This window comes from Hydrogenovibrio sp. (genome assembly GCF_965140365.1).
Classification (GTDB): Bacteria; Pseudomonadota; Gammaproteobacteria; order Thiomicrospirales; family Thiomicrospiraceae; genus Hydrogenovibrio.
Genome location: NZ_OZ223196.1, coordinates 2,584,583 through 2,631,798, shown reverse-complemented (window position 1 = coordinate 2,631,798; position 47,216 = coordinate 2,584,583). Strand labels below are relative to the sequence as shown.

Genomic DNA, 47,216 nt, shown 5'->3' with positions numbered 1-47,216 from the left:
TCATTTGTCTCTTGATCCGTTGCTTTGGTATCAAATCCGGATGTGACACTTCCGGTCACCAGTTCATGTTGAACAATGTCAGCCTGCTGAGAGGATGAACTGATACCGGTTTCCTCACCGGCGGCTGTCTCTTCAATGTCATCAAAGTTACCGGCCAATACTTTTTCGATGACCTGCTGAACATCGTCATCTGTGGCTTGGGCATCGTCAATGGCCGCGATTCCCGTGACGTCTTCATCCAGTTTCAGCGTGGTGTTACGCCCTAACGACAAGGTTTGGCCATTCACCAGATTGATGAGTACAGCGCCTTCCGGGCCGGTTTGAATAATTTGATTTACGGTAAGCTGCATGCCTTCTGACACAGAGGCGTTCTGTCCGCCGTCGCTTTGTTGAATGACAACCTTGCCTTCTACAGACTCCACCACACCCACGATATTCGTCAAATTTTGTTCAGCCATAGCGCAAATCCTTATCCTTGATAATTTTTGTCTCTAATAGATTCTTCTGACCATAGAGTAAGCGGTTTAAACTGAAAAACATATTGTACCTAGGGTCATATTTGAACAAATCCTGTTAAATTCTTAACGAAACAAATACTTACTGGACTTTTGCTTTTTTTCAACTATAATTAAATCAAAGAGTTATTTAATCAATACACCCTTAATCGAACTTAAGGAGGTCATTATGAACAACGTCAACCCTACTTTGGCTTCGGCCACTCAAGCGCTTTATACTCAAGCAAACGGCTTGACGGATGTTTTGGCGAAAGAGCCGAAAGTGACCGATAAAACCAGCGCCGAAACGTCTTCAGCCAACAATACAACGGTAACCTTGTCCGATCAATCGAAAACACAGGCTGTTGATTATCGTGATTTGGCAAAAAGTCAAACTGTCAATAATATGCAATCGGTAGAAGACGCGCCGATTGATGCGAACCAAGCCACTAACAACTTGAGTTCGGCATCGGATTTACAGTTACGCGCCAACTATATGGCCTCACAAAACGACATTCCGGTTTAACGGAATCTGCACTGAAAACCGCCAGGCCTGGCGGTTTTTGATAATGGACACACTTTCTTCAAGAGTCCTCCATACTTCTTCAAGCTTATCGAATTGACCTGAATTAAAGGAATCATTAAACTGGACTCAAGCTTAATGAAAAGGATGACGTTAAGTTTGGTTTTACCCTTAAAACCTCAAAGTTAATTTGATTCAAAATGGTCTCCTCAGCTTTTGAATCAGCTCCTCAGATAGAACGAAGCGCGATACTGACCCTATCGCGCTTTTTTTTGTCTAAAATAACCCCTCAACTCCCTTTTCAACGAGGCACTGCTTATGAAAACGGTTAACGGAAAAACTTATCGTCACGGGCACGGCACCGATGAACAACATCGCCAAGACCAAGCCCTCTTCTCAAAACTATTGGAACATCACCAAGCCTTATCTCGCGAAACCGAGCGCCTGAAAAACGGCATCATTGCCCGTACCACCAGTGACGACCCAGAGCTGGCAAAAGTCTTACAAGCCCACGTTGAAGGCATGGAAAAACGTTTTGGAATGGGACGAGCCATCCGCTCTTGGGACCCACTGTTCGCGGCCTTATTCGAATATAAAGACCAAATTCGGATGGAATACCGTGCGATTGAAAACGGTGTGGAAGCGACACTGACCGCCGACGATCCAAAATTGATTGAGCTAATTCACAGCCACGATCTCACCTTGCACGGTTTTGTTGACGAAGGGTTTGAAGCCGGCAAACGGGAAAGCCCCAAACCCGATTGGCTGGAATAAAAGCTTGAAAAGCGCATCATCGCCCCTATTAAATGAAAAATTGACCTTATTTAACACGCTTAAGCAAACTTTTAGAGGAACCACGCGATGATTATTATGTGCCCCCATTGTGGCGGACTTAACCGCATTCCAGACGAAAAACTCTCTGAATCGCCCAATTGCGGAAAATGCAAACAACCGGTCTTCACCGGCCAGCCGGTGGAGATGACTGGCCAACAATTTTTGCGCGCCCTACAAAAAACCGACCAACCGTTGGTAGTCGATTTCTGGGCACCTTGGTGCGGCCCCTGCAAAATGTTTGCACCCACCTTTTCGCAGGCCGCCGCTCAGTTGGAACCCCATGCCCGTCTGGTGAAAATCAATACCGAAAATGAACAGCAGGTAGCTGCTCAATTCAATATTCGTTCCATCCCGACCCTGGCCATTTTCAAAAACGGTCAAGAAGTCAGCCGCCAATCCGGCGCGATGGATTTGGGAAGTTTTGTGAATTGGGTCAAAAGTGCTCTATAATCGACAAGCCTAACCGGCTAACTTCTTCCAACGGCAAGGAAACACTATGGAAATCGGCTCCGAAGAACATAAACAACTGTTAATGAAAGGCATTTTAAGAATCGCCTTGAAAACCATTTTTTTGGGCTGGATACTCGGCGTCCTGCTGATGGTGCCTAGCTTTATCCGTGAAAATACCTTTTCCATCGGGTTATCTTATGCCGGGCAAACCATTATCTGGATCACCTTAATTTACGCCTTGGCGATTGCCTATAAAAAATACCGTCAGACCTTCGGCGCCCTCAAAAACGACGTAAGCGACTGAATGACACCTTAAACAGCGGTAACGACTTGGCCCAATCCAACGCCGCCGTCTTCACCGACGGATGGCGTTCCGAATAGCAATGTTCATTCAGCATCTCCATCAACATCCGTGCCGATTCATTGTCACCATACTCGGTTTCAAACGCCTGTAACCAACGGCCCAGGCTCGGCTGCCGCGAATCGGAAACATCTTTTGATATAACCGGAACCGGCCAGGCCTGGCCGTTTTGCCCGTGACTCAGTTGGCGGCGCGACCAAATATCCACCTGTTGCCAAACCTGATGCACATTGTCGGCTTGCTTCAAACCGGCCAACAAACGCCACTTCAAAAACGCTTCCCGCAACCCCAGCCAAATCACTCTCAAACTCAGAAGTGCCAGCAGCGCCAACAATAATTGCCCGATTACAATCACCGCGCCCGGCAAGGCCACTACTGACTGCGCCGGCAAAACCACATCCTCCAAACGGCCGCTTTGCGGGTTGAAATAGGTCACGCGCAAAGGGGGCAAACGCACCCAACCGTATTCCAAAATTCGAAACGGCTGGTCGATTTCGGCCCGACTCATCAAACCGGAATCGGTCACCGACTGGGTTCGCTCCACCGTTGGCATCAGCCATTCGAACCCATCGGTATCGGTGAGCTGCGAAGCCAGGTTCGGCAACTGTTCATCGGTCACATTTTGTCCATTTAAACGCCAAACCCAATGATACAAATCCCCTGTCACCACCCAAAACGGGTTGAAGTCCGCTTTTAACGATACCTGACCAACCGGCAACACCGCCGGAAGATACGATGGTCTCGGACGCACTTGAACCAGTTTCGGCGGGGCAAAAAACAACTCATGTCGATACGCCGATGCGTCCACTCTTACCCCTGGCGACGGCAATGAATAAGAGCCGGGCTTGAGGAAACGTACCGCAGAGATCAAACGCACATGGTTTTCAAACAAGGTGTGATCGGCTTCCGGTTCCGCCGTGCCCAACCACTGATACACCTGATTCGGGTCATTGTCCGTCGGTAACGCGCGAATCGGAATATTTTCCCCTTTGGCCGAAACATCGGCGCGCCAATACAGGACTTCGTCCGGATAAGCTTGTTTTTCCGGTGCCTGCCAAGTGACGGACACTTCCGGGTTTTCCTTCACATGAATCGTGATGGGTTTCACGTGGAGCCCGCCATGATGCATGGCCGGTAATCGAAACACGCCGGTTTCATAAGGGTAAAGTCGAAGGCGTAAGCGGCTGGAACCGCCTTCGATGTCGTGGATGACAAAATGCTGTTTCAAAACACTTAAATCAAGCTGTTCGAAATGCTTCTCCACCTGCTCGCCACTGATAATCCAGGTCACCGGATTCCCAAGCACCACTTCTTCCGGGTACATACGGCTGTCTGCCAACACCAGGCCTGGTAAAAACACCCCGAGCCCGATCAAAATCCAAAAACGTCGCCAAAACCTTACCATGGTTTCACCCCCGGCAATGGGTGCGGTTCGTCCTGCGAAGCCTGAAAACCTTCTTCTCGCTCAAATAGGTTTTTCAATAATAGCGACTGGTTATCGTCCACTTTCTGCATATCATGCTCAAATTGTTCAATACGACGAACCCGCTGTTGCTGGTCCAAAATCGCATTCGCAGTGTCGTTCAACTGCATTTGAGACGCCGATTCCAATGAGAAATCCGTGCCTTCCGGTTGATCCGGCAATACGAACTCCCGACCGTCTTTCTCACCTTCCGGCGCATCACCGGACGCCCCTTCGCCCACCTCATCCGGGTTTGGACGTTGTCCGCCGTAAAAAGCGCCGTCGGCATCCCGGCTGGTCGTGCCTTCGCCCTGACCGTCGCCTTGTTCTTCATTTTGCTGTTGCCCACTTCGCCGTTGACGTTGGCGTTTGGCCAAGGCCAAATTATGCTTGGCTTTATCGTAATTCGGTTGATACACCAGCGCCTGTTCGTAGGCCTCAATCGCCGAGGGCAATAATCCAGCCTGATAATAACTGTTCCCCAAATTGAACAAGGCCTGAGCCCGGTCGGTATCGGTTAACCCCAAAACCGCGGCGTCACGGAAGTACGCCACTGAAGACTCAAAGTCCTTATTGCGGTAAGCGGCCGCGCCAGCGCCGAACAGGCCTTGATACGTCGATAATTCGTTATAGGTTTCCTGAGCCGAATCGTAATCCTGTGACTGAAACGCCTCATACGCTTTTTGAGCGGTGCCCACCTCGGTTGCCGCCCAGGCCGATTCCGGTTGAAAACCGCTCATCAAGGCGAAGCCAACCACCGCCAACCCAATCGTTTTACTGGCGTTCAAACCACTTCGTCCCGCAAGGCGCTTGTCGATAACGCGCCGTTTGACCGGGAAAAAACTCCACAATAACGCGAAAAATGCCGCCCAAAGGAAACCTTCCGCATGATCTTGCCATACCGGTTGCGAGGCTTGGAAAGTGCGTTTTTCCGCCTGCTTCGCCACCAAATTCAACAGTTTTTCCAAAAAGGCACCGGAACGGTTCGCCGTAATATAATCCCCGCCTAACTGCGTTGCCAGCTTGGTCAGTTCGGTGCTTTCCAACTGGGAGCGCACCTGACGACCATGCACATGCACCGTGCCGCTTGGATGCGCCATCGATGGAATCGGGCTAGGGGTTTCGCGCCCAACGCCAACCAACACCACTTTGGTTTGACTTTCCTTAGCCAAAGCCACCGCCGCTTTCAATCGCTCGGAAACCGCCTCCAGCGATTCCGGAGCCGGCTGACCATTGGTAAACACCAACAACACCTTGGCGGGACCAGCCGTTTGTTTGAGGTGCTCCAGACCAAACGCCACCGCGGCATCTTCGTCAGAACCGCGCGTCGGTAAAATGCCGGGGCGCACCAAATTCAAATAATGCTCAAACAAAGCCCGATCAAACGATAAAGGCGCGACCAAATGCGGTCGCCCGGCAAACACCATTAACCCCAAACGGTCGTCCGGTTCCAGACGATTGGCCAATGATTCCACCAGAGCACGGGCTTGCAAAAAGCGGTTTGGCGCCACATCTTGAACCAGCATGGAACGCGAGGTGTCCATCGCCACCAGAATATCGACACCGGCACGAGTCGATTCCTGCGGTGACGGGACCAAGGTACGCGGCCCCGCCAAAGCAATAATCAAACACATCCACGCCAGCGACAACAGCCATTTCGGTTGAAACAGCCCAACCATGAATCGCCACACGCCGTGCATAAACCGCCCAGGCCTGGCCAATTTTCGTTTTTGCGTGCTTTGTTCAACCTGCACGGCTTCATCCAACAGCGCTTCCGGCGTTACCTTCACCCAAGGCAACAAATGACTGTCGGCATATTGCGCGGTTTGACGATGCCGCAACCAAGTCGACACCAGGCCCCATAGCAACGGCACCAATAAAAACCACAGTGTCGTCGCGTCGCGCCACTCCCATTGCAACCAAGCGTCCATTACCCGGCCTCCTGTTGCAAGCGTCCGGCCAGCAATTGCACCGAGGCAAAATAGAGAATGAACAAGGCCAGCGCCAAGGCGACGAAATACGGATACAAGGCAACTTCACGGAACTTCGGCCGCGGCACCTCAATGCTCACGCCCTCGGTTTGGTCAATCGCCTGCAACACTTGTTGTAAACCCGCACCGCTGCCGACTTGATGATAACGCCCGCCGGTTTCTTCAGCGATCTGCTTCAGAGACCCCGCTTCCAACGGCTCATACAACAACCCACGGAATTCACGTTGGTCGGCGTCGTCGGAACGCGAACCGATTCCGACCGTGTAAATCGGTACATTCAAGCCTTGTGCATAATTAATCGCTTCTGAAATCGGGATGGCGCTGTCGCGGGTCGAACCGTCGGAAATCAATACAATGACCCGATTTTCGGTGGTGTCCGTTCCTTGTTCGACCTGCTGTAAAGCCAACCCTAAAGCCGACCCGGTGCCTTCATCGGTGCGGCCCGCCAGATAAGGTTCCAACCGCTTCAGCATCAGCCGCGCCGTGGTGCCGTCCGAAGTCAGCGGCATCAAGGTAAAAGCCTCATCGGCATACAAAATAAACCCAAAACGATTCCCAGCCAAACCGGAAATAAACCGATCCAGTACATTTCGAATCACCTCAATCCGGCTTTTGGATTCATCGCCGAGCTGATAATCTTCCAACACCATGCTGACCGACGTTTCCACCACGAATACAATGTCACGCACGGTTTTGGTTTGCGGTTCCGGCGGCAAAGGCACTTGCTTCACCGGCTGTGCCAGCGCCGTCACCAACGCCAGGAAAATCAATCCCCGCAAGCCGTTCAACAACCAACGCAAGCTTTTATGGGATTTCGGTTTGGCCGCATCGTACCCCAGCCGATCAATCAACGAGTGCCGAAACAATAACGACTGCGCCGTCGCCGTCTGGTCCCAATCGGAACGCGCCGGCCGCCAGATATGCCACGCCCACAGCAAACCGGCTGGAATCAATGCCGCAAAGGCCCACGGCACTTGAAAGGTCACCTCGTGCCAGGATTTCATCACTTCAATCAAGGCTTCCCAAGTCATTCGCGTTCGCCTCGTAGGGTTTGAACGGTTTTTCGACGCCCGGCAAATAACCGACTGAACCCCGTACGGATGATGGAAAGTAATGCGCGAAAGCCATCGCCGATGGTCGGCGCGGCCGCTTTCAAATGCGCTTGAAACGTTTGGATTAAAGCAGACAAGGTTTCACGTGAAACGCTTTGCGGGCCAAAGCAGGCCTGGTCGATTTCGCACTTCATAAGTTCTTCAGCCTCGCCACCCAATAAACGATGCTGTTTGGCGGTTTGCAACGCTTGATACAACAACACCGCTCCGTCTTTTACAGCCTCAGAAGGTTCTTTCGCTAACGTTCGTTTCAGGCGTTCCAAACGCCAATACAACTGAGCCCGGCGCCAGACAAACCAGACAACTAATCCCAACAACAACAGAATCAACAAAGCCAGCAGAACCCAACCCAGCGTCAATAAACCACCCAGCCAGTCAATCCCCGGCGGCATCGGCACTTCAATGTCGATTAAGGTATCTTCAGCCATTTGCAGCGCTTGAGTATCAGCCATACTGTTCCCCCAAGGCTTCCGTCAAATGCGCCAGTGAATCGACTGTCGATAACGAAATAGCGGAAATGCCTAGGCCTGCCAATCGCTTCAATTTGTCGTCGAAGTAATCCTGCGCCCACTGTTGGTAACTGTGGTGTTGACGATCCGATAAATGGTCCAATTCAAAGCCGCCATTCAAAGATTGCAATTTCAAACCGGGTAACTTCGGCAAACTCCGTTCCACCGGGTCTTCCAGCAGCACCGCCTGCACCATCACTTTCTCACTCAGCGCCGCCAACACCCGCAGGCTTGCGTCGTCCAAATCAACAAAATCGCTTAAAATCACCAATCGAGACCCGGACTGCAACCGGCTTAAACACGCCAACAGTTCATCCGACAATCGCGATTCGGTAACATTTCTCAATGGCGGGCAGGGCACTGACATAAATTCCATAAAGCGCTCGAAAGTGCCGCGCCCTTCGAATGTGGGCGACGTGCGCGCGCCTTCCGCCAGGGCGACGCCTTCCAACGGACGGGCGTTTTGTTCCGCCAACCAAGCGAATAAACCGGCCGCTCTGGCCGCTTGCACGACTTTCAATCGAGATTGCGTACCGAAACGCATCGATTGACGCTGATCCACAATCACCGTCCAACTTTCTTGACGTTCTTCCTGAAACAATTTGGTGTAGGCTTGGCCGGTTCGGGCCATTAAACGCCAGTTGAGATGGCGGACATCATCGCCCGGCTGATAAGCGCGACTTTCTTCGTACTCCATGCCCGAACCGAGATAGCGGCTGGTTTGTTCGCCCTGTTTGCGCGCATCACTGGCTTTCGGGTTGACGCCGATTTTATCGCCCAGTTGCGCCACCTCATCGGCTAAGGTGTGAATGGCCCCAGCGGACAAAATCGGGTCGGTCAGACGAGCGGTTTCGGCTATACCGACTCCCGGCTTCAAGCCGGGAAACCAGCTGGCAAAGGCCGATTGCATCCAACGTAACACTGGCTTCACCTTAGCCCGGCTGGGCTTCCGTCGCGACCGGCACCGGCACCAATTCAATAATACGTTCGATCACGGCGTCCTCGGTCCACTGCTGCGCGCGACCGGCGAAACTGACGCGAATACGGTGGCGTAATACATCCGGTAACAAGGCGATGACATCGTCCGGCGTCACAAAGTCGCGTTGTTCCAACCAGGCTTTGGCGCTGGCGGCGTGCAACAACGACAAGGTGGCGCGCGGCGAAGCGCCGATTTCCAAGACTTCCGCCATGTCCGCGTCCCATTGCGCTAGGCGACGTGTCGCCCCCACCAATGCCACCATGTATTTTTCCACCGCTTCGGAGACATATTGTTCGGCAATTTGATGGCGCGCCGCCAAAACTTTTTCCGGCGTTAAAAACGCCGACAATTTTTCTTTATCCTCACCGAAGTGATGAGCGCGATCCCGGCGCAGAATTTCCAATTCTTCCACTTCATCCGGGTAATCCAATACCACGTGCAACATGAAGCGGTCGAGCTGGGCTTCCGGCAACGGATACGTGCCGCTTTGTTCCAACGGATTCTGCGTGGCCATCACAATAAACAGTTCCGGCAATTCCCGCGTTAATCCACCGGCGGTGACTTGTTTCTCCGCCATGGCTTCCAGCAAAGCAGACTGCACTTTCGGCGGCGCACGGTTAATTTCGTCCGCCAACAGAATTTCATTGAACACCGGCCCTTTCACAAAGGTCAATTGCCCGGTATTCGGGTCGAGAATATCGGAGCCCATGACGTCACCCGGCATCAAATCCGGCGTAAACTGAATCCGTTGAAAGGAGGCTTTCACCGCATCGGCCAGGGTTTTCACCGCCGTGGTTTTCGCCAGGCCTGGCGGGCCTTCCAATAGCAAGTGACCACCGGTGAGCATGGCAATCATCATCCTTTCCAATAAAGATTCCTGCCCGACAATGACTTTTTGCAGATGCGTTTTCAGAACAGTGAAGTCGGCCTGAGAGGTCGTAGCGGTTGCCGTCATAATGATTCCTTTGCTCCGTGAGGTTGATGGATTCGCCGATACGGAACTTATCAGAAAATCCTTATTTGATGTTCAGTATAAAAGAAAACCGCTGTTGGAACCGTTCCTTCTCCTCAAAAGCGGTTTGAAAAAATTTATCGGCGAATTAACCCCGTTTTTCACCTGACGTGACCGGTGCCTCGTTATTTTCCGAGTAACGTACCTTAATCGCCACCCAAGTACCCGACAACCCCATCGCCACGGCAACCAACCAAAACGGCGTTTGCAAATCCTGCGAAATTTGTGCCGCCAGGCCCATCGCCAAGGCACCGAAGGCATAACCCGAATCACGCCAGAAACGGTAAATCCCAATCACACTGGCTCGGTGAGCCACCGGCGCAAAATCTCCAGCCGCCGCCCCCAGGTTGGGATACAACATGGCCATGCCCAAACCGACCAGCCCTGCTTCCAATGTCCACCAGACCACACCTTGCGACAATGGAATCGCCAAAACGCCCGCACCGCACAACCACATGCCCCAGACAATCAAACCCTTGCGGCCGATTTTATCCGATAAAGGCCCCGTAACCAATTGAGCGCCACCCCACACCAAGCCGTACACCGCAATAATGGCCCCGGCTTCCACCAGGGTCAACCCTTGCGCCAAAAAATACACCGGCAGGAAAATCCACACCAGTGCATCGGTGAATTTTTCCACCAACCCGGCCTGATTAATAGCGACCAACGAGGCGTCTTCTCGACTCGCCAAGTGAAACAATTGTTTAAACGAACGCGTGTCCGGTGCCACTTTCCCGCTTTCGGCCAAGGCCTGATGACGTTCCGCCCAAGGCAAGGTTTCAGCAAGAGTCCACTCCGCTAACGCCAGTCCCAACAAAATCACCGCCAGACTGAAAATGAACAGCCCTTCGCGCGCGCCGAACCAGTCCACAAAATACGCCGTCACCAAGCCGGCGAGCCCCACGGCGGCATAACCGGAAAATTCGTTCACGCCGTTGACCAGCCCTTTTTGCGACGGTTTGGCCAAATCCAGTTTGCTATTAAGCGCCATTGACCAAGTCAAACCTTGGTTAAAACCAAGCAAAACCGTCGCCGCAATCACCCAGCCCCAGCTATCGGCATACAATAGCAAAAAAGGCACCGGCAACGCTACCAACCAGCCCCAGACCAGGACCGATTTTCGGCCGTATTGTTCGCTCAAGCGCCCGGCGAATAAGTTCATGACCGCTTTGATAAGGCCGAACACCACCACAAACGACGTCAACAGGAAAAACGCCTGATCGGCCAGCCCAAACTCGGTTTCCGCCAGGCCTGGTACCACCACACGAATCATACCGATGGTCAACCCCACCATAAAAATTTGCAACACATGCAAACCAAACTGGTGGCGGTTCACGAAAATACCGTGTTCAATGTCCGTTTTGTTGGGGAAATGGCGCAGTTCCATCAAGCGACGACCTATTTTTGTGCAATTCAAGTTTTGTGCAATTGAAGTCGCCATATTATATCGAGTTGCCCTTTAACATTCAATCAATCAATTGAATGTTAAATTAAACCCTTTACACCTGAACCCTGACTTAGATAAGATACGTTGTGTCGATTGAAGAATATGACAACAATTGTGAAAACACCGACAAGCGTGGTGTTTTAAACGAGCCGCCTCTTAACCATCGGAGACAAACCGTGTCGAGTGTAAAAAAACAACTTTTCGAACAACTCGCCCTTATCGGACGCAGTCTTTCCTCCCCGCAACGCATCGAGCTGATGGATTATCTGGCGCAGGCGGAGCGCAGTGTCGAAGAACTCAGCCAATTGACCGGGCTCAGCCTGGCCAACACCTCTCGACACCTCCAACAAATGAAACAAGCCGGGTTGGTCTCGGTGCGCAAACACGGCAAACACCGCCTGTATCAACTCGCCGGATCGGATGTGGTGCAACTGGTTCATCACCTGCGTCAAGCCGCCGAAAACCATTTAGCTGAAGTGAACCGTTTGATGGACACCATCATGCCCGGCAAAGAACAAACACCCGTTATGTCCAGCCAAACGCTGGCACAACAACTCGACCGGGAAAAGGTGCTGATTTTGGATGTCCGCCCGGCCAAAGAATTCCAACAAGGCCACATTAAAGGCGCCATCAACGTCTTGCCGGAAAACATCGACAGCACCTTAGAAACGCTGCCGGAACCGGACGAAACCGATACCATCGTCGCTTATTGCCGCGGGCCTTATTGTGTTTACTCCTATCAAATGGTGGAACAGTTACAAGCCGCCGGTCGTCAGGCCTGGCGACTTTCGGAAGGGTTTCCGGAATGGAAAGCGGCCGGACTGCCGTACGAAAGCTGCGACGCCGAATAACCCCACCTTTCGGCATCACCATATCAGCCGCTTCTAAAATCATAATTAATCCACATTTCAACATTTAAATCGCACTAAACTTTTACTCGAAAAATCAACTAATAAAGGATACCTCCCATGAACACGATAACTCGATTCCACCGACTGCCACTTATGCTGGTCGCCCTGTTGTTGTCGGTATTCACCTTGACTGCACACGCGGCCGAGAGCAAAGAAATCAAACAAAAATACAAGGACTTGACGGTCAACGCCAATCTGCTGATGGCGGACGGCAAAAGCTATCAGGACGGCATCGTTCTGCTGACTCACGGTACCTTGACCCATGCCGGGCGCAGCACCTACGCCAATCTTCAGCAACTGTTAGCCGACCGAGGCATCAGTTCCCTGGCCATCAACCTGAGCCTGGGCTTGGATGATCGTCACGGTGAATACGACTGTAAAACCCCACACCGCCATCGTCATGAAGACGCCGTCGGCGAAATCGGTTTCTGGTTGAACTGGCTGAAAAAACAAGGCACAAACGACATCACTTTAATGGGCCACTCTCGCGGCGGCAACCAAACCGCTTGGTTCAGTGTTGAACAGGACGATCCGGCGGTCAAACGCGTTGTGCTGATTGCGCCGGCGACCTGGGACTATGACGCCGAAAAAGCCGATTACAAAAAGAAATACGGTCAATCCATCGAGCCGATTCTAGCCAAAGCCGAGAAGCTGGTGGCCGAAGGTAAAGGCGATACGCTGATTAAAAACATTAACTTCATTTACTGTAAAGACACGTCGGCGACAGCCAATGCCGTGGTCAGTTACTATAAAAATGAACCGCGCATGGACACGCCAACCTTGTTGAAAGATGCCAAAAAACCTACCTTGGTCGTCATTGGCTCCGCCGATACGGTCGTCACCGATCTGGAAGAAAAAATGAACGGTGTTGAAAACGAACAAGTGACGGTTACGGTTGTGGACGGAGCCGGACACTTCTTCCGTGATTTCTTCGCCGAAGACTTAGCGGACAGCGCGGCCGACTTCATCAAAGGCGAATAACCCTCTTCCCCCTTGAAACGTTAAGCAATCTTGATGTTTCCCTGTGGCCGGTTCATCCGGCCACTTTTTTATTTTCCACTCTCCCAAATCAATTTCCCCAGATCGCCATCTTCTCGTTTAAAATGCTCTAAAAAGCCACCCGTTTGAAGAAAGGGCCCATCCACAACCATGAAAAATGCTCCAAGAACTTTAAGCTTATTCGGTGCCATCGCCATTGGTATCGGCGGAATGGTCGGCGGTGGAATCTTCGCCGTACTAGGTGAAGCCGTGTCTTTAGCGCACGGCGCGACGGCACTCTCTTTTTTAGTGGCTGGCGTGGTTGCCGCCCTCACCGCTTACGCCTACGCCAAACTCTCGGTGGCCTATCCAAACCGGGGTGGCACCGTGGTGTTCATCGACCAAGCCTTTGGCCATAACCTCATTTCAGGCAGCGTCAACTTTATGCTTTGGCTGAGTTACCTCGTCACCATTTCACTTTATGCAGTCGCTTTTTCATCCTACGGCCAAACATTTTTCAGCATCGAAAAACAAGGCGCTTTTCTGACCCACTTTCTCATCAGTCTGGCCATTATTTTGCCATTAATCATCAATTTAGCCAGCCCGGCTCTGGTAGGGAAATCTGAAACTTTGATCGTAACCATCAAACTGGCTTTACTGGTTCTGATTATCGTCTCGGGAGCCGCTTATGTGGATATGGAACGACTTGCGCCGCAACACTGGGGAACGAATATGTCCATCATCGCGGCCGGAATGATTATTTTTGTCGCCTATGAAGGGTTCGAATTGATTGCCAACTCAGCGGAAGATATTAAAGACCCGGTTCGAAATTTGCCTCGAGCCTTTTACAGCTCCGTGCTGATTGTCATTCTGCTGTACATACTGATAGCCATGATTACAGTGGGCACCGTATCCGAAGCGAAGGTTCTACAAACCAAAGATTATGTATTAGCGGTCGCCGCCGAACCCGCACTGGGGCAAGTGGGCTTTAATCTGGTCGCCGTCGCCGCCGTATTGGCGACCTTTTCAGCCATCAATGCGACCATCTACGGTAATGCTCGCCTTAGCCTTTCCATTGCCAAAGAAGGCGAATTGCCCGCTTTTCTGGAACACGAAAACCACCATATTCCCGATATGGGCATTATCACCACGGCCCTGTTCAGCTTAATACTGGCCAACACCATTGACCTAACCCAAATCGCCATTATCGGCAGTGCCAGTTTTCTACTGATTTTTCTTCTCATCAACATCAGTCTGTACCGATTACGTCGGGAAGCCGATGCCAGCGGATTCATTGCGCTAATGGCCATCCTGGCGTCGGCCATCGCTTTGGCCACATTATTGGTTTACACCTATTTCGATAACCCAACCGCCATCCTCGTGTTCATAGTATTTCTGCTGGTATCCGTGCTCTTCGAGCTAACCTATGGCCGGTTTATCCGCGGTCACTTCTTCCAACGCCGTTACAAAAACACCGACGCGACCAACCTTCAATAAACTTCAACGCGATTACGGCCATTATGCTTCGCCTGATACAACGCTTGGTCGGCGCGTTTGAATAAATCCGCCGGTGAATCTCCGAGCCGGGAAAGCGTCACACCGATACTGACGGTGACTCTGTCGATTTTGGCAAAAGGATGGCGTTCTATCCGCTCACGCAATTGATTCGCCGCATCCATCATAGTGGATAACTCCGGCTCCAACACCAACAGTAAGAACTCTTCGCCTCCCCAACGGCCGACATGGTCAATGCCTGCACTGAAGTTTTTTAAAATATCGGCCATTTCCAATAAAACCTCATCCCCAACATCATGCCCATAACGGTCATTAATCTCTTTAAAGAAATCCACATCAAACAAAATCATGCCAACCAATTTCCCTTCACGTTGGCGTTCCGCCATTGCCTGCTCAATTACCCCCATTAAATGGCGACGATTGCACAACCCGGTCAACACATCCTTCATCGCCATTTCATTCAGCGCCTGCTGCATTTTGACCTGTTCGGAAACGTCCTTACCGGTGGACACGAAATATTCAATCTCGCCGTCGGCATTGAAAATCGGGCTGATGGTGGTGTCTTCATGGTAGGTGGAACCGTCTTTGCAACGGTTCATAATGCGGTTTTGATAAACCTGGCCGGATAAGATTTTTTCCCACAATGCTTTGGCTTTGGCCTGGTCTTGCATTTCGGATTTCAACATACCCGGCGTTTTGCCTAAAAGCTCGTCTTCGCTGTAACCGGTTTTGTCGAGCAACGCCTGGTTAACGAACACCAAGCGACCGTCTCTGTCGGTGATTTTGACGAAATCCGCCGTTTGCTCGATGACCTTGGCGAAAATTTTCAAACGCTCCTCGGCTTGCACTTTATCGGTCACATCGACGATTTTCCCCAGCAAATGAGTGACGTCGCCCGCCGCACCCCGCTCGAAGGTCAAGCGAATGTCCACCCACGCATAATCACCGTCCGGTTTGCGCAAACGGATGGTTTTCGCCAGATGCGAATCACCATCACGCGCTTTTTCCGCCACTTCCTGCTCTAAAAGCGCCAAGTCCTTGGGGTGAATGAGATCCTGATAACACAATTTTTGCCGATACAACGCCTCCGGCTCGTAACCGAATGCCGCAAAATTGTCGGTGAGATAACGCACCGGCCATTTGGGCGCATACTCGCAATAAAACACCACGGTTTCACTGTTGTTGTTAATCAAATCGATGATTTTTTGCTGCAAGCGTCGGCTCCCGGTCTCGAAACCCCGAAAAGGGTGATTAATCGCAAAGGTAATCGGTTCAACCTCAATCACGCCATCTTAAAACAAATAATCATTACTTTTTATAAGTTTTTTATATGGCCCACTCGATTTCTTGATAATCCCGATTATCCCACATCAAATCCCGTTTCAGACGTTGGCTGAAATGCCCTATAATATCGACTTTCAAACCACCGGAATCCAACGGCCCCATGCCCAAGCAAACCGTGCAAACCGACCGCAATTTCGACAGTCTGATCGACAAGTTCGAAAAACGGGTTTACGACACCGTCAAAGGCGACTGGCGCCTTAAACTGCTGAAAGAAGACTTGGATTTTCTGCGAAATAGCCAATATTCACCAGGCCTGGCGGATTCCGCTCAAACGTCTCTATCCAAACCCTTATCCATCTGGGATGCCGGGTGCGGTTTCGCGCAAATGGGCCAATGGTTCGCCGAAGCCGGGCATGATTTAACGCTGTGCGACTTGTCACAAAAAATGCTGGCACGTGCCCAACAAAACTTCGCCGACCAGCAACTGGAAGCTACCTTTCTGCACGGCTCGGCACAAAGCCTGGCACCCGAATTGCCCGCCTTCGATTTGGTGCTGTTTCACGCCGTTATCGAATGGCTGGCCGACCCGAAAACCGGATTGCAAACCGTCGCCGACAAGGTCAGGCCTGGCGGATATTTGTCATTGCTGTTCTATAACCGCAATGCCTTCGTCTATAACAATGTCCTCAAGGGCCGTTGGCGCTGGGAGCATATTTTGTCGGACGCCTACATCGGCAAAGGCAAAAAACTCACACCGCCCAATCCGCAATATCCGGAAGACATGATCGAACAACTCGAAGCACTCGGCTTTGAAATTCGCCAGCAAACCGGCATCCGCGTGTTTCACGATTACCTCACGCCGGAAGTGCTCGCTGACAGCGATCCGGACGAACTGCTGGCGTTGGAATACCGTTACTGCCGTCACGCCACTTACCGCCACATGGGGCGTTACATCCACTTTTTAGCCTACAAACCGGAAACCGAGTCATGACCCGATTTTCAAACCGTTCACACAAAGCCTCACAAAAACGCCTGCTCAACACCCTGTTTTCGGAGCTGTCGAAGCAGCCCAAACTGCTGCAACTGACTTTTTTCTGGCTGCCGACGCTCTTCGGCCTGTTGCTGCTCATCGGGGGTTTGAAATACGTTTACGAAGTTGAATACGCCCGGCCGAAAATGGCTTATATGGGCGTGCCAAAAACCCAGAACGACCTCCAGACCTTAACGCACGTTCTGCGCAACGACGGTTTCATGCTGGCCTATTCCGAAGCGCTGGCCAACCCGGTTTGGGTGACTTATAAGGTCACCCCCAACACCGTGCCTTACGGCAAACGGCCGCGCTTTGAAGCCGACTGGCGCTCGCTGGCGTACATCCGCCATTCCGACTACACCGGCAGCGGTTACAACCGCGGCCACATGGCGCCAAATTACGTCATCGCCAGCCGTTACGGCTTTGCCGCGCAAAAAGAAACCTTTCTGATGACCAACATCACCCCGCAAAAACCGCAGTTCAATCAGAAGATCTGGCAACGCTTGGAAGAAATCAGCGCCGATTTCTTTCCCAAACAATTCGGTGATTTCTGGGTAGTGACCGGGCCAATTTTCGATGCCGACCCGAAACGCTTCCAAAAAGCACCCATCGCCATCCCCAAAGCCTTCTACAAAATTTTCATCCTCCCGTCCGACGACGGCAAACCTCCGGTGGCGCTGGCCTTCATCATGCCGCAAACCGCCAAACCGAAAGACAGTTTGCTGAAATACGTTACCACCATCGACGCCGTGGAAGCGCAAACCGGGATTGATTTTTTCTGGCAATTGGACGATGCTATTGAACATTCACTGGAATCCAGCCAAAACCCCCAGGCCTGGTCATTATCGCAAGTCGCCAACTTGCCAAGCCGATATTGACCCGATTGACTCAATCCGCGCAACCAACCAAGGAGATGCCATGAAACGCCGCCAATTTCTCACCCTGCTGACCGCCACCGGCATGCTGTCAGGCTGCACGGGGAACGAAATCCGGCGCAGCCTGGCCTCCGCCCAGCAGTTATCGAACGGCGACGTACCGTCCGCCCTGAGTGCGCAGATTCCCTCCACCGGCGTAGCGCCGTTGGACCAGTTGGTGCGCAAGCAATTGAAAAGCATGATTCAGGAACTCGCCAAAACCTGGGGCGATGAAAAGGTCGCCACCCCGAAAGAATACGTCAAATACACCGACCAATACAAAAGCCGCGCCATCGTCAATTTCAACACCGGCCGCATCCGCGTGGAAACCGTGGACGAGAAAAAGCCCGATGCTGCCTTGAAAGCCGCCATTATCAGCACCCTGCTCACGCCGGAAAACCCGTCCAAGGTCGATTTATTGTCCGACAAAGCCGTCAAAACCGGGCAAACCCCGTTTTTGTACGACCTGGTCGTCGACCAGGACAAAAAGCCCGTCGGCACCCAGTGGCGCGCCAATCGTTACGCCGAATACCTGATGAAACACGCCTATCACGTCGATACCTACAACGGCAAAAAACGCCGTTACGTCACCTTCGACATGATTCAGGACCACAATCAGGCCCAGCAGAAACATTACGCCAGTTACGTCAACCGCCAAAGCAAACGCTTCGGCCTGGATTCGGCACTGATTTACGCCATTATCGAAACCGAAAGCTCCTTCAACCCTTACGCCATGAGTCATATTCCGGCTTACGGGTTGATGCAAATCGTGCCGCAATCCGCCGGGCGCGATGCCTACCGTTTTCTGTACAAAAAAGACGGCACGCCCACCAAGGATTATCTGTTCAAAGCGGGCAATAACATCGAAATGGGCACCGTCTATCTGCACATTTTGTTCACCCGTTATCTGTCGAACGTCAAAAACGCCAAAGCGCGCGAATACTGCTGCATCGCCGCTTACAACACCGGCAGCGGCAATGTGCTCAACGCCTTCGATTCCAACCGCGACCGCGCCTTTTCCAAAATCAACGCCATGAGCGCCTCAGCGGTCTACAGCCACCTGCGCAAAAACCTCAAATACGAAGAAGCCCGCAATTACCTCTATAAAGTCACGCAGAAAAAACGCGCTTACGTTTGAATAAGGCAGTTCTAAGAACGCTACTGCACGCGCGCCAACTGGCTACGCAAAAATATTTAGTGTACTATCAAATAACAAGACAAAAATGCCTTAGATTAAATGTGTTAATCATCCCAATTAAATTAATTTGAGGCATAACTCATAACAAATGAAGAAGGAAATAAAAAATATTTAGCAAATACACCTATCACGGATGTTGATATAAAAGAAGCAATAGATTTATTACACTGGTCTAAGGATCAAGGTTTAAAATATCTCAAGCAATCAGGCAACGGTTAAGCAAAGCAACTCAGATCGGCCACACAAAAACGCACCCCGTTAGCTTAAACATTAGATTTGGATCAATTTATGACATCAATACCGAATGAGGCAGATTTTTTTAGGTACATGGACGCACATGGACCTGAAAGAGAAGGAAGCAAAAAAAACTACTTATCTTGGCTTCGGTATGTCAACGAGCAATATACAATCGATTACGACAACCTGACTCCAAAAGGAGTAGAAAATATATTCCAACAACTAAGAAACACGCAAGGAACAAGAAAAAAATATACGTCAAATTCGTCTATATCTAATATTAAATCGGCTTTGAATAAGTATTTAGCGTTCATATCACACAATAAGAACATATCGAGTGTCTTTTTAGATATCTCTTCCATAATTGATGTAGATTCAACAGCTACAAGAACAGAAGTTGAAACTAGACTGGGACAGGGAAAATATCGCAAAGCTGTCATTGCGATATGGAAAAAATGTGCTGTAACAGAATATGACAGGGTTGATTTGCTTGTTGCGTCACATATAAAACCTTGGCACCGTTCAACAAACTCAGAACGAATTGATCCTCATAATGGATTACTTTTAAATCCAACATTAGACAAATTGTTTGATCGTGGATATATAAGCTTTACTGATGATGGGGCTCTAATGACTTCTCCTCTTCTGGAAAAACAAGATTTACAAAAATTAGGGATTTCCAACTCAATGAACCTTTACAAAGTAGAAAAAGACTGTCTTCCTTATCTAAAGTTTCATCGCGAGAACGTGTTTATCAAGAACATCTAACAAGATCTGCATCCGAACAATTTTTCCAATACACTCCAGCATCACAACTATCACTGCTTCCTACAAATCTTTTATAATAAGCCACCATCAAGCAACCCATAGGACCGGATGACTGTGAAAGACACCATTTATGCCCAGCCCCATGAAGCCGTCGGCGAATTTCAGTTCGACGAATCGGTCGTGGCCGTCTTTCCAGATATGATTCAGCGCTCAGTGCCGGGTTATCAAACCATCTTGACCGGCATCGGAGAACTGACGGCGCAATATGCTCAACCGGATTCCCAACTTTACGATTTGGGCTGTTCGCTGGGTGCAGCCAGCTTGACCATGCGCCGCAAAGCGCCGTCCGGTTGCCGCATTATCGCCGTGGATACGTCCCAGCCGATGATCAACCGCGCTCGGGAGCACATTGAAGGCTTTCATTCCGACATTCCGGTGACCTTGCAGTGCGAAGACATGACCGAGACCGTCATCGAAAACGCGTCGGTGGTGGTCATCAATTTCACCTTGCAGTTCATTGAACCGGAGGCGCGCCAGTTATTGGTTAATCGAATTTATCAAGGATTGCAGCCGGGCGGCATTTTGATTTTATCGGAAAAAATCCATTTCAATTCCGAACCGATGCAACAGGCCATCGAGCATTTGCATTTGCAGTTCAAACGTGCCAACGGTTATTCCGAATTGGAAATCGGCCAGAAGCGCGCGTCTTTGGAAAACGTGCTCATCAGCGACACCGAAGCCACCCATTTGAACCGCCTGAAACAAGCCGGTTTCGAACACGCCAACATTTGGTTTCAGGCGTATAACTTCGCGTCCTTTCTGGCCATCAAATAATTGAACGACTTGAATTTACAACGTAAAGGTTCCATGTGAAACACCATCACCAACATTACGCCAACTTCTGGCCCCAATTAGAAAAATTTCGTCTCAATCATTGGTTGACCAGCCTGCCACCGGCGTTGGATATGGCGCTGGACGCCGATGCCAACGGCAATTTGCCGCGCTGGTTGCCAGCGTTGGACCGCATTATGAAATTCCCCACTTCCGACCAGGCCTGGCTGAATCAAAGCGCCATCACCGCTCGTTCGGAAGGGTTTTCCGAGACTGACCGCGCGGAACTTACCGAGGCATTACGCGCCTTTATCCCCTGGCGAAAAGGGCCGTTTGAGATCGAAAACATCGCCATCGACACCGAATGGCGTTCAGACTGGAAATGGGATCGCGTCGCACCGCATTTGGCCCCTCTGAAAGGCCGCAAGGTATTGGACATCGGTTGCGGCAGCGGCTACCACTTGTGGCGCATGTTGGGCGACGGCGCGTCTCTGGCGGTCGGCGTTGACCCCAGTATGCTGTTTATGACCCAGTTTCTCGCCGTCAAGCATTTCCTCGGAGAGGACTTACCGGCCTATTTCCTACCGCTGACACTGGAACAACTTCCGGCGAGCCAGCAATCCGAGGTGTTCGACACGGTCTTTTCGATGGGTGTGCTTTACCATCGCCGCTCGCCCATCGACCACATTCTCGACTTGAAACGTCAATTACGCCCGGGCGGCGAATTGGTGCTGGAAACACTGGTGGTGCCGGACGATTTCGGTCAATTGCTTGTGCCGAGAGAACGCTATGCGCAGATGAACAACGTTTGGTTCATTCCATCGGTGGCCGAACTGCAACTCTGGTTGGAAAAGTGCGGCTTCAAAAACGTCCGTTGCGTGGACCTCAACCAAACCTCACTGGAAGAGCAACGTTCTACGGATTGGATGGATTGGAAATCGCTTGAAGATTTCCTCGACCCGAATGACCATAATAAAACGGTTGAAGGCTATTCTGCGCCATTACGCGCCGTGATGTTGGCGGATAAGCCTAAATAAATCCGCCGGCTTTCCTGGGCGGATTTGGTGTAGAATGAAAGGACTCAAGATTGACCGGAAACTCCTGATGATGAACCCTTTCCGCCTACTGTCAGCACTATTACTTAGCCTGCTATTGTTGGGGTGCGATTCTCAGGATGGCGCATTACTGAACCTCGGCTCGGACGACAAAAGCGACAAACCGGAACTGGTCATCTACAGCGGCATCACCATGGTGCGCCCCTTACAGCAACTGGCTTATGAATTCGAAGCCATTCATGATGTCGACGTCACCATCAAACAAGGCGCCAGTGGCTATCTTTACCGCACCTTGAAGCTGGAACGCAAAGGCGATATCTTTTTTCCCGGTTCCGACGCTTATCGCATCAAACACCAAGCCGATGGATTATTAAAAGACCACGTATTCGTTGGATACAACCGTATTGCCCTGGTGGTGCCGGAAGGCAACCCGAAACACTTAACCGACAACCTGAACCAACTGTACGACCCAGATATTTCCGTGGTGCTGTCGGCACCGGACTCCGGCGCGGTGGGCAAAAACGCTAAAGCGCTGCTCGACAAAGTTGGCATTACCGACAAGGTGTATGACAACGTCACCTACTTTACCACCGACTCGCACCGTATTTTCAACGCCATCAAAAATCGCCATGCCGACTTGGCTTTGAACTGGTATGCCACGACCAAATGGCCGGAAACCGAATTGTATGTCGACGCCATCTTGTTGCCCAAATCGCTGGCACCGCCCAAACTTCTGGAACTGAATCTGTTGTCGTTTTCCACCGAACCGGAACTCGCTAAGGAATTCATGGCCTTTGCCAGCTCGAAACACGGCCTGGAAACCTTTGCCAAATACGGTTTCCTGACCCCGGACGAATTAAAACACGCCATCGCGGCCTTACCTCCAGCGGAAAAAAACGAACCGCACAAGGCTCGCCAATGAATCGCATCAAACAAAAATTCAACAAAACCCCACGCAATCTCTTTCTGTTATTGATGGTGTTTATTTTCGGGTTCGGTTCCCAGGCCATCTTGAACTTGAGTGTCTCTAACTTTATCCATGAACTGGACATGAAAGTTAAAAATTCCGAAGTGGAAAACCTCATCGGTCAGGAGATCATTCTGGAAATCCATAAAATCGAATCCGACTTTTTCCAGATGGCGGCGTTTCCAAACAAACACCTCCGCAAAATCCTGACCGAGGACATCCTCGAACAACAACGTGAAATTGAACATTCTCTGGCTATTCTGAACGAAGGCGGTATTTACCGACACCGTTTGGATTTGAACCTGCCCAACACCGAAGAACAGTTCGAAATCTTTCAGTACACGCCACGGGTGAAAGACCACTTCTCCTTTGCACGCGCCGACATTCTGCCAAAATTTCAAATCATCAACGACAAACTCATCGAACTGACCAAAAACCTCAATCACCTTGACCGGCTGCGCCTGGAGAACAGCCCCAAACTGGCCGATGCCCTGACCAAGCTAAAACTCGAAGTCAAATTCTTCCAACCGATATTTCATCGTATTAAAGAAGACGCTAACCGAATCTTCTACCGCAACAAACTGAACTTCCAGCAAATTCAAAAGGAAGTGGACGACCAGAAAAAAGAATACCGAAACCTGCAAATCCTGTTATCGCTATCCGCTTTGATTCTTGGCTTACTTGGCTTTTGGGCACTGAGCCGCAACATCAGCAACACCACTCGCCAAATTGAAATCAACCAGGATTACACTCAGGACATTCTCGATTCTCAAACCAATATCATCATCGTCAATGATGGCACCCGTATCATCGATGCCAGTGGCGGTTTCTACCAGTTCTTCCCGGATTACCACTCTCTGGAGGAATTCGCCGAAGATTACGACTGCATCTGCGATCTGTTCGTGAAAGAAGACGGCTACATTTACAAAAAAGACGACGAAAACTGGATTGAATACCTTATCAACAACCCGCATCTTACCCACAAAGCCAAAGTGGACTACAAAGGCAAAACCACCACTTTCCAAGTTTCCGCCGTGAAATCCTATAAATACCAGCGGTTCATTATCTCAATGTTCGATATCTCCGAAAACGAACACATCAACCAAGACTTGGAAGAACAGAAAAACAAAGCCCTCGCGGCCACTCAGGCAAAAGGCGAGTTCCTGGCCAATATGTCGCACGAGATTCGTACGCCATTGAACGCCATTCTCGGTTTCATCGGTCTGCTGAAAGACAAACCGCTTGACGAAGAAGCCAAAAAATACCTCGACACCATCGACAAATCCGGCCATTCACTGCTCGGCATCATCAACGACATTCTGGATTTCAGCAAAATCGAAAGCGGCAAGCTGGAATACGACCCGGTCGAATTCGACCCACGCGTTGAATTCAATAGTACCGCCGACCTCTTCAAGGCCCGTTGCAGCGAAAAAAACATTTCGTTCTCCGTCAAACTGTCGTCAGCCTTACCATCCGGCCTGAAAACCGATATCCTGCGTGTTAAGCAAGTGCTGACCAACCTGCTCTCCAACGCCGTCAAGTTCACCAATCCGGGAAAAAGCATTTCATTGGATATCGACTATCAGGACGGCTTTCTGTTCTGCGCGGTAAAAGATCAAGGCATCGGCCTGTCTGAAGAAGCGCAGCAACGTATTTTCGAAGCCTTTTCGCAAGCGGAAACCGCCACCACCCGTAAATACGGCGGCACCGGCCTCGGGCTCACCATCAGCGCCAAATTAGTGGAAATGCTCGGCGGCCATCTGCACCTTAAATCGGAACTCGGCCAGGGAAGCACCTTCTTTTTCAGCATTCCGGCCGAGGTGGTGCAATTAAACCAATCACCGAACAGCGAGCGCCCGGAACAAACTCAGCCCTTCCATGGCCATATCCTGCTGGTGGAAGACAACCAAACCAACCAGATGCTGATGTCCGCCATCCTCAAAAAACAAGGACTGACGTTCGATATCGCCCAAGACGGATTGTTAGCCGTGGAAGCCGTTCAAAATACAGAATACGACTTGGTGCTGATGGACGAAAACATGCCGAACATGAACGGCATCGAAGCCACCAAACGTATTCGCAAACTTCCCACGATTGGCGACACCTTGCCGATTATCGCTTTAACCGCCAATGCGATGACCGGCGACCGTGAACGTTTCATCCAAGCCGGCATGAATGAATACCTCGCCAAACCCATCAACCTTGGCGAATTAAAACGCATTCTGCACAAATTCCTCGACCATTGAACAAACGTTCCCGAAACCACCAGGCCTGGGCAAAACCGATGGTCAAGATTCCTCCAAGGTTACTGAGACTTTTACTCTTTTCTCAATTGAGAAATTCGTTTATCCTCCTATAATAAAGCGCGCGAATCATAAAAGACTGAAACGTCGGCCAAGCGGGCGGACACCGCGCCACCGGAATGCCGACGGAACCGAATCAAACCCTGTTTTATCAAATGGAACGCCCAATGACCGCCACGACGACTGCGACAACCACCCTACAACAAAAAGCCCAGCAACTGCTCGACACCCTCGACCAGCAGATTATTGGTCAATCCCACCTGACACAACGCATGCTCATCGCCCTGTTGGCCGACGGGCATTTACTGGTGGAAGGGCCGCCAGGCCTGGCGAAAACCAAAGCGATTAAAACCCTCGCCAGCCTCATTGAAGGCGACTACCACCGTATTCAGTTTACGCCGGATTTATTGCCGTCCGACATCACCGGTACCGAAATCTATCGTCAAGCTACCGGTGACTTCGCGCTGCAAAAAGGCCCGATTTTCCATAACCTGATTCTGGCCGACGAAATCAACCGCGCCCCGGCCAAGGTGCAATCCGCGCTTTTGGAAGCCATGGCCGAGGAACAGGTCACGGTCGGCAAACACAGCTTGCCGCTGGAACGGTTGTTTATGGTCATGGCCACACAAAATCCCATCGAGCAAGAAGGCACCTATCCGCTACCGGAAGCACAGCTTGACCGGTTTATGATGCACGTCAAAATCGACTATCCGAATTCGGCGGCGGAAAAATTGATTCTCGATTTGGTGGAACGCGAAGCGCGTGATGATATGACCACCACCCCGGAAATGATGTCGCAAGACGAACTGTTCAGCGCGCGCGACGAAATCCTCAATTTGTATCTGTCCGAGGAAACCAAAACCTACATTGTCGAACTGGTCATGGCGACCCGTCAAGCGGAAAAATACGATGCCGAATTGGCGCGTTACATTGACTACGGTGTCAGCCCGCGTGCCACCGTCGCACTGTCGCGCACCGCCCGTGCGCTGGCCTGGCTGAAAGGACAGGACTTCGTTTCGCCGGAAGAAGTGCAAGCCGTGGTCCACGATGTGTTCCGCCACCGTTTGCTGGTCAGTTTTGAAGCCGAAGCCAACGGCAAAACCAGCGACAGCCTGGTGGACGACCTCTTAAAACTGGTACCGGTGATTTAGGGTCAAGGACATCAGCATGCCCTACGCCGCCAGCCCCTACACCCAAATGGACGACTTGATTGCCCTACGGTTTCACGTGAAACCGCGACGCCTGGCGCAGCAACAAAAACTCATTTCGGAAAAAGGCGGTTACCACCAAGCCATTCGTAAAGGCCGCGGCATGGAGTTCAGCGAAGTACGCGAATACACCGCCGGAGACGACGTGCGCCACATCGACTGGAAAGTCAGCGCCCGCACCCAGAAAACCCACACCAAAGTCTTTACCGAAGAACTGGAAAAACCCGTGGTCTGCGTGTTGGAGCAAACCCCGAAACTGTTTTTCGGTTCCCGTTCCCGTTTCAAATCCGATATGGCCTTGCAACTGCTCGCCGCTTTGGGCTGGGTCACCTTGCAACAAGGCGATCGCTTCGGCGGGCTGGTTTTCAATCATCTCGGTCATCAGTGGGTGGAACCGCGCCATCACCAAACCTCCGTGATGCAGTTTCTGCATCAAAGCCTGGCGTTGCAACAGCAACTCTCCTCGCCCGGCACTTCGTCTTCGGAACAGTGGGTAACACAACTGTCGCAACTGCAAAAACATTTGCGGCCCGGCACCCGCGTGTTTCTGATTGGCGATTTCCTGAACAGCAGCGACGCCTTCATTGAAAAACTGACCCAACTGAAGCGCCATGCCGACATCACACTACTGCATGTCTACGATCCGCTGGAAATTCATCTGCCGACGCTGGGGCAACTGAAACTGACCGACGGCGACCACGAAATGGCGCTCAATACGCTGGATGAAGCGTTTCGCGAGCAATACACCGAACTGTACGAAAATGCCTGGCAAACCCTGCATCAACAACTCGCCCCCTGGCATCTGCCGCTGGTGGACATCGCCACCGACGAAGACCCGGTCAAAGCCCTGATGGCACAAGGAATTTTTCGATAATGGACCCGAAAATCGAACAATTGCTGGCTCAAATGAACGACATCGCCGTTCCCGATCCGGTCGGGTGGTGGCCGCTGTCACAAACGCTGATTGGTTTGTTCGTCGGCATCGGCGGGATTTTGATCGGCTTAACCTGGTATTACCTGACCCAAAAACGCAACAATCGCTATCGTGAGGAAGCGCTGAAGCTGTTCGACCAGCAAATCGCTCAAGCGGACACCCCACAACAACAATTGCAATTGGCCAACAAACTGCTCAAACAGGTCGCCATCACCAACTACGGCCGCCGCCAGGTGGCCGAACTCAGCGGCCAGGCCTGGGTGAATTTTCTGCATCAGACCGCACTCTACATCAACCAGCCGGAATATCTCCAGGCCTGCCTGGAATCGGCTTATCGACCTAACCCGATTCAATCGGAAGCCGCGATTCGTGAAACGCTGGATTACGCCCGCAGCTGGATTAAAGGACACCACAAATGACCTTTAACGACTGGACGACGCTTTGGCAACAATTCGATTTTCTCTGGCCGTGGATGCTGGCGTTTCTGCCCTTGCCTTGGATCACCCGCCTGGTTCTGAAACCGGCTGCGAAACGACAGATTCCATTATTAGCCCCGCATTTGATGCAACGGCTGGAAAGCGCACGAAAAAGCACCTTGTTACAACACAAAGCCCATCCATATCGGCTCCCGCCCTGGGCGTTATTATTGTGGATACTGTTGATTCTGGCCGCGATGCGTCCGGTGTGGTTTCTGAACACCATGCCCTTTCAGGCCAGCGGTAAAGACCTGATGCTGGCCGTGGACCTGTCCGGCAGTATGGAAAAGGACGATATGATGCTCGGCGGGCACCGCGTTGATCGGTTGACCGCCGTCAAACACGTGGTGAAAGATTTCATCCAGAACCGCCAAGGCGACCGCATGGGGTTGGTGGTGTTCGGTTCTCAAGCGTTTCTGCAAAGCCCGTTGACCTATGACCTCAAAACCGTGGAAACCCTGCTCAACGAAACCGAAATCGGTATGGCGGGCAATAACACCGCCATCGGCGATGCCATCGGCATCACCCTTAAGCACCTGCACAAAGCCAAACAGGAAAACGCCGTCTTGATTCTGCTCACCGACGGCTCCAACACCGCCGGCGCGGTTCGCCCGTTGGACGCCGCCAAACAGGCCGAAAAAATGGGGCTGAAAATCTACACCATCGGCATCGGCCAGAAAGACCCGGCTGCCATCGACGACTTCCTGTTCGGCCGCGGTCACAATATGGACACCCATACCTTACAACAAGTGGCCAAACTAACCGGCGGGCAATTTTTCCTCGCCACCGACACCAACAAACTCAATGAAATCTACACCCTCATCAATCAGTTGGAATCCAGTGAACACGACGTCAACAGTTATCGTCTGCGCGACGAATTGTTCCATTGGCCGCTGGGGCTGGCCATGCTGCTGAGTTTACTGGTGGTGGTGTTTCGTGTCTATCCACAATGGCATCCACGGCGTTGGCGGCGTCAAGCAACCGCGTCAAAAACCGGAGGGCGTCAGTGATGGAAAACGCGACACTGCATTTTCTTCGTCCCGAATGGTTGTTGGCTTTGGTGCCCGCATTTTGGTTGGTTTGGAAGCTTTGGAAACAAACCGGCCGCCAAGGGGCCTGGAACGCGATTATCTCACCACGTTTCAAACCGGTGCTGCTGGGTGAAAAATCCGAAGAAAGCGTCTTCCCCTGGCCAGTCTTCGGTTTGGCGATTCTGTGGAGCATCGCCATCATTGCTCTGTCCGGCCCCAGCTGGAAACAAGTCGAAGTACCGGCGGAAAAAAACCATCAAGGCACGGTCATTTTGTTCGATTTATCGTTATCGATGTTGTCGGACGACCTCAAACCCAATCGTTTGAGCCGGGCACGCTATAAAATTCTCGACCTCCTGAAAGCCCATCCGGAATTGAATGTCGGTATGGTCGCTTATGCCGGCACCGCGCACACCATCGCACCCATTTCCGAAGATAACCAAACCTTGCTGGCGCTGACCCCCAACCTCAGCCCCTTGATTATGCCCAGTTTCGGTGCCAATGCCGTGGCCGGTTTCGAACAAGTCCAAACCTTATTCAAAGGCGCTCATGTCAAACACGGTCACATTCTGTGGGTCACCGACGATGTCGAAACCTCCGAACTCGCCGCCATCACCGAGCAAGTCAAACAACACCATTTGCAACTGAGCATTTTGGTGGTCGGCACACCCAACGGCGGGCCGATTCAAGTGCCGAATTACGGGCTGATCAAGGACGAAAACGGCAAAATTGTCTTGGCGAAAGTGCCTTTCCAACGCTTCCAGACCCTGGCGCAACAAACCGATGCCACCCTCTCGACCTTGTCGATGGAAGACGTCGACACCGCACAATTGTTGCCGAACAGCTTGAGCGGATTCGGCACGGACGATGAGTCAACATCCGACAAAACCCTCTCCAACTGGCTGGACGAAGGTGTATTCCTGCTGTGGTTGCTGGTGCCGCTGGGCGCCTTGGCGTATCGACGCGGTTGGGCCTTCTCCTGGTTAAGTGTCGGGCTGCTGGGCTTAACGCTTTCCGGTGGTCTTGTTTCACCGTCACCCGTCTGGGCGAAGGATGTCAAAACCGATGACAACACCAGCGTTACCTTGCTGGATGTGTTCAAATCACCCGACCAACAAGGCTATGAAAAATGGCTCAAACAGGATTACGACACCGCTCTGGACCGATTCGAAGACCCGCTCTGGCGCGGGGCCAGCCTGTATCGACAAGGCAAATACAAAGAAGCTGCCAAACAATTCAGTCTGGACGAAAGCGCGCAGGGCCATTACAACCAGGGTAATGCACTGGCCAAATTGGGGCAATTTGAAGAGGCCAAAAAACAATATGAAAAGGCGCTGAAAGCCAATCCAAAATTCACGAACGCGCAAAAAAACCGTGATTTAATGGATCAGATTCTCGAAGTTCAAAAGCAGCAAAAAGCGCAGGAATCCGGGGAAAAACAACGCCAAGGCCCCAACAAACAGCAACCCGACCAACAAGGTCAGCCCAAGCCGCAGGAGAATGACAAATCATCCGATAACAGCCAACCGTCGCCCAACGCCCAGTCGAATCAAAACGGTGAAAGTGGCCAAAGTGGCGAAAACGGGCAAACCCAACCCAATGGTCAATCGCAAAACAGCGATTTAAACGAACCTTATCAACCCAAGCCTTCGGAAAAGGCCTCGGACCCAAAATCACCAGGCCTGGGCGAAAAAGATGAAACCGCAGAACCGAAAACCGAAGGCGATTTGCAATCCAAAGAAGGCGGTGAACAACCAAAACAGCCCAAAGAACCCGGTCAGGAATTGGGGCAAGGGCTGTCCGAATCCGACGACGAGCCAAACGGCGACGGTAAAGCGCTGACGGCCCAGCAATCCGAAGAGGAGCAGGCGCGTCAAAACTGGCTGAAACAGATTCCCGATGAACCGTCTCTGTTTCTGAAGCGCAAATTTGAATATCAATACCAGCAACAAGGTGGCCCATCGAATCCTAAATATGAGGATAAAATGTGGTAACGCCCGATATGACTGAAAAACGAAACGGTAACACATGATGACACAACCACACTCACGCCGACCTTTGAAAAAGGTGATCCTGATTACCCTGGCACTGATTTTTATCCTGTTGGTGACCAGTCAGGCTTTTGCGCGTGGTTTAACCGCGCAAATCGATCATCAGGACGCCGAAATGGGGGATATCATCACCCTGGTGGTGAAAACCGATTTCCAGACCTTTGACTCACCCGATTTTCACAGTCTGGACGATCAGTTCGACGTGTTGGGCACTCAGCGCAGTAGCCAGATTCAAATCGTTAACGGCAACTATCAAGCCTATTCCCGCTGGGATGTCCGTCTCACGCCAAAACAAGCCGGCGACTTGGTGATTCCACCGTTCAATGTCGCCGGTGTGCTCAGCGACCCAATCGTATTGCATGTCTCGGAAGCCCCAAAATCGGATGCTCGTCAGCTTGGCAGCAGCTTTCTCGAATCCAGCGTGAACATCACCGAACCCTATGTCCAGCAAGAAGTGTTGTTCACACTGCGTTTTTACCACCTCGGCCAATTCCTAAACGGCAATATCCGCCCGCCGAGTTTCGACCACGCCATCACACAAAACATCCGCAACCAGTTCAATTACCAAAAACGCATCGGCGGTAAGCTCTACGAAGTGTACGAATGGACCTGGGCCTTCTATCCGCAGAAAAGCGGCCAGATGACCATTCCACCGCAAAGCTTCAACGGCCGAATTCAATACCGAGGTGTGCTGAAGCTGGTGCAGGACAAGACCCAGTCGATCGAACTGAATGTCCAACCGCAACCGGACACCTATCCGGCGCAATCCGCTTGGTTACCGGCCAAAGACATTCGCCTCACCGAAGACTGGCAAACGTCCAATCCGATTCGGGTCGGCGACTCCATCACCCGAACACTGACCCTGCAAGCGGATGGACTCTTAGCCTCACAACTGCCGGATTTCCAATTCAAAGAGCAAGCGCATTTTCATATTTATCCCGATCAGCCGCACACCAATAACCAAACCACCGAAAAGGGCATGCAAAGCCAAAAAGTGGAAAAGGTCGCCATTGTTCCCACTGAACCAGGTGACATCCTATTACCGGAACTGACATTGCACTGGTGGAACACGGCGAAAAATGCCCTGGAAACCATCACCCTGCCATCCAAAACCCTGACGGTATTACCGGCATTAAAATCCCAAAACAATACCTTTAATACCAAACCCTTACCGGAAACGCATGAAACCGTTTCACGTGAAACACCGACAACGCATTCAAGCACTTGGTCGGTTTCCTGGTTCACCGTTTTGCTGTTGGGGTTGTGGTTGATAACGCTTTGGTATGCGCTGAAATGGCGTCGGGCAATGCAACGCCTCTCCGCCAAACAGGTCACAGAACCGCAAATGAAAAACGACCAGGCCTGGTCAAAATCGCCGGAAATCGACAAAGTATGTCAGGAAGGCCAACAAGACGCCAAATCACTGTACCGCGCCGTTTTGGCCTGGCAACAACAGGCATCCATTGAAAGCAGTGAACGTTTGTTAACGGACTTACAACGCCTTAAGGCGCACCTGTATCATCAGGAACCGCTGACGCCGCAAACCTTGACCGACATTTGCACGGAAATCAAGCGCCTGCACAGCCAAGCGCAAAGCGCGCCAGCCAAAACCGGTTCCGGCCAAAAACTGGAACCGATTTATCCAAACGAATCTTAGCCCGAATGTTTCATGAATTTGTGCTGAGATTGCGCGGAACATTGGTTTCACAAGGAAATTTTCGAAGAAGTGTCGTATCCGTGATTACGACCGACTGAGAAAATATTTCTTGTGGAATCAAGGAGCAAGCAAGGTCGGTTCAAATTTGTGAAATATTCGGGTTAGGGCCGGTTCAGCTAACCTGCCCGACCCAGGCCTGGCGATTAATCACGTTTGAAGTGACCGTCGGCGATTTTCTGCACCGCCGGATAATCGGTTTTACCGGTGCCGAGTACGGGCATTTCCTCGACCAGAATCACGGTTCTGGGCACCATGATTTCCGACACCTGAGCCGCTTTGGCAGCTTCTTTAACCGTATGACGGCTCAGGGATTCGTCGTTGGTGACCAAAAGCAACTGTTCGCCTTTGCGTTCATCGGCCACCGCCACCACCACGTGATGACCTTCCGGACTGGCTTTATTAATGTAGCTTTCCACGGCCGCCAATGAAATCATTTCCCCGCCAATTTTGGCAAAGCGTTTGGCGCGCCCTTTAATGCTGATAAAACCGTCTTCGTCCACTTCTACCACGTCACCGGTATCGTGCCAGCCGTCTTTCGGCGGTTGCAACACCCCCGGTTGATCCGGCATCAAATACCCCATCATGATATTCGGCCCTTTCACCGTCAGGCTGCCGCCTTCTTGAATACCGTCGATTTTGCGCAACCGATAATCCACGCCCGGCACCAGTTGCCCGACGGTGCCGTTTTTGAAACTGAGCGGAATGTTCACCGCCAAGACCGGCGAGGTTTCGGTCACACCATAGCCTTCCAGAATCGGCGTCAGGAATTCATCGGCATACAGACGACGAGTTTCCGGGCGCAGTTTTTCCGCGCCCGCCACCAAATAACGCACACTGTAAAAGTCGTACGGATCGGCTTTTTTAGCGTACCCACTGAAAAAGGTATCGGAACCGAACAGAATCTTCACATTAAGGTTGTAAACGTATTCGGGAATCACACCATAATGCAGCGGCGACGGATACAAAAACACCTTGCCGCCTTTCAACAACGGCCACAGCAACCCGGCCGTCAGGCCAAAGCTGTGAAAAGTCGGCAGGGCATTGAACAACTGCTCACCCGGCAACAAGGTCAGCATGGCGGAAATCTGCTCGACATTGCTGTAAAGGTTATTATGCGATAACACCACCCCTTTCGGCGCGCCTTCCGAACCGGAGGTAAACAACACCGCACCTTCCTCGTCCGGCGATAAACCATATCCCGGCACCGCCGACGCCCGCCCAAGCAGAGCGCCCAATTTATCGAGTAGGCCAATCGAGGCGCGGATATCCTCCAAATAAAGAAAACGCACTCTTTCGGACAAGGCTTCTATCGTGGAATGCAGATCGTAGGCATCAACAAACTTGCGCGATGTCAGCACGGTTTGAATTTCTGCGGTCTCACACGCCGATTTCATCGGCCCCAATCCGGCGGTGAAATTGAGCATGGCCGGCACATAACCGTAAGCTTGCAGCGCAAAAAAAGTCGTGGGCATGCCGCTGACATTCGGCAATAACACCCCAACACGCTTTTCATCCTGCAAAGACCGATGTAACTTTTTGCCCAAAATACGCGATGCCAACAATAATTTTTTACGCGACAAGGCCACTTCATTGATGTCTTCGATACAAACATCGGACGATGAGTATTCACGTGTGGAATCCACCAGCGCTTTATACAGTGATTTTGGCGTATAGTTGGCGTGGAACTGGCTGTCGCGCATCAACGTGAAAATACGATTTTTGAAAAAATGATGTTTTTGACGCCCTTTCAACCCGGCGGGTAACTCAATGGTTTCCGGCGGCAACACCTTCAAGGTGATTTTCGGCAACCACTGGCGCTTCATATACGCCATTTTCAGGCCATCCAAATAGGAGAAATGGGTTTTTTGTGCGCCTTGGATATGAATCGGTAGAATTTTCGCTTTGGCTTTATGCGCGACCAAACCGGTGCCTTCGTAGATTTTCATCAAACTGCCGGTGGTGGTGATGCGCCCTTCCGGGAAAATCATACAGTGTTTGCCGTTCTTCAGCTCCTGAATGACTTTTTTGGTGGCGTAGGGGTTATGGAACTCGACTTTGAAGTGATCGACAAAGCTCAGCAAAAACCGTTCATACCATTTTCGAGTATGGGTTTCGTCAATCATAAAGGCGGTGTCGCCGGGCAGATACGTACTGATAAGCACGCCGTCCAGCAAAGACGTGTGGTTGGCCACAATCAACATCGGCTCGCCAGATTGATCCAGCCGGTGGTAATGCTCCAACCCGGAAATTTCCACTCTGTAGAAGAGTTTTAATAACAACTTGATAATCAAGCTCACCATTATTATTTTCCTTTTTTAAGATGAACGAAATCAGCCGGTCTGCCCGGCTCACAACGATTGTGTCAACCGACGCCCGCGTTTTAAATACCAAAGCGCTGCCAGTAGATTCAATAATGCAACGCCGTATAAGATTTGCATCAAACCGAACTCAAATGCATAAAGCACCATAATGAACAAAGATGACAAGACCATCAACAATGCATTAGTAATATTATTCACCGCGACCATACGGGAACGGAAATGATGCGGCGTCTGCACTTGTAAAAGTGTATAAAGCGGTACCGTAAACAAACCGCCGAAAATGGCGATCAACAGCATGGTCAAAAGCACTACCACAGCCGACGTTTGCCCGAAAAAGTCGGCTACACCGACCAAGTCATCGGTTAAGACCACCCGATTCATCGCGAGATTTCCAATCAGAATCGTCACTGAAATCGCCATCAACAACCAGACCAGCCAACGCACATTCGTGAGGCTGCGCACCGGTTTTTGATAACGCCCCGCCAGCCAGGCCCCTAAAGCAATCCCAACCGAGAACACCGTTAAAAACAACAAAACCACTTTGTCATTTCCACCGAGATTGTCAGCGACTAAGACCGGAATCTGGCTTAAATAGGTGGCACCCAAAAACCAAAACCAGGAAATCGCCAACACCGCAAAAAACGCTTGCGGAAAGTCCTTGCGCAACGCCATTTCCTGACGGGTATTACGCCAGAGATTCCACTGAACCCTTAGCGATGCATCTCCCGCCGCACTGTTCGGCACAAACCGGCTGGCCAGATACCCCAGCAACGCGACAATCAGCACGGCCACCGCCATGCCGTTTTCGCCGCCGTCCGTCAATACCACCCAACCACCGGCAATAGTGCCCAATAAAATCGCCACAAACGTGGAGGCACTGAACCAGCCGTTTCCGTCCAGCAACTCATGGTCGGCTAAATGCTCCGGCAAAATCGCGTATTTAATCGGACCAAAAAACGCCGACTGCACCCCCATCAAAAACAACACGGCAAACAATAGCTCCACGCTTTGAGTCATCAACGCCATGGCACCGAACAGCATAATGAGGATTTCCGCCAGTTTGATTTTACGAACCAGTGCCGTCTTTTCGTATTTGTCCGCTAACTGACCGGCAAACGCCGAAAATAGGAAAAACGGCAAAATGAAAATGCCCGCCGCCAGCGTAATCAGCAAACCCGCCTGTTCCGGGCTTTCCGCCAAACGAAAGGTGATTAACATCACCAGAGCATTTTTAAATAAATTATCGTTAAAAGCGCCTAAAAACTGCACCCAAAACAATGGAAAAAACCGTTTTGTCAGAAAAAATCCGTTGTTCACTTTTCATCCTTTGCGCGATTATGGGCTCGACGTTTTCACCCAAGACGTTTCACTCAATATGGCTTCATTTGACACAAGTCATGAGTTGATTGCAATCTTTTCACCTGGAGCACTCTCTTTCAAAACCCGCCGCATTATAAAGGTGCCCGCCCAACTTGCCCATTCAATTCTGGTTATCAATCGCCAGACACCATTTATAACCGGAACCAACCGTTAAGCCAAATCGAATAAATATAGCCACCAGAACTCGAAACGAATGATGCCAAAAACAGTACCCGTTATGCGACGAACTTTAAGGCTAAGCAAATTCGTAAATGCCATCCTACTGGCCATGCTCTCATTTTCATCTTCTGCCATATTCGTCAGCAGCTTACCCGCTTTTCCATCATTCCTTAAGGGTTTCGTCAAGCTCCACTCAGGCTCGCACCCGAACCAATGGTTACAATACCCTATTCTAAGAATACCCGATTGCAAACCATGCCGATTTCATTACCCGGTTGGTGGCACACGCCATTACAAGCCCACCAACTGAAGTTTTTCGCCCATTACATGCTGTTCCTATCCTGTGCATTGGTTCTGGCCTTATCTTGGTTCCATTGGGTTTACCATATCCATTTGCCTGACCGAATGTATCTGCTCTGGTTACCATTGCAACTGATGGGTACTTTTTTGCTGTATCTCGGTTTACCAAGATTCAAAAGCTTACCTCAAGGCCAGGTATTGGCGCTGTTTGTGTTTTCACTGATGGTCTTGGGCGGTTATCTTTACGACAGCGGTGGTGCCATCAACCCGTTGATACACCTACTCATTGCCCCCATCGCCATCGGCCTCGTCATCTTCTCACGCCAGCCCGCTTTCATTCTGATTCTATTATCCACCGCCATCTATTTTCTGCTCAATCGATTTTATGTGCCGATTATGAGTATGAAAATTCCCAGCCTCAATGCGTTCTTCTACTGGCACTTGAGCGGTTCCGCCGCCGTTTTTCTTGGCATTTCGGTACTGGTGATGATGATTGTCTTTCCACTGCGGCAAAAACTGGAAGCCCAGCAACAGGATTTGCTGAAAAACCAGAAACAAGCGCTGCAACATGAGTATCTGCTGGCACTGGCCACCTTTGCGGCTTCCTCGGCTCATCGGCTCGGCACACCATTAAACACCCTATCCTTGATTGAAAGCAGTTTACGGCAAATCTGCCCGTCACCACAGGCACGACAGGACCTCGACATCATGGCCAATCAACTCAGTGTCTGTCAAAAAGCACTGAGCAATATCCGCCGAAAAGCCGACCGGTCGGTCAGGCCTGGGCGTTTTTCATGTAACGTGACGGACTTTCTGGCCGACGTCAAAGAAGAGTTCACCCTCTTATACCCCATGCAAGAACTGCCCATGGAAATACCGGCCGAAACCATAGTTCTTCATATCGACAACAGTCTATCGTTGGCCGTATTGAACCTATTGGAAAACGCCGCCCGTTACAGCCCGGATTACGTCGCCTTACGGTGTGAATTAAGCGATAACGACTTGGTTTTCCAAGTCGTCGATCACGGCCAAGGGTTGCGCGAAACGGAACTGTCGAAACTCGGCAAACGACCGCTTGCGCAACACGACGGTGAAGGCATTGGTCTGTATCTGACCCAAATGATTGTTGAACGTTATCAAGGGGAACTGCATTTCGAACGCACCGAAAACGAAACCCGTGCGGAAATCCGACTCCCCAAAAGCATCACGGAGCCCTCCCATGACTGATATGACCGATATTTTGATTGTGGACGACGACAGCGCTTTTTTAACGACGCTGACGCGCATGATGCAGCGCCAAGGCCATCAAATCCATGCCGCCGATACCGTGAGTGCGGCTCAAGATTTGATCGACACTACGCGCTTCTCACGTGCGATTCTCGACCTGAACCTGCAAGGCGACAGCGGTTTGAAATTGCTGGCGTATCTTGTCGATCGGCAGCCGGAATGCCGGGTGGTGATACTGACCGGCTACGCCAGCATCGCCACCACGGTGGAAGCCATGAAACACGGCGCCTGTGATTATTTATGCAAACCGGCCACTTTACCCGACATTCTCAAATCACTGGCACTGGACACCGACGAAACGGAAACCGACACTATGCTGTCGGATCATTACGACACCATGTCGCCAAAGCGCATCGAATGGGAACACATTCAACGGACGTTAATGGAACACAACGGCAATATTTCCGCCACCGCTCGCGCCCTCAACATGCACCGCCGCACGCTACAACGTAAATTGCAAAAAAAACCCGTCAACAAATAACCACATTTTTCTGGTGCGACAAAATGTCACAGGTTAAAATGAATGGCAAACTCGAACATCCCATAAAATGACACTCAAACGCCTACCGTAGCGGTCGGGCGGGTTTTTTATCGTTTCATCATCATTACCAATTAGGAGTTGTACATGAAATCGTCCGTTTTATTCGCTTTAATCCTCAGCCTTGGCCTCAACGCCCAAGCATGGGCCGCCAGTGTCGCCGACACCATTAAGATCGAAAACCCTTACGTTCGTATGGTACCGCCGGGTGCGCCGGCCACCGCCGCTTTTATGGTGCTTGAAAACACCGGTTCCAAAGACCATGCCCTGGTGTCGGCCAAAGCCTACATTAACAAAGTCACCGAACTGCATACTCACATTCACGACAACGGCGTGATGCGCATGCGCCAGGTGCCGAAGATCGACTTACCGGCCGGCCAAAAAACCGCTTTGCAACCCGGTGGCTTCCACATTATGCTGATCAACCTTACCGAGCCGGTAAAAGAGGACCAACACATCAAAATCGACCTGACATTTGACGATGGTTCCACCAAAACCATCGATGCCATCGGAAAACCCCTGATGAAACCGATGATGGGCGGGAAAGGCCACATGCAGCAGGGAATGATGTCCGGCAAAATGTTGAGCAACGGTCAAGACAGCCATGCCATGCGTTTGGTAATGCACGCCAATCCGGCTTTGCCGAACCTGACCGGCATTGCCGTTAAAAATGCCGCGGAACTGGGTTTAAGCGCGAAACAAGTCGCTGAAATCAAAGCCTGGCCAAAAGCCCATAGCCAGGAAATGTCTCGCCTGTTCAACGAAATCCGAACGTTGGAAAAAGACTTGATTCAGGACGCCTTGGCGGGTGAATCCAAAGCGGAGTTGATGAAAAAATTCGAGAAAACCTTAACGTTGCGTCGTCAGGTAGCGGAAACCAAAATCGACTGTCGGGATAACATGAAAAAAATCCTTACCAAAGAACAGTTCGACAAGCTGGCGTCCATCTATCCAATGATGTAAAAATTGTTGTCAATTTAACAGATAAAAAAACCGCTTTTAAAGCGGTTTTTTAATGCCTTACTTTCAACATAACTCTATAGCGAACTGAATAATAACGACTGCCAAACAATGCCCAAACTGTAACGTTCCGTCGCTTTAGGCAACGTGTCGTCATACACATACGCCAGACGTGAAGCAAAATCCTGACTGATTTGCCAACGCCATTGCACCGTTTGTCGACTGGGGTCTTTATCATTAATCAAATTCGCCTCTTTGGCCAAAATTTCCGCCGCCGCACCGGTCACGTCATTTTTTAAATACAGCATTTCATAGCGATAACTGAATTGATGATTACCCCATACCAAAGTGGGCATCACATAATACCCATAATTGTCATTGGTGTAATCTGCCTGTCGTGTCGCATCCAAAATGTCACCATCCGCTTCAGAATGCACCACTTCCGCCAGCAATTGAAACTGCCAGGCCTGCCAAGTCGGCGTCATTACCTGTAGCCACAACCCTGTTAAGGTCGTATCGCCAGTAAAGCGAACGTCGGTCGGTAAGGTTTTAAAATCCGAACTGTGCGAATGGCCCGACGTATAACGGTCATCCCCTCGCTGATAAGCTTGGGCTCGCATGCCCCAGATACCAGCTTGTAAATGCCAACCTTGCCAATGCTGTAACCATTGCAAATAAACATCCTGAGCGCCGCCTTTGTCACCGGGTGTCGCCGGAAAAGACTGTCCATCCCAAGCTTCCAGGCCGATGCTTAATTGCGGTACCGGCTTCCAAACTGCATTGACTCCAACATCATGAAAGCTTCGACCCCAAAAGGCGTCCGCCACCAAAGGCGCTTCAGCCATTGGCTGCAAACTGGCATGATACGATGCCGTGGGCGAAAAATTCGCTTCCATCTGCCCTAAGGAGACACCAAACGACTGGACCATTTGATAACTGACAAACAAATTTTCCAGATTCACAGCCGCATGATGATCGCCGTCATCACTGTGAACGCCAAGTTTTGCGGTCACTTTCGCTTTATCGTTAAAAGCATAATGACCGCCTAGTAAAGCATCGTCCAGATTCATGCCTTCCTTAGCCGGCGTGGCATCGCCGCCCATCATCAAACCGAGAATACGCCAATATTCATTATTCCCTACGGCACCATTGGAGTTCCACGTGAAACTCGCCGATGACCAAATGGCGTATTTGGCATCCTGTGGAGCCAACTTCACGCCATGTGCCTGCACATTGAACGACCATATCAATGCCAGACAAATCCATAAAACATATTGCATAAAATTTATTCTTCTAAAAACGGGTTGGAAAAACGCGGGTTATTAATAAAGTCATGATCGGTCAGGCTTTTTAAAAAATTCACCAAATCGTTCACTTCCGCTTCGGTAATGTCAAAGCTGACAATTTCCGACGCTTTATTGGGATTGGAGCGGCCGTCTCCGGCATTCGGTCCGAATTCCGTCACCGTGCCACCTGCCGCATAGTGCGCAACAACCTCCTCTAAAGTCGCTTTGGAACCGTCGTGCATATAGGGAGCCGTCAACTCGACATTTCGCAGGCTTGGCGGGCGAAATTTACCCATATCCGACCACTTTTGAGTGATGTCAAACAAGCCCTCACCGCCTTCGGGATAACTCCCGTTTGCATCCAGGTTATACAAACCGTTATTGAAGAATTCGATGGGCACGGGTCTTTGTTGGGTACGATCACGATAAGCATTACTGAACGTAATGCCCTCATGACAATGAAAACATTCCAACCGCTCGCCGTTAAACAAGTTCATGCCTCGCTTGGCCGATTCCGTCAATGCATTGGAATCGCCTTGCAAGTAACGGTCATAATCGCTGTTAAAACTGTTTAAACCGCGTACAAAGGTCGCCAGAGCGTAGATGATGTTATGGAAGTCATAAGGGTCTTCTTCGTCTGGATAAGCGTCTGCGAAAAGCTGCTGATAACGTTGATCTTGACGAAAACGATCCAACACTTCTTCACTGTTGGTTTCATTGACACCCAATTCAATCGGATCATCACCGGTCAAAGGCACCGGAATTTGCAGTTCAAGCCGGGTTGTCGCCGTATTGGCCCAATTTAAAGTTGGAAAATAAGCCACATTGACCAAGGCTTGAGAATTTCTCGGATGCATTTGGCCGGTGGAACCACTTGGACGTGCCACACCATCACTGAAAGCTAAGTGCTGTAAATGGCAGGACGAGCAGGATTTCGTGCCGTTGCCCGACAAACGCACATCGTAAAAAAGATGTCGTCCAAGTTGGAATTTTTCTTCCGTGACCGGATTATCGTCGGGCACCACCGGTAAAGGCGTCCCTTTGGGCACATTCCAATCAAACGACCCGTCGGCATCGCCGGACGGGTCGGAAATCGTGGTTTCACTGCTCATGCCCTGACAGCCGGTTTGCGCGGCGATCAAAGTCAAAAGCAGTACAAAAAAAGCAAGGCGAGGCATGGATCAGTTCAACTGAAGCGAGAAAACCTGCTGATCGGTACGACCGACCTTGTCACCCAACGGAATGCCTAAGTTATAAAACATCGGCGTACATTCCGGATCCTGCAAAGCCGACATACAGCCTTTTGAACCGCCTTCATCCACCGTCAAATCCATGCCGGACACCAATTCAGAATAATCAAATTTAACCTTGGTGCCGGTACCGCTTTCATTCACCACAAATTGATCATTGGTTAAAACAAAATCGGTTGTATTGTTCGGTTGTGCACACGCCACTGGATCGCCTTCACAACCGGTTGAACCCAGGTGAAAGTTATAAGTTTTGTCTTCATACAAAGTGCCGCCTTGCGTAAACCCACCGTTTGGAATCAAGTCAACACGCATAAAACGAAAACCGGCCTGCCAGTTCCACAACATAGCGTAATAGGCTTTTTCCTGTTGAAATTTATTTTCAACGGTATGGTTCGGCTCATAAGGCATGCCCAATTTAAACTTAATGCCTTTTACTTGAGAAGCATCCACATTGGCTGTCACTGTCAGCATATTGTTGGTTGGATAGGGTTGCTGATCGGCATTCGTACATCCGCCAAGAATGTCCCGGAATTCTAAGAAAGCAAAATCGTAATCGGCATTTTGAAAATCGTTTTCAACCATCTGAGTTTCAACATCGCCCGCTTCCGTCACCAGTTTCACGTCATACACAAACCAGGCCGCATACTGAAATTCACCGGACGTATCCGATGAACCTAAACCACTCACAGGGGTTCCGCAACTGATTTCGGTTTCACCGGCCACAGCCGTAAAGGGGATTTTCAGTGTTGTTTCTTGAGATGCCGGAGTATCGCCGCCATCATCCGTGCTACTGCTGCTAGAGCCCCCACAACCCGTCAAAAGTGCCGTCGCCAAAAAAGCCATTCCGGCTAAAAATCGTGTTTTCATAAAGAACCATCCTTGTTACTGAATTTTACTAAGACAAACGAGGAAGCCATTCTAGAAACCGAGACGAAAACATACAATGCGACAAATTGTCGCACCCTATAATTAAATACTGACTTTAAAAAGGAAATGGGGTGGACATTAAAAAACCGCCAGGCCTGGCGGTTTTAAGAAATGGCTTCCGTACTATCGAATGGAAGCGAAGTAGGCACTGATATTGGCGATGTCCTGATCCGTCAAGGCTTTTGCCATCGGTGCCATCATCGGATCGGTTCGACGTCCATCCCGATAGCCTTTCAGTGCAATTTCCAAATAGGCGGCACTTTGCCCCGACAAGTTCGGATACTGCGGCAAAATCGCCTGGCCGGTTTCACCATGACAGGCAAAACACACACCGGCTTTCGCTTTACCTTGTGCAATATCGGCCGACAGCCCTTGCAACGGCCATAATGCCAATACACTCCATAAAATCCATTGTTTTTTCATTACTCTCTCCTTATCCATTTTTCAATTAAATCGCATTTTGCAACCAAACCCAGATGCCGGTCAGGAAGAAAATCGCTACCCACACCACGAGGATGCCCACCGCGGAGGTGCCCAGTTTCGCAACCGGTTCGGAAGCTTGATACATGCCTTCGGTGCGGCCCGCTTTATAAATCGCGGTTAAATAAAAACCGCCGACCAGTCCGCCAACGCCGATAAACGTCAAAAAGAACAGCGCCGTACTCGGCCAATCTTCCATGACTTTGTAATCCAAAATGTCGTAACCAAACGGCAACATGTATTGCACACGAAGTGCTTCGCGGAAAACCGCCACCATTAACGCCATCAACGCGGCCATCAAAAGTGACTGATAGCTGGTTCGACTGGGTTTGTTCCACTGCATCAACAATTGGAATCCCAAAATCAGCAACACCAATAACATCAACCAGGTAGCCGGATTATGGAACACCGGAATCGCATCCGACACACTGAACAACCAGCCGATAAACATCAACAACTGCAAACTCAAACCGGATAAGGCGATTTTGGAGCCAAGATGATTGACGAAGTAACGATAATCCTCGTTATAGTCCTTACGAACCTTGTAGTAATGGGCATAGGCTTTCAAAAAAGTGCCCACTACGGTGATGCTCATGGCGATAAAAAAGAAGAAACGTGCCGGTTGCCAGGCATGGATCTCACTACCGGACATATTCACCTCACCGTTTGGCGCATACCATTGCATCCATTGCTCGGGTAACAGCGCCTGATAGGACAGAGCGTGCATAATGAAACCGTCCAATAAAAACATACCCAAGCCGAGAATCCCCCAACCCAGTATGCTCCCTTTGGCACCGGCGTGATTTTTGAAATAAAACACAAACCAACTGGAATAACCGATGATGAGCGTGAAAATAAAGGCAATTGCCCAACCGGCCGACAGCACATTGGACACATACCATTGAGGGTCATAAATGACCTGAGTGAATAACAAGGGTGCCACCCCCAACACCACCAACAAACTCACGCTAACTTTAGTCGCCTTGGTCATACCGATGGACAGTCTTTCCCAATGTGGATTTTGACGCTTCGTGAATCCATACAAAGACAGAGCCGCTGCGCCCAAAGCAATGTTGACAAACAAAATGTGAAACATCCAGGTGGCGATCATCAACACCTGAAACACCACCGGATGCGTTGGAATCCCCGCCGGATCGCGTAATACCTGCAAGGTGGTCGCAATTGAATGACTATCAAGTTCCATTATTTCTCTCCTTTCAACGCCACAATTTTCGAATCGGACTGAGCCGTTTCCGCGACGGTTTGCGTTTGACGGGACAAAGAGGCCAGATATTCCGCCACTAACTGTTGCTCATGCTCCGGTAACGGAATTTTCGGCATGTAGGGCACCAGCCCTTGCGCCAGAGCGCCTTGCAGATAAGCCTTAATCATGGCCACATCGGTCGAACCGTGGAGTTTTTCCACCATGGGTCTCAGCCCCGTATCTTCCATACTGTGGCAATTGGCACACATCACCTTGGCAATAAATTCACCGGCCTGCAAACGGTTGGCATCGGTCACCTGACGCAATGACGTCGGCGCAAACGGATGCGTCGCCAACACGCCTTTTTCGGCAATCAGCGGCAAATTGGAGGTAATTTGTTTGCCCGGCACATCGCGAGAAATGGTTTGATTGGAATAAACATACTGTCCGGCCACATAGGGTTTACGAATCGATTCACGGGAACGCTCTTCCGGCCAAAGTCCGGCAATGGCGATCACCGCCGTCATCGCAACGGCAAACCCTTGGCGTAATTGCAAAGGCTTCCAGGCCGTCCACACAAAATAAAACAGCATCGCGCCCAGTACCCCGAACAACGTCGGTGCAATGTAACTTGGCAACTGCGTCTGCATGATAATTTTGGCGTTTTCCGGTAGCGTCTGGATATACCACATCCACATAATCACGCCTAAAAACAGCCCGGCGATGCCCATTTTCGACAAAAAACGGGTGATTTCGATACGCACTTCATCGTTTTTCATGGTTGCCGCGAGAATGCCGCCCACCGCACCGGCAATCGCAAACATAAACGCCGTACGCAATCCCAAATGGGCAAAGAAATTCAAATTGAAAAACGCATCCAACGTAGAGCCGGTTTGATACCAGGATTCATTGCCCGGCCACATCATAAACGACAGAATCCCCACAATCAGGAGCATCGTTGCCCAAGACGCAATCGCGAACGACCAGGTCAATTTCAAATGCGTTTTCGGATCGATTTTCCCAATCAAGTACACCAGCGCATACACACCAATGACTTCCACCGTGAAATACACCCATTCCGCGGCCCAAACCCAAACAAAGTTATGAATCAAACCGCCCACACCCCGCGGCGAAGCCACCGTAATCGCATACCAAATACCCGGCCCGGTAATCGAACCGATAATGTACGAAAACACCAATAGAAACACACCGTATTTACGAATGTACTCCATCAGTTCCGGTTTATTTTCACGGACCGCTTTGGTTTCCAACAAAGCAAACAGCCAAGAAGCTCCCACCGACGTATGCGAAGCCAAGACGTGAATCGTACCGATGATGCCCATCACCCAAGCCGAACCGATTACCGGAACGTACCAACTGGGGTAAAGCCCTATCGTTTCCAACATTACTCTCTCCTAAACATAAGTTAAAACATATAAGTAAATACTTATAACTATAAAAATTTATTTATAATTGTTTGTTTTTACTCAACTTTTATAATTAAATTCGGCGAAGAGAATAATCGGATACGGTTGAACGTACAATGTGGCAAATTGTCGCATCCTTGCGAATAAATACGCATTATTTAAAGGGAAATAAATTGGACATTAAAAAACCGCCAGGCCTGGCGGTTTTAATTAATCACCAATAAACAAAATAAAAATGATATGTGTTATCATTTATTTTTTATCAGCATTACCTTATATTTTCCGCTATGAGTGAAGAACTGAATCGTATTCCCGTCGTCACCTTATATACCGAACACCAAAGCTGGCTGCAAGGCTGGATTTGTCATCGTGCCGGTTGCCCACATACCGCAGAAGACCTGACACAGGATACATTCGTCCGAATTTTGAGAAAATCCGGCCAATGCTTGAAATGCAAAGAACCCCGAGCCTATCTGGCAACCATTGCCAAAGGCCTTCTAATCGATAAATGGCGACGCGAAGAAATTGAAAAAGCCTATTTGGATGCCATCTCGGCTATGCCGGAACCCACGACCCCGTCAAGTGAACACCTCAATGAAATCATCGAAACCCTGCTCAAAATCGATCAAGCCTTATCGAGCTTAGCGGAAAAACCCCGCCGGGCTTTCATGATGGCGCAGTTCGACGGTTTGAAATACCGTGAAATCGCCGTCAAGCTGGACGTCAGCGAACGCATGGTCAAGAAATACATGGCCCAAGCCATGATGGCTTGTATTCTCGCTGCGGACGAGGAGAAAGCCGTTGAATAAAGAACACGAACACCACGCCCTGGCCTCTGCCTGCGAATGGTACGCCATTTTAAACGACGAGTCGGTCAGTGAAAAAGACAAAAATGACTGGCACCGTTGGTTGAATCAATCCCCAAAGCACGGCCAAGCTTGGCAACGGGTTGAGCAAGCCGGAAGACACCTGTCGGGTCTCGACCCGACCCTGGCCAGGGCCGCATTAAACGCGCCCAAAGGCATGGGGAGACGAGCGGCATTGAAAAAGCTGTCCGTCGGCCTGCTCGGCCTGTTTGGCGCCGGCTATTTGGCACAATCACACTATGCTGAACA

General features: G+C 50.6%; 44 protein-coding genes (1 of these 44 cut by a window edge). 27 read left to right on the top strand and 17 right to left on the bottom strand.

The features are described 5' to 3' along the window. On the bottom strand, positions 1 to 458 hold a 458-nt coding region (locus AC0KH7_RS12405), incomplete at its 3' end, for a retention module-containing protein (protein WP_472373772.1). A 226-nt stretch (positions 459 to 684) separates the two neighbouring features. Here AC0KH7_RS12405 and AC0KH7_RS12400 point away from each other — a divergent pair. The 4 genes from AC0KH7_RS12400 (at position 685) to AC0KH7_RS12385 (ending at position 2,605) form a co-directional block, all read left to right on the top strand. After that, positions 685 to 1,020 (top strand): hypothetical protein, encoded by a 336-nt coding sequence (locus AC0KH7_RS12400; protein ID WP_472373771.1) that lies wholly within the window; start codon positions 685 to 687, stop codon positions 1,018 to 1,020. 315 nt (positions 1,021 to 1,335) lie between these two features. Beyond that, positions 1,336 to 1,791 (top strand): hypothetical protein, encoded by a 456-nt coding sequence (locus AC0KH7_RS12395; protein WP_472373770.1) that lies wholly within the window; start codon positions 1,336 to 1,338, stop codon positions 1,789 to 1,791. Between the two features lie 87 nt (positions 1,792 to 1,878). After that, complete coding sequence (gene trxC, locus AC0KH7_RS12390) at positions 1,879 to 2,301, top strand: thioredoxin TrxC (RefSeq protein WP_472356443.1); 423 nt, start codon at positions 1,879 to 1,881, stop codon at positions 2,299 to 2,301. Between the two features lie 46 nt (positions 2,302 to 2,347). Then, positions 2,348 to 2,605, top strand: coding sequence for a hypothetical protein (locus AC0KH7_RS12385; RefSeq protein WP_472356444.1), 258 nt, complete (start codon positions 2,348 to 2,350; stop codon positions 2,603 to 2,605). On the opposite strand, the gene AC0KH7_RS12380 is transcribed toward AC0KH7_RS12385, so the two are convergent. The 7 genes from AC0KH7_RS12380 to AC0KH7_RS12350 all read right to left on the bottom strand — a co-directional run bounded on the left by AC0KH7_RS12380 (position 2,583) and on the right by AC0KH7_RS12350 (position 11,168). Beyond that, complete coding sequence (locus AC0KH7_RS12380; RefSeq protein ID WP_472373769.1) at positions 2,583 to 4,067, bottom strand: hypothetical protein; 1,485 nt, start codon at positions 4,065 to 4,067, stop codon at positions 2,583 to 2,585. The two genes, AC0KH7_RS12385 and AC0KH7_RS12380, sit on opposite strands and share 23 nt — an antisense overlap. Continuing rightward, a complete protein-coding gene (locus AC0KH7_RS12375; RefSeq protein ID WP_472373768.1) occupies positions 4,061 to 6,055 on the bottom strand; it encodes a vWA domain-containing protein in 1,995 nt (664 codons plus the stop codon). The genes AC0KH7_RS12380 and AC0KH7_RS12375 overlap by 7 nt, the downstream gene beginning before the upstream one ends. After that, entirely contained in the window at positions 6,055 to 7,146 is a 1,092-nt protein-coding gene (locus AC0KH7_RS12370; RefSeq protein WP_472373767.1) for a vWA domain-containing protein, read from the bottom strand. Before AC0KH7_RS12370 ends, AC0KH7_RS12375 begins: the two co-directional genes overlap by 1 nt. After that, positions 7,143 to 7,679 carry a hypothetical protein gene (locus AC0KH7_RS12365; protein WP_472373766.1) on the bottom strand — a complete coding sequence of 179 codons (537 nt, stop codon included), beginning with the start codon at positions 7,677 to 7,679 and terminating at the stop codon, positions 7,143 to 7,145. Before AC0KH7_RS12365 ends, AC0KH7_RS12370 begins: the two co-directional genes overlap by 4 nt. Next, positions 7,672 to 8,658, bottom strand: a complete 987-nt coding sequence (locus AC0KH7_RS12360) for a DUF58 domain-containing protein (protein WP_472373765.1) — start codon at positions 8,656 to 8,658, stop codon at positions 7,672 to 7,674. Before AC0KH7_RS12360 ends, AC0KH7_RS12365 begins: the two co-directional genes overlap by 8 nt. Positions 8,659 to 8,668: 10 nt before the next feature. Continuing rightward, on the bottom strand, positions 8,669 to 9,670 hold the full coding sequence (locus AC0KH7_RS12355) for an AAA family ATPase (RefSeq protein ID WP_472366943.1): 1,002 nt from the start codon (positions 9,668 to 9,670) through the stop codon (positions 8,669 to 8,671). A gap of 145 nt (positions 9,671 to 9,815) precedes the next feature. Next, the gene (locus AC0KH7_RS12350; RefSeq protein ID WP_472373764.1) at positions 9,816 to 11,168 is read right to left on the bottom strand and encodes an MFS transporter; all 1,353 of its coding nucleotides are present in this window, start codon (positions 11,166 to 11,168) and stop codon (positions 9,816 to 9,818) included. 182 nt (positions 11,169 to 11,350) lie between these two features. Between AC0KH7_RS12350 and AC0KH7_RS12345 the strand changes: the two genes are divergently transcribed. The 3 genes from AC0KH7_RS12345 (at position 11,351) to AC0KH7_RS12335 (ending at position 14,560) form a co-directional block, all read left to right on the top strand. Beyond that, positions 11,351 to 12,025 carry an ArsR/SmtB family transcription factor gene (locus tag AC0KH7_RS12345; protein ID WP_472373763.1) on the top strand — a complete coding sequence of 225 codons (675 nt, stop codon included), beginning with the start codon at positions 11,351 to 11,353 and terminating at the stop codon, positions 12,023 to 12,025. Between the two features lie 117 nt (positions 12,026 to 12,142). Next, on the top strand, positions 12,143 to 13,066 hold the full coding sequence (locus AC0KH7_RS12340) for an alpha/beta hydrolase (RefSeq protein ID WP_472373762.1): 924 nt from the start codon (positions 12,143 to 12,145) through the stop codon (positions 13,064 to 13,066). Between the two features lie 168 nt (positions 13,067 to 13,234). Further along, positions 13,235 to 14,560, top strand: coding sequence for an APC family permease (locus tag AC0KH7_RS12335; protein ID WP_472373761.1), 1,326 nt, complete (start codon positions 13,235 to 13,237; stop codon positions 14,558 to 14,560). On the opposite strand, the gene AC0KH7_RS12330 is transcribed toward AC0KH7_RS12335, so the two are convergent. Continuing rightward, entirely contained in the window at positions 14,554 to 15,792 is a 1,239-nt protein-coding gene (locus AC0KH7_RS12330; RefSeq protein ID WP_472373760.1) for a sensor domain-containing diguanylate cyclase, read from the bottom strand. The two genes, AC0KH7_RS12335 and AC0KH7_RS12330, sit on opposite strands and share 7 nt — an antisense overlap. 230 nt (positions 15,793 to 16,022) lie before the next feature. Between AC0KH7_RS12330 and AC0KH7_RS12325 the strand changes: the two genes are divergently transcribed. The 14 genes from AC0KH7_RS12325 (at position 16,023) to AC0KH7_RS12260 (ending at position 32,522) form a co-directional block, all read left to right on the top strand. Then, positions 16,023 to 16,853, top strand: coding sequence for a methyltransferase domain-containing protein (locus tag AC0KH7_RS12325; RefSeq protein WP_472373759.1), 831 nt, complete (start codon positions 16,023 to 16,025; stop codon positions 16,851 to 16,853). Further along, on the top strand, positions 16,850 to 17,770 hold the full coding sequence (locus AC0KH7_RS12320; RefSeq protein WP_472373758.1) for a DNA/RNA non-specific endonuclease: 921 nt from the start codon (positions 16,850 to 16,852) through the stop codon (positions 17,768 to 17,770). The genes AC0KH7_RS12325 and AC0KH7_RS12320 overlap by 4 nt, the downstream gene beginning before the upstream one ends. Then, complete coding sequence (locus AC0KH7_RS12315) at positions 17,685 to 18,944, top strand: murein transglycosylase domain-containing protein (RefSeq protein WP_472373757.1); 1,260 nt, start codon at positions 17,685 to 17,687, stop codon at positions 18,942 to 18,944. Before AC0KH7_RS12320 ends, AC0KH7_RS12315 begins: the two co-directional genes overlap by 86 nt. A gap of 348 nt (positions 18,945 to 19,292) precedes the next feature. Beyond that, complete coding sequence (locus AC0KH7_RS12310) at positions 19,293 to 20,009, top strand: HNH endonuclease (RefSeq protein WP_472373756.1); 717 nt, start codon at positions 19,293 to 19,295, stop codon at positions 20,007 to 20,009. Between the two features lie 108 nt (positions 20,010 to 20,117). Continuing rightward, entirely contained in the window at positions 20,118 to 20,843 is a 726-nt protein-coding gene (cmoA, locus tag AC0KH7_RS12305; protein WP_472373755.1) for a carboxy-S-adenosyl-L-methionine synthase CmoA, read from the top strand. 35 nt (positions 20,844 to 20,878) lie between these two features. Beyond that, positions 20,879 to 21,877 (top strand): tRNA 5-methoxyuridine(34)/uridine 5-oxyacetic acid(34) synthase CmoB, encoded by a 999-nt coding sequence (gene cmoB / locus AC0KH7_RS12300; RefSeq protein WP_472373754.1) that lies wholly within the window; start codon positions 20,879 to 20,881, stop codon positions 21,875 to 21,877. A gap of 34 nt (positions 21,878 to 21,911) precedes the next feature. Continuing rightward, positions 21,912 to 22,817 (top strand): substrate-binding domain-containing protein, encoded by a 906-nt coding sequence (locus AC0KH7_RS12295; RefSeq protein WP_472373753.1) that lies wholly within the window; start codon positions 21,912 to 21,914, stop codon positions 22,815 to 22,817. Beyond that, the gene (locus AC0KH7_RS12290; RefSeq protein WP_472373752.1) at positions 22,814 to 25,108 is read left to right on the top strand and encodes a response regulator; all 2,295 of its coding nucleotides are present in this window, start codon (positions 22,814 to 22,816) and stop codon (positions 25,106 to 25,108) included. Before AC0KH7_RS12295 ends, AC0KH7_RS12290 begins: the two co-directional genes overlap by 4 nt. A gap of 224 nt (positions 25,109 to 25,332) precedes the next feature. Next, positions 25,333 to 26,316 (top strand): AAA family ATPase, encoded by a 984-nt coding sequence (locus tag AC0KH7_RS12285; RefSeq protein ID WP_472373802.1) that lies wholly within the window; start codon positions 25,333 to 25,335, stop codon positions 26,314 to 26,316. 16 nt (positions 26,317 to 26,332) lie between these two features. Further along, complete coding sequence (locus AC0KH7_RS12280) at positions 26,333 to 27,247, top strand: DUF58 domain-containing protein (RefSeq protein WP_472373751.1); 915 nt, start codon at positions 26,333 to 26,335, stop codon at positions 27,245 to 27,247. Then, positions 27,247 to 27,726 (top strand): DUF4381 domain-containing protein, encoded by a 480-nt coding sequence (locus tag AC0KH7_RS12275; RefSeq protein WP_472373750.1) that lies wholly within the window; start codon positions 27,247 to 27,249, stop codon positions 27,724 to 27,726. The genes AC0KH7_RS12280 and AC0KH7_RS12275 overlap by 1 nt, the downstream gene beginning before the upstream one ends. Next, complete coding sequence (locus AC0KH7_RS12270; RefSeq protein ID WP_472373749.1) at positions 27,723 to 28,793, top strand: VWA domain-containing protein; 1,071 nt, start codon at positions 27,723 to 27,725, stop codon at positions 28,791 to 28,793. The genes AC0KH7_RS12275 and AC0KH7_RS12270 overlap by 4 nt, the downstream gene beginning before the upstream one ends. Further along, complete coding sequence (locus tag AC0KH7_RS12265) at positions 28,793 to 30,808, top strand: VWA domain-containing protein (protein WP_472373748.1); 2,016 nt, start codon at positions 28,793 to 28,795, stop codon at positions 30,806 to 30,808. Before AC0KH7_RS12270 ends, AC0KH7_RS12265 begins: the two co-directional genes overlap by 1 nt. A 34-nt stretch (positions 30,809 to 30,842) precedes the next feature. Further along, the gene (locus tag AC0KH7_RS12260) at positions 30,843 to 32,522 is read left to right on the top strand and encodes a BatD family protein (RefSeq protein WP_472373747.1); all 1,680 of its coding nucleotides are present in this window, start codon (positions 30,843 to 30,845) and stop codon (positions 32,520 to 32,522) included. A gap of 203 nt (positions 32,523 to 32,725) precedes the next feature. On the opposite strand, the gene AC0KH7_RS12255 is transcribed toward AC0KH7_RS12260, so the two are convergent. Both AC0KH7_RS12255 and AC0KH7_RS12250 read right to left on the bottom strand, forming a co-directional pair. Then, positions 32,726 to 34,882 carry an AMP-binding protein gene (locus AC0KH7_RS12255; protein ID WP_472373746.1) on the bottom strand — a complete coding sequence of 719 codons (2,157 nt, stop codon included), beginning with the start codon at positions 34,880 to 34,882 and terminating at the stop codon, positions 32,726 to 32,728. Between the two features lie 48 nt (positions 34,883 to 34,930). Further along, the gene (locus AC0KH7_RS12250; protein ID WP_472373745.1) at positions 34,931 to 36,121 is read right to left on the bottom strand and encodes an MFS transporter; all 1,191 of its coding nucleotides are present in this window, start codon (positions 36,119 to 36,121) and stop codon (positions 34,931 to 34,933) included. On the opposite strand from AC0KH7_RS12250, the gene AC0KH7_RS12245 reads away from it, so the two are divergent. From AC0KH7_RS12245 to AC0KH7_RS12230, 4 genes are all read left to right on the top strand, one after another. Then, the gene (locus tag AC0KH7_RS12245; protein ID WP_472373744.1) at positions 36,111 to 36,437 is read left to right on the top strand and encodes a hypothetical protein; all 327 of its coding nucleotides are present in this window, start codon (positions 36,111 to 36,113) and stop codon (positions 36,435 to 36,437) included. The two genes, AC0KH7_RS12250 and AC0KH7_RS12245, sit on opposite strands and share 11 nt — an antisense overlap. Positions 36,438 to 36,655: 218 nt before the next feature. Then, complete coding sequence (locus tag AC0KH7_RS12240) at positions 36,656 to 37,969, top strand: sensor histidine kinase (protein WP_472373743.1); 1,314 nt, start codon at positions 36,656 to 36,658, stop codon at positions 37,967 to 37,969. After that, positions 37,962 to 38,510: a response regulator transcription factor gene (locus AC0KH7_RS12235; protein ID WP_472373742.1), complete on the top strand. Its 549-nt coding sequence runs from the start codon at positions 37,962 to 37,964 to the stop codon at positions 38,508 to 38,510. The genes AC0KH7_RS12240 and AC0KH7_RS12235 overlap by 8 nt, the downstream gene beginning before the upstream one ends. 144 nt (positions 38,511 to 38,654) lie before the next feature. Beyond that, the gene (locus AC0KH7_RS12230; protein WP_472373741.1) at positions 38,655 to 39,530 is read left to right on the top strand and encodes a copper chaperone PCu(A)C domain-containing protein; all 876 of its coding nucleotides are present in this window, start codon (positions 38,655 to 38,657) and stop codon (positions 39,528 to 39,530) included. A gap of 74 nt (positions 39,531 to 39,604) precedes the next feature. Here the strand turns inward: AC0KH7_RS12230 and AC0KH7_RS12225 are convergent, their stop codons facing one another. From AC0KH7_RS12225 to AC0KH7_RS12200, 6 genes are all read right to left on the bottom strand, one after another. Continuing rightward, positions 39,605 to 40,807 carry a hypothetical protein gene (locus tag AC0KH7_RS12225; RefSeq protein WP_472373740.1) on the bottom strand — a complete coding sequence of 401 codons (1,203 nt, stop codon included), beginning with the start codon at positions 40,805 to 40,807 and terminating at the stop codon, positions 39,605 to 39,607. Positions 40,808 to 40,812: 5 nt separating this feature from the next. Then, positions 40,813 to 41,991, bottom strand: a complete 1,179-nt coding sequence (locus AC0KH7_RS12220) for an MbnH family di-heme enzyme (RefSeq protein WP_472373739.1) — start codon at positions 41,989 to 41,991, stop codon at positions 40,813 to 40,815. A 3-nt stretch (positions 41,992 to 41,994) separates the two neighbouring features. After that, positions 41,995 to 42,930, bottom strand: a complete 936-nt coding sequence (locus tag AC0KH7_RS12215; protein WP_472373738.1) for an MbnP family copper-binding protein — start codon at positions 42,928 to 42,930, stop codon at positions 41,995 to 41,997. 183 nt (positions 42,931 to 43,113) lie between these two features. Then, a complete protein-coding gene (locus tag AC0KH7_RS12210; protein WP_472373737.1) occupies positions 43,114 to 43,413 on the bottom strand; it encodes a c-type cytochrome in 300 nt (99 codons plus the stop codon). 25 nt (positions 43,414 to 43,438) lie between these two features. After that, positions 43,439 to 44,674 carry a hypothetical protein gene (locus AC0KH7_RS12205; RefSeq protein WP_472373736.1) on the bottom strand — a complete coding sequence of 412 codons (1,236 nt, stop codon included), beginning with the start codon at positions 44,672 to 44,674 and terminating at the stop codon, positions 43,439 to 43,441. Continuing rightward, on the bottom strand, positions 44,674 to 46,080 hold the full coding sequence (locus AC0KH7_RS12200; protein WP_472373735.1) for a c-type cytochrome: 1,407 nt from the start codon (positions 46,078 to 46,080) through the stop codon (positions 44,674 to 44,676). The genes AC0KH7_RS12205 and AC0KH7_RS12200 overlap by 1 nt, the downstream gene beginning before the upstream one ends. 308 nt (positions 46,081 to 46,388) lie before the next feature. On the opposite strand from AC0KH7_RS12200, the gene AC0KH7_RS12195 reads away from it, so the two are divergent. Both AC0KH7_RS12195 and AC0KH7_RS12190 read left to right on the top strand, forming a co-directional pair. After that, positions 46,389 to 46,910 carry a sigma-70 family RNA polymerase sigma factor gene (locus tag AC0KH7_RS12195; protein WP_472373734.1) on the top strand — a complete coding sequence of 174 codons (522 nt, stop codon included), beginning with the start codon at positions 46,389 to 46,391 and terminating at the stop codon, positions 46,908 to 46,910. Beyond that, positions 46,903 to 47,216, top strand: the beginning of a protein-coding gene (locus tag AC0KH7_RS12190) for a FecR domain-containing protein (RefSeq protein WP_472373733.1). 655 nt of this gene lie beyond the right edge of the window; 314 of the gene's 969 nt are visible here — the first part of the coding sequence; its start codon is at positions 46,903 to 46,905; the stop codon falls past the right edge of the window. The genes AC0KH7_RS12195 and AC0KH7_RS12190 overlap by 8 nt, the downstream gene beginning before the upstream one ends.

Coding starts and splice junctions, on each gene's coding strand:
- AC0KH7_RS12340 (WP_472373762.1), top strand. CDS start 12,143: ATGAACACGATAACTCGATTCCACCGACTGCCACTTATGCTGGTCGCC.
- AC0KH7_RS12380 (WP_472373769.1), bottom strand. CDS start 4,067: ATGGTAAGGTTTTGGCGACGTTTTTGGATTTTGATCGGGCTCGGGGTG.
- AC0KH7_RS12230 (WP_472373741.1), top strand. CDS start 38,655: ATGAAATCGTCCGTTTTATTCGCTTTAATCCTCAGCCTTGGCCTCAAC.
- AC0KH7_RS12210 (WP_472373737.1), bottom strand. CDS start 43,413: ATGAAAAAACAATGGATTTTATGGAGTGTATTGGCATTATGGCCGTTG.
- AC0KH7_RS12235 (WP_472373742.1), top strand. CDS start 37,962: ATGACTGATATGACCGATATTTTGATTGTGGACGACGACAGCGCTTTT.
- AC0KH7_RS12295 (WP_472373753.1), top strand. CDS start 21,912: ATGAAAGGACTCAAGATTGACCGGAAACTCCTGATGATGAACCCTTTC.
- AC0KH7_RS12200 (WP_472373735.1), bottom strand. CDS start 46,080: ATGTTGGAAACGATAGGGCTTTACCCCAGTTGGTACGTTCCGGTAATC.
- cmoA (WP_472373755.1), top strand. CDS start 20,118: ATGACTGTGAAAGACACCATTTATGCCCAGCCCCATGAAGCCGTCGGC.
- AC0KH7_RS12310 (WP_472373756.1), top strand. CDS start 19,293: ATGACATCAATACCGAATGAGGCAGATTTTTTTAGGTACATGGACGCA.
- AC0KH7_RS12335 (WP_472373761.1), top strand. CDS start 13,235: ATGAAAAATGCTCCAAGAACTTTAAGCTTATTCGGTGCCATCGCCATT.
- AC0KH7_RS12225 (WP_472373740.1), bottom strand. CDS start 40,807: ATGCAATATGTTTTATGGATTTGTCTGGCATTGATATGGTCGTTCAAT.
- AC0KH7_RS12385 (WP_472356444.1), top strand. CDS start 2,348: ATGGAAATCGGCTCCGAAGAACATAAACAACTGTTAATGAAAGGCATT.
- AC0KH7_RS12260 (WP_472373747.1), top strand. CDS start 30,843: ATGATGACACAACCACACTCACGCCGACCTTTGAAAAAGGTGATCCTG.
- AC0KH7_RS12370 (WP_472373767.1), bottom strand. CDS start 7,146: ATGACTTGGGAAGCCTTGATTGAAGTGATGAAATCCTGGCACGAGGTG.
- AC0KH7_RS12240 (WP_472373743.1), top strand. CDS start 36,656: ATGGTTACAATACCCTATTCTAAGAATACCCGATTGCAAACCATGCCG.
- AC0KH7_RS12395 (WP_472373770.1), top strand. CDS start 1,336: ATGAAAACGGTTAACGGAAAAACTTATCGTCACGGGCACGGCACCGAT.
- AC0KH7_RS12350 (WP_472373764.1), bottom strand. CDS start 11,168: ATGGCGACTTCAATTGCACAAAACTTGAATTGCACAAAAATAGGTCGT.
- AC0KH7_RS12215 (WP_472373738.1), bottom strand. CDS start 42,930: ATGAAAACACGATTTTTAGCCGGAATGGCTTTTTTGGCGACGGCACTT.
- AC0KH7_RS12195 (WP_472373734.1), top strand. CDS start 46,389: ATGAGTGAAGAACTGAATCGTATTCCCGTCGTCACCTTATATACCGAA.
- AC0KH7_RS12315 (WP_472373757.1), top strand. CDS start 17,685: ATGCTATTGAACATTCACTGGAATCCAGCCAAAACCCCCAGGCCTGGT.
- AC0KH7_RS12285 (WP_472373802.1), top strand. CDS start 25,333: ATGACCGCCACGACGACTGCGACAACCACCCTACAACAAAAAGCCCAG.
- trxC (WP_472356443.1), top strand. CDS start 1,879: ATGATTATTATGTGCCCCCATTGTGGCGGACTTAACCGCATTCCAGAC.
- AC0KH7_RS12375 (WP_472373768.1), bottom strand. CDS start 6,055: ATGGACGCTTGGTTGCAATGGGAGTGGCGCGACGCGACGACACTGTGG.
- AC0KH7_RS12325 (WP_472373759.1), top strand. CDS start 16,023: ATGCCCAAGCAAACCGTGCAAACCGACCGCAATTTCGACAGTCTGATC.
- AC0KH7_RS12275 (WP_472373750.1), top strand. CDS start 27,247: ATGGACCCGAAAATCGAACAATTGCTGGCTCAAATGAACGACATCGCC.
- AC0KH7_RS12270 (WP_472373749.1), top strand. CDS start 27,723: ATGACCTTTAACGACTGGACGACGCTTTGGCAACAATTCGATTTTCTC.
- AC0KH7_RS12320 (WP_472373758.1), top strand. CDS start 16,850: ATGACCCGATTTTCAAACCGTTCACACAAAGCCTCACAAAAACGCCTG.
- AC0KH7_RS12400 (WP_472373771.1), top strand. CDS start 685: ATGAACAACGTCAACCCTACTTTGGCTTCGGCCACTCAAGCGCTTTAT.
- AC0KH7_RS12265 (WP_472373748.1), top strand. CDS start 28,793: ATGGAAAACGCGACACTGCATTTTCTTCGTCCCGAATGGTTGTTGGCT.
- AC0KH7_RS12355 (WP_472366943.1), bottom strand. CDS start 9,670: ATGACGGCAACCGCTACGACCTCTCAGGCCGACTTCACTGTTCTGAAA.
- AC0KH7_RS12220 (WP_472373739.1), bottom strand. CDS start 41,991: ATGCCTCGCCTTGCTTTTTTTGTACTGCTTTTGACTTTGATCGCCGCG.
- AC0KH7_RS12250 (WP_472373745.1), bottom strand. CDS start 36,121: ATGTTAATCACCTTTCGTTTGGCGGAAAGCCCGGAACAGGCGGGTTTG.
- AC0KH7_RS12255 (WP_472373746.1), bottom strand. CDS start 34,882: ATGGTGAGCTTGATTATCAAGTTGTTATTAAAACTCTTCTACAGAGTG.
- AC0KH7_RS12365 (WP_472373766.1), bottom strand. CDS start 7,679: ATGGCTGATACTCAAGCGCTGCAAATGGCTGAAGATACCTTAATCGAC.
- AC0KH7_RS12205 (WP_472373736.1), bottom strand. CDS start 44,674: ATGGAACTTGATAGTCATTCAATTGCGACCACCTTGCAGGTATTACGC.
- AC0KH7_RS12290 (WP_472373752.1), top strand. CDS start 22,814: ATGAATCGCATCAAACAAAAATTCAACAAAACCCCACGCAATCTCTTT.
- AC0KH7_RS12280 (WP_472373751.1), top strand. CDS start 26,333: ATGCCCTACGCCGCCAGCCCCTACACCCAAATGGACGACTTGATTGCC.